Genomic DNA, 57,591 nt, shown 5'->3' on the forward strand with positions numbered 1-57,591 from the left:
AACACACTGAATGTAGTACCCTTATCAGGTTCCGACTCAATATTGAGAGATCCATTCAATTTAATGATCAGGTGCTTTACCAGCATCAAGCCAAAACCATATCCTTTTTCGCCGGAAGTACCTTGTGTTGATTTCTGTTCCCCATACATGATCTGGTGAATGGTGTCTTGGTCCATTCCGGATCCAGTATCGCTAACTTTGATCGATAATTGCTTGGTTCTTGTAATGATGATGGATAATTCTACGGTTACCTGACCATTTAGTGGCGTGAATTTGATCGCATTCGAAATTAAGTTACCCGTAATCTGTAATAACTTATTTTTCGAAAACGATATATCTCCTGTTTTGCTGTCTGTAAGTACCTTGAAATTGATTTTTTTATTAGCAGCTTGTGGCGAAAATAATTTTTCGATTTTTTCCTTAAAAATCATCAGGTTATATTCATTGTTACCTACTTCATGTGAAGGATTATCTACTTTCTTTTCCAAACTCAAGATCTCATCCGCCAGTTCCAATAAAGAATGTCCCCCCTTTTGTATCATAGATACCAATTGCAACACTTCTTCCAATTTATTATCATTGCCTTGTTCACTAATGATTTGCGCCAAACCTACAATACCGGATAGAGGCCCCCTGATATCATGTGCCACTTTTTTCTGAGTTTCTTTGACTTCATTTACACGATTCTTCAACCCTTTAATCACACGAATCACCATCAGTCGGTTGACGATTTCATCGGCAATGATCTTCAACATTTCAACTTTCTCCGGGCTGATTTCTTTGCCAATAGTGTCCATTACACATAAAGCCCCTAGTTGAATCCCATCATTGGTTTGCAATGGTACTCCAAAATAATAGCGGAGGCTGGGATCGTCTTTCACATAAAACTTATCCTTGAAACGGTCATCTACAGAAAGGTCTTTTACTTCAAAGAATTGCTCGGATACAATCGTGTATTGACACACAGAGTCTTCTCTGGGCATTTGTTCCAGATCCAATCCGAAATTGCTAACAGTCCATTGTGTAAATGAATCAATCATATTCACCAATGAAATATTAGTACCGGCTACTTTAGCAGCGAGTTTGGCTAAGTCTTTAAAATTTTCTTGTAAGGATGAATAGTCAAGATCGAACTCAGATAATTCGATTATACGTTGCATTTCATTTTCCGGTAATGGGGCTGCCATTTAGATAGTTTTTGAAGTATAAAGATATTAACAGGAATGGAGATAACCATTATCTGAATACCAATTCATGGTTATGCGACACATTTGTCGTAAAAACTACTACAACATTTATACCTTCACTTGGTTCGGATATCTCAGTTCATGAATTGTTTTATCTTTAAAATGTAACTGAAGACATGAAAAAAAATAGCCTTTTTACAATGTTGCTACTGGGTTGTATCGCGCTGATGGTTACTGCCTTTACTGAAAAAAGTCAGGTTCAACAACCATTAAAAGGTGCCTGGCAACAGGTCAATGGCTATGAACAAACTACACTCATTATTACCGACCACATCTTTTCTTCCGCTACCTATAACTTACGTGAAAAAAAATTCATCAGTTCTTATGGGGGAAAATATAGTATAGTACAAAATAAGCTCACCATTGCTATCGAATGGAATAACCTCGACTCATCAGCAGTGGGTACCCAAAAAATTACGAATTTCCAGATCAAGAATGACCAACTCAGGATGGAAGGAAGTACCGGTAGCTGGAAACGCTTAGATGACGGTATCCCCGGCGCATTAGCCGGTGACTGGATCATAACAGGTAGCTATACAAATGGTCAGGTGTCGAAAAGAAGAAGTCCGTTTTATCCAAGAAGAACCATGAAAGTATTATCAGGCAAACATTTTCAATGGATCGCTTATAATGTGGTCACCAAACAATTTTTTGATACCGGCGGCGGCACCTACAGTACCGAGAATGGAAAGTATACAGAAACCATTCACTTTTTTACTAAAACGGCTGCAAGTGTCGGGAAAGTCTTAGCATTTGACTATTCATTTGTACATGGCGACTGGAGACATCAAGGTCTTACATCAACAGGAGGGGTGATGGATGAATGCTGGTCAAGAAGAGAAATTGTAGAGAACCCCGCGCAATAAGAAAACATTAATATATTTTTTGATGCAAGAACAATACCTGATTCAGAAAACAGTAATATTCGTCAAAGAGACTTTACAAAACAGCGAAAGTGGACATAACTGGTTTCATATTGAACGTGTTTGGAAGAATGCGAGACATATAGGTGAATCAGAACATGTAAATATGCTGGTTGTTCAACTGGCAGCACTTCTCCACGATATCGCCGATTCAAAATTTCATGATGGAGATGAAACCGTCGGACCTAAAATGGCAAGAAACTTTTTAGCAGCAGAAAAAGTTGATGAGTCCATTATTGATCATGTTGTGAAGATCATGGAAAATATGTCGTTCCGATCAGGGTATGATCAGCCGTCTTTCCAATCTATTGAACTACAGGTGGTACAAGATGCAGACCGACTAGATGCCATTGGGGCCATCGGTATCGCAAGGGCCTTTCATTTTGGTGGCTATAAAAATCGAGAAATGTATGACCCCGCTATACCGCCTGATTTGAATATGACCAAAGAAACTTATAAGAAAAGTACAGCACCTACCATCAATCATTTTTATGAAAAATTATTATTGTTAAAAGATAAAATGAATACTACTGCCGGAAAGAAGATGGCTGAAGATCGACATGTTTTTATGGAAAAATACCTGCAACAATTTTATACGGAATGGAATGGAGAAGCTTAATCTTAGTACTATGTATATAAAGAAAGTATGCTTGTTGGGTTTATTGATTGTATCGGCTTGTTCTACACCCAAGTATTTCCGAAAGCTTGATAAAGAAGAAAAGAAGGCCGTGAAAACAGCCAAGCAATGGGTGGATGCATCTCCCAAACAAACACATGTGCTGATCATGACTAGCAAGGGTAATTTGGTGGTGAAATTGTATGATGAAACACCTTTACACAGAGATAATTTTATCAGCAAGGTAAAAGCAGGTTTTTATGATAGTCTGTTATTTCATCGTGTCATCAATCGATTCATGATACAAGGAGGTGATCCGGAAAGTAAGTATGCTACGGCTGACAAAAGAATTGGAAGCGGATCTGCACCGGGAGATCGTATCCCTGCAGAATTCCGAACGGCACAAAATATATTCCATAAAAGAGGAGCATTAGCGGCTGCGAGAACCGATAATCCGGAAAAAGCCAGTAGCAATTGTCAGTTTTATATTGTACAAAGACCTGTTTGGCGAAAATCAGAATTAGACAGTACCATTCGTGCGCGTAACCTGACACTCAACGATCACCAAAAAAATCTATACACCACCGAAGGAGGTACGCCACACCTCGATGGTGGCTATACTGTTTTTGGGGAACTCATAACAGGATTTCATGTATTGGATTCGATTGCAACTACACCTACTAAAAGTGATAGACCCATTACTGATATTCGAATGCGTATGTTCTTATTGAACACCCCTAAAAAGAAATAGCAGCTGTTGGCTGCTATTTCTTTTTAGGAGACTTTTATTTTGATCCAAAGAGTTGTTGGTATAAAGTCAATTCTGTAGCAGTAGGCGAATACGCTTTTTTAACGCGACTCATTTTATTACGTTGTGTAAAATAAAAATCTCCAATATCATTAGGATTGGTGACCAAAATAATGATATCGGGTTCTGCATATTTTGCACGTTCTGAAACCAAGCTTACCTGATCATCAATGGTATATCCAATCACACCGGCATTGATGATCTCTGCATCAGGGAAACGTTGTTGCAATAAAGTGGTAAAAATTTGACTGTTATCCAAAAAAGGGGAATAGAGCTGAGAATCACCCAATAATAAAATGCGTTGTTTTGATTTAGGGAAACTAAGATCTGTATTCATCCTAAATCCTTGTTTGTTGGTGATCAGTTGATAGGGAAGATTCTTACCTCCATCCAATGCCACATCCTGATTAGGGTCCAAATCTCCGAATACCGAAGATCTTTCTGTTTCAGTAAAAGTTTTCGTTGAACGATGTGAGCTATACTTAGTGATAATAGGCTGATAAAGATCAGCAACGATTTTAGATCCATTTACAGACCAATGACCATCCAGCGGCATTTGCGTAATTTTTTGTACGGCAAAAGCAGTCAACGGATTCATACAGTCATATACATCCAACCCTATTTTCTTACTGATAGATTGAATCAATGGTATCCCCTTTCTTCCGCTTATCGTGATCGCATCTCCCACTTCCGGAGAAAGAATAGTGACAATCAGTTTTGCGCCTAACTCATCGGATACTTTCTTGAGATCTGCCAGCGATTGTTCATAACGTTCAACACAGGTATTATAAACAGCAATACCTGTATCGCCTGCATTCAAAATAGCAGGTGTTTCGGGTACCTGAGGATACTGACTGAGGTATTGCTCTCTTTGTTCATCTTTTGTTTCACTTACCACCGGATCCGTAATCACCTCACCTTTATTTTTTCCATCCTTACAGGAGAACAACACAAATAGAATCGCAAAAACAAATAATTGCTTCTTGAGCATGTGAAATTTAAAATCTGAAATAATAATATTCTTGCAAAGATAATTTCTTATGATACAGAATTACAATCAAAGCAAATGCCCCATACATCGTGTATCTGATCCATTTGTTATTTGAAATATCTAATGGATGTTGCCTGAAACGCTGCATCCATTCCATCAACAATAAAAGTAAACACCAATGTATATGTGCATATAAAAAAGTGGGTGGCCAACTGAAAGAATGATTACTGATGAGGCTATTCCAATACTCCTTTGCTTTTCCCAGGTTTTCTGCTTTGAATAAAATACGACTGAACGTAATCAAATGAAAAGTTAGTAGGATTTTACCCAAAGTTGACAATGAAGGTAACCATCGATCTTTATCAGGTGCTAGATCATCATGCTTGATTTGATTACGCAGTAAGTAAATAACATAATACAGCCCATTTAACAGACCCCACAATACAAAATTGATGCTGGAACCATGCCATAAACCACTGAATAGAAAAATAAACAGGATCACTGGTATTAAACCTATTTTTCCCAGCGAACGACCACCCAGTGGTTTATACAAATAATCAGTTAGCCATCTGGTAAGTGAAGTATGCCATCTCCTCCAAAACTCAGCCGGATTTCTACTCAAAAAAGGTGATTTGAAATTTTGAAACAAATCAATACTGAAAAACTTAGCTACCCCACGAGCAATATCAGAATAAGCAGAGAAGTCTGCATAAATTTGAAAACTGAATAACACAATACCCAAATACAAGGAGAAGCTATTCAAACTGTCGGCTCTGGCAAAACAATAATCAACCGAAATACTAATATTATCTGCAACCACCATTTTCTTGAATAAACCCCAGATAATTTTTTGTACAGCAGGTTCTATATTCGATGGATCAAATACTCTTTGTTGTTTAAACTGTCGCAAATGCTTGGTAGCCGCGGGGATAGGTCCTGCTAAAAGCTGAGGAAAGAAACTGATATAAGCGCCTAAGCAAACCAAGTCTTTCTCCGGTTCAATTTTCTTCCGATACACATCAGTTACATAACCAATCGTACTGAACGTATAAAAACTCAAACCAACAGGTACTAAAAATTTCAAATTGTCAAAACGAGCACCCATTCCATTCACAATGTCAATACCAAAATTGGTATACTTTAAAATCACCAAACAAGAAGAAAGTAAAACAATGGATAGTATTAATACCGGCTTTTTGAAGGAGTTTATTTTACCAATCCATAAACCGGAAACAAAAGCAACGAGAATGAGTCCGGCGAGATAAAAAACAAAACTATAATGTAGTTGACTGTAAAAATAAAAACTGGCAATCAGTATCAGGATATTCTGCAGGCGCACCGATTTATAACAACACCAATATAATAACAATACAGTGCTACAGAACCAAAAGAATTCCCACGTATTAAATTGCATTGACGGCTATTCGATCAGGAAATGGATATAACCAAATATACTTTTTTTGACTTACCCTTCCACTTAGAATTTTTCTAATAAGAGCCGGATCTTTTCCTGTGTATCTATATCTCAATGACTGCATTCAATCCTGCTTATGCTAAGAATGCTTTGTCTCAAGATGAATTCGGTTCTAGGGAGAAGGTAAAAAAGAAGATCCGGATAGTATTTATCCGGATCATTGAACATTCCTCTGATTGGAATGCAGGATCTTGGCTTCATAGGACCAATCAGATGGCTTGCTTAACCCGGGGCTGTTACCGAATCACACCCCCCGATATGATCAGTAACAGTCCCACCAGGTATATCGATAAAGGTTTTCACCTGATTATCAATAAGTTAGAAGAGATTTCAGTTTTGGTATATTAACAGATGAGTGTTAATTTTAAACTGTTAACTGTCGAAAGTTTAATAACCCCTTTCTTACTTGATACCAAAATTATGGTTGTCTGCTATACCAGTCAACTGCGAAAATTCGCAGGTACAGGTAAGAAGTGATACGTAAAGTATTTGCAGACATGGAACCAATAGATCTAGGTAAGTATACGCGCTCGTTCGTTACTGATACCCCGGCTGATCTTCACTCAGAAGAATTCAGGTATTTCAATGAAACCATCCCAAAATTTCCTGAAGAAGGTATTTATATCTACTCCTTTGTAAAAGGCAGAATGATCTATGCACATGGCTGGGAAGAAGTGCTGGGATACCGTGATGATGAAATTACGATGCTAAAAATTGTAAGCATGACCGCGCCTGATTACGCACCTTTTGTTGATGAATTGAATGATAAGGCGCTTATGTTCATTCATAAAACATCCAGTGATCTGGATAAATACAGTTTCTTGATTGAATCAAAAAAACTTCACAAGAATGGTTCTGAAGTTCCGATTGTTGCCAGAGTCGGTGTATTCGAACATGAAAATGGAAAATTAAAATCCATTATTGGGCGTTTTCAAGTCAATAGAAACCTGACTTTTGGAAGAGTAATGCGCTATGCAGCATTCGGTCCCGATAAGGTTGAATTTGAAGAAGAACTGAATAAAACATTATTCTATAAATATGCTATTTCCAATAAAGAAAGAGAAGCATTAGCGATGGTTGCTAAAGGATATTCACTCAAAGAAATCGCAAATTTTTTCAACGTTTCTCAATCTGCTATTGAAAAAAGAATCATTCCATTGTATAAGCGATTTGATGTAAAAAGCTTAACACATTTGGTCAGCTTTGCTTACGAAAATCATATCCTTCCTTAAAAGATCAGGATCTACTAAGATGTATATGGGTGATATTCTCAGTAAGTATTCCTAACTGATGAAGCATTGTTTTCCAGGTTGACTCTAATTTCATTACACCTACAGAAGAAACATCACCCAATACCCAGATCACGTTTGATTGTTTCAGGGCATTAATATTCTCCGATGCAAAATTACCTGATTGCAAATGCTGGAGAAAGATTACAGGTGATATCAATTCTGCAGCACCGAATAAGCCTGTATTGATATCATCAATCACCAAGCAATGGGCTTTACGCCAACCCCATATATTTCCCGGCACTTGTGGCTCTGTGGGGTTAGACTCTACAAAGGCACTGAATAGTTTAATAGCAGTTGTGTATTTACAAGCCTCCTGCTGTATAGACAATTCATTGGCCATGGCTACAGCCAAAGATGTTTTTCCCGATTTATACTCGCCAGAAATCAACAAGTGTTTTCCTGATTTTTTCTGAGCGAGAAATGTCAAGACTTTTTCCTTGTCCGCCTCTTCCATCTTCCATTTCCACTGACTTAACCTGAACTGGATAGGGTATTCAGCTGCTTGTTGAAACATTTTGGTATGGTACCATTTTTTTGAAGCGGGATAAAGTATTAAACAAAGCATCAATAAGATGATAGCCAATATCCAAGGTCCGCCCAAAGCAATGGCGGCGAACAATGCACCAAAAATGAAAAATCCAAGATCCGTAGCGGTATCGTGAATGATATTTTTCCAATCCGGTTCAAATAATGCAGCTTCTTTTTTTTGTTGTTTTAATGGCTTTCTAACATTGATGTATTCAAAAATGGTCCAGATCAATGAAACGATGAGTGCAGATAACCAGGTAGCATTATCCAGGTTAAAACAATAGTAGAGTAACAGATAAATAAGATGCGTAGGAATATAACCTAACATGCAATGTCCGCATTGATTGGCCAGCCAGCCATAACTCAGGGTAATACCTCTTTGTGAGTCTTTACCAATCAGGTCATATCTAAGTTGCGCCTTGACTGTTGTAGCGGATAAACGGAATGGCATAGGTTGCGTTTATTACATAAATATAGCCACAGATATATAAGAATGAGACATCAAATCTCTGCTCCTATACCTGTGGCTAGTATATGTGTAGGTAACCGAACTATTCTTCTTCTTTATGAAGCGGGTTACGGCGTGTGGGAATAATCATTTTTTCATCTTCACTCAAGAATACCCAGAACTCATATAAGGCAAAAATATCACCCGGAGTTTTGCTGTCGCCATTCTCACTTCTGCGCTCATAAGCACCCAATAATTCGCCATGATGTTTCAGCTCTAACAGTTTTTTTTCGTGGCCTAGTTCTTTAAAACTTTCAATGGTCATACCTTGTTGATTTTGTGCAAATATAGGGTTATCTATTCTTTAGAACCTCCTAAATAATATTGCCTTTGCTCGGGAACTTCAGCAAGTATGATAGCTTCTCTGGGGTTTACCAGTATCTGTTTAACAACCATTTTATCGGACAAAGCTTTACCCTTATTAACCAGCTTCCATTCACCCGGGATTTGAATTGTTTGTGATTGACTTGTACCGTTAAAAATTATTAAACAGTTTGACCAAGTTTCTTTTTTTGTCTCTTTAAAAAACGACATATCTAATTTATACGCGATCACTCCTTCTACTTGTGTATCTAAAAATCTAATATTATTATTAACAGAACGGCTGCTGGTTAATCTAAATGCGCCATGTTCCTTACGCATTTTAATTAATGAGGCAACTGTTTGATACAGCGCTAAATTTTTAGTTTTCAATCCCCATCGTATCGCATTCACACTATCGCCTTTATTATAAGAATTCTCTTCACCAAACTTAGAACGTAAAAATTCTGAACCAGCATGCAAAAAAGGTATACCCTGTGAGGTTAGTACAATGGTCAATGCGAGCTCATGCATCTTTTTTCTTTCTTCCTCAGAAGCATCTGGAACAGATAAGGCAATTTTATCCCACAGAATATTGTTATCATGACATTCTGCATACGTAATCACATTTGCCGGACTGCTTGCATAAGGCTCTTTAGAATAATTCACCTTACTCATATCAATTTGCAGATGCGGTAAGGAAGCCACGATTCCAAATTTCACTGATTCTGTATTGGCTGTCTTACCGGTGGCAAAACCTCTGTCTTTTATATCAAATACACTTCCTTTGATACCATCACGTATATCATCACTGAACACCGCAATACCCTTTAGTAAATGTGCATTTTTCTTAACAGCTCTTTTTTCTTCCGGATAAGGTGATGCCCCGGCAGTCCACCCTTCCCCATACAACAATATATCCGGCTTGATTTTATGCAGTGTATCTGAAATCAGGTTCATGGTTTGAATATCATGTACACCCATCAAATCAAAACGAAAACCATCGATATGGTATTCTTTTACCCAATACAGTACGCTCTCCAACATAAATTTTCGCATCATGGCTCTTTCACTGGCTGTTTCATTACCACAAGCAGTTGCATCTGAAAAACTACCATCGGGTTTTTGTCGGTAATAATATCCAGGTACCAGTTGATTGAAATTGGATGTCTCCGTTAATGCAGTATGATTGTACACCACATCCATCACCACACGCAATCCATTCTGATGAAAAGCCTGTATCATTTGTTTCAACTCACGGATACGTGTTCCCCCATCCGATGCATCGGTACTGTAAGAGCCTTCCGGTACATTATAATTCACCGGATCATAACCCCAGTTGTACTGTCCTGTTTTGGTTTCATCAACAGAGTTGTAATCATAGAAGGGTAACAAATGCACATGTGTTACCCCCAATTCTTTGATATGATCCAGTCCGGTTGACAAGCCTGCTTTATTCTTGGTTCCGGTTTCTGCTAATCCGAGAAATTTCCCTTTGTGTTGAGCACCGGATTCTTCATCAATAGTAGCATCACGAATATGCAATTCATAAATGATGGCATCCGTAGGTAAATTTTGATCTGAGAAATTAGGGCTATGATCATTTTCCCAACCTACAGGATTCGTTTCTTTCAAGTCAATCACTTGTGCTCTTTGTCCATTAATACCTGTTGCTTTCGCATACGGATCTGTCACTTCATTACTCCATTGATCATTGATCTTTGCACGAACCGTATAAAACATTCCTTTCAAATCACGGTTTACTACTGCTACCCAAGTACCGGATTCACGCTTCTGCATTTGGATGGTTTCTTTTGCTACACCCCCGGTCCCGGTTGTATACAATTTCAATTCCATAGCGGATGCAGGTGGACTCCAAATACGAAATACAGAAGATGTTGACGTATAGGTTAGTCCCAAATCATCCCCCTTATAAGTAGGGTATACGTCGAACTTATACTGTGCATCCACTGCTGATGAAAAAGCAAACCATGCCATAAGCATCCATAATTGTTTCATGATCTTCGATTGTATATCAATTTACATGTTTAGCAGCAAAAAAAGAGTTAACGAATACTTTCATTTCCTAACCTGTCTACAGCAGTGACAATAATATTTGAAACAATCAGTTTTTCATTCCCAGAACCGTTAGCCAATCGCTCCAATACAACAGACCGATCTTTTCTATTGAGTATCTGATATCTTTTTTGATTGCCATATTGATAGTACAGCACCCACCTGAAAACAGTTGCTTCATCCGGATGTGTCCAGCTTACAGTAACCTTATCTGCTTGTGTTGCTGTAGAAACAGTTGGTGCAGCAGGAGCTTGATTACCCAACCATGGACTTTCAGGTACCAGTGCTTGCTTTTTATAAGGACCTTCTATCAAGGCTTTGGCCATGGGTGGATTTTTAGATACAGAAAAAATATTCCAGTGAATCACTCCCTTGCTTTTCGGAAGCATACCTCTGGAGATCATGATCTGACTCATGATCTCATTTACATTTTTTGCACTGGTGTCTCTGCCCACACTGATACCCGGCCATAAGTGACGCTGCATGGTATTCTCTCCCTGCCACCATCCCAATAATACCGGATAACTTTGTGGCATTCTGTTAATGGGCCAGTACAATTGCGGAGCGAAATAATCGATCCATCCTTTATTCAGCCAAAGTTTGGCATCTGCATACAACTGATCATATTGATCAAAGCCTTCAATAGAAGCCGGATAACCCGGGCGCCAGATACCAAACGGACTCAGCCCAAACTTTACATGTTTTTTCTCTGCCTTGATTTCTTTGTACAGTCTTTCAATCAAAGTATTCACCGCATCTCTGCGCCAGTCGCCACGCGATAATTGTCCACCTGCCGCTTTATAAGCTGACCAGCTTTCATCATCCGGAAAATCATCTGTTCCATTGTAAGAAGGATAAGGATAGAAATAGTCATCAAAATGAATGCCGTCGATATCATAGCGCTTTACCAGGTCTTTGACTACTGCAGAAGTGAGGTCTTGTGTGGCTTTACGTGCTGGATCCATCCACCAATAACCTTCTTTTAGTTTCATTACCAGATCTGGTCGCTTTTTTACGATTGATTGTTCACTGATTTCTTTTCCATCTTTATGATGTGCGCGATAAGGATTTAACCACACATGCAATTCCATTCCTCTGTCATGAGCAGCTTCTGTCCAGAATGTAAGCGGATCATAAAATGGATCCGGCGCTTTTCCTTGTTGTCCGGTGAGATAATATGACCAGGGTTCCAACTCACTACTATACAATGCATCCGCTTGAGGTCTTACCTGAAAGACTACCGCATTGAAATGATGCGCCTTCAAAAAGTCTAGCTGCTCAATGGCTTCACGTTGTTGTTCTGCAACACTTAATCCGGGTTTAGAGGGCCAGTTGATATTGGCTACTGTTGCAATCCATGCCGCTCTGAATTCTCTATCCGCTTTGAAGGATTCATTTACGGGGTGGGATACTGATTGATTTTTTTGTGAGACTTTGCAGTGTTGAAATACAATACTGCTAAAGATGAGGAATCCATACAAAATGATCTTCTTGGCCATGTATTTCTGTTTTAAGGAAGATAAAACTACTGGAATAGCTTAGTTTTTCTACCTTCCTGCTTTTATATTTTCAAAAATGTCATTACCCGGCAACAAAAAGAAAGTAGATGTCATTGATAAGGTACTGGAAGCCTGTTACCATTATAATAAAGATGCCTTGTTTGTGATGAGCCTAATGCATCAGTATGAAGAAAGAGGCAGCTTAAGCAAAAAACAGTTAGAGGGCTTGGTAGCAAAAGCACGCAAAGTGCCGGATATGCCTGTAGGTTGGTTGGCTGCAGTTGAAGCTATTATTCTTAAAATGCCTACACGTGATAAAACACCGATAGACCGCAATAAGCCAACAGCAACCGATTCATATGAAAAATGGATCGATCAATGTAAAGCCATCCTTGAAAAATATCCCGGTCACAAAAGAGTGTTGTATTTTGATGCTTTACTACAACAACGAAACCCTTTTTCAGCTGTTGAACAGCAAGAGCTGGAAAAATTTTATCGGCTATTGATTGAGGGTAAAAAATGAAGCGTGACAAATATCACGCTCCCATTATTTTATCCTTATAAATTTGCAGATTGTCTAAATTGCGTGAGTGATCCCTATTGAAATCATACGAAAGCACTTCCCTTTTTTTGAAAAAGAATTACAGGATCAGATCGCTGATGCCGGTGAAGTTCGTGAATTTGAACCAGGGGAGATTTTAATGAAAACCGGACAGAACATCCGATCTACCATGCTCGTAATATCCGGATTGATCAAAATATTCAGGGAAGATGAAGAGGGTAATGAATTCTTTATGTATTACCTGCAACCCGGACAAGCATGTGCGCTTTCTATGGTTTGTGCTATTAAGCAAGAGACCAGTCAGATCATGGCAAAAACTTCTGCCAAAACAGAAGTCATCACTATTCCACTCAATTATATGGATCAATGGATGGCGGGTTATAAAAGTTGGTATCACTTTGTAGTGAGCAGTTACAGAGACCGTTTTGAAGATATGTTGCAAACGATTGATCATATTGCTTTTCGTAATATGGATGAACGTTTGGTCTTTTATTTACAACAACATCAGAATACCCTTAAATCGAATATTGTATCCATTAGCTTTACAGAAATAGCGCAGGAGTTGAATTCTTCAAGGGAAGTCATTTCAAGATTGATGAAAAAGCTGGCTGAAAAAGGAATGATCAAACAACACAAATCACATATCGAAATCATTAACCTGCAAAAATTATTATCGTGATATAAATCACGAAAGATTCAGAAATCAAGTCTGAGTTTTGCGGTCAAATTATTTGAAATGGAAATGGCAGGTTATATCGCATCACTCGTTATTGGTATCTCACTGGGATTGATTGGTGGTGGTGGATCTATTCTCACGGTTCCGGTACTCGTATATCTTTTTGGCGTAGAGCCCGTTTTAGCAACAGCCTATTCACTGTTTATTGTTGGGGCTTCCAGTTTGGTGGGAGCAATCCCTAAATACAAACAAGGACTGGTGAACATCAAAACAGCGATTATTTTTGGAGTACCCTCTATTGCCGCTGTTTTTGCTACCAGAAAGTTCATTGTACCCTTAATTCCTGCTGAAGTGTTTCAAATCGGGGACTTTGTCATCACAAAGTCGATTTTGATGATGCTACTCTTTGCAGTGCTGATGGTGTTTGCTTCTGTGTCAATGATTCGTGAAAAAAACAAAAACGGTACTAAGGAGCCGGAGGAACAAAAATTCAATTACCCTATTATTCTTTTAGAAGGTGCTGTTGTAGGTATTTTAACCGGTTTGGTAGGGGCCGGTGGTGGATTTCTGATAATCCCCGCATTGGTTCTTTTGAGTAAATTACCCATGAAACAGGCGGTAGGTACTTCACTTTTAATTATTGCAGCTAAATCATTGATAGGATTTACAGGAGATATTAGTAACTATACAATGAACTGGCGCTTGCTGGGTATTGTTTCAGCTTTAGCGATTGCAGGTATTTTCATAGGTAATCAGCTGAGTAAAAAAATAGACGGTCATAAACTCAAAAAAGGCTTTGGTTGGTTTGTATTAATCATGGGTATTTATATCATCGCCAAAGAACTTTTACTGCCCGGTAGTGGTGGTCATTAATCTAGTCTCTTATACCCCCCAATAAAGAAAGGTCTGCAGCAATGCGGGCCTTTCGCCTTTTATGACAAAGAACAGCTTGAAATGTGACGAATGTCACGTTTTTCTCCAGTATTCATTTGCAGTTTTACATAATGATAGCAAGACTTTCAAGAAAAATGTTAAAGCCAACGCAACGTGATAACGGTCACGATAAAAGAGCACGGCAGTTTTGACATTTGCCATATCAAATCAAAAAAAGAATACCATGATAGTAGAACAAATTTATACCGGCTGTTTAGCACAAGGCGCTTATTATATTGAAAGTAATGGCGAGGCAGTTGTGATTGATCCATTAAGGGAAGTAGCTCCTTATATTCAAAAAGCAGAGCGCAATGGTGCGAAGATCAAATATGTTTTAGAAACGCATTTCCATGCCGATTTTGTTTCAGGTCATATTGACCTCGCAAAGAAAACAGGTGCCAAGATTGTTTACGGACCAAATGCACAACCTGATTTTGATTTTTACTCCGCCGAAGATGGTGAAGAATTAAAAGTAGGTAATGCTACCATCAAAGTATTGCATACACCCGGTCATACCATGGAAAGTACCTGCTACTTATTAAAAGACGAGACAGGAAAAGAAGTGGGCTTATTCAGTGGTGATACTTTATTCATCGGAGATGTTGGTCGTCCTGATCTGGCTCAAAAAGTAAAAGCTGACCTCACACAGGAAATGTTAGCGGGTTATCTGTTTGATTCATTGCGCAATAAGATCATGCCTTTGTCTGATGATATCATCGTATATCCGGCTCATGGTGCCGGTAGTGCTTGTGGTAAGAATATGAGTAAAGAAACCACAGATACTTTAGGCCATCAAAAACAAAGCAACTATGCATTACGCGCTGATATGACCAAAGAAGAGTTCATCAAAGAAGTCATTACCGGATTGGTAGCACCGCCTGCCTATTTCCCTTTGAATGTAATGATGAATATCCATGGATATGACAGCATTGATACGGTATTGGAAAGAGGTCAGCATGCATTGAGTCCCGAAGCTTTTGAAGCAGCTGCCAATGAAACAGGTGCATTGATACTTGATACCCGTGATCCACAAACATTTGCAGCAGGTTTTGTACCCAATGCGATCAACATTGGTATTGATGGAAATTTTGCTCCTTGGGTAGGTGCTATGGTGCCTGATATCAAGCAAGAGATCTTATTGATCACTGATGAAGGAAGAGAGCAGGAAGTCGTTACACGATTAGCAAGAGTAGGTTATGATTTTACCATCGGATACCTGAAAGGCGGTTTTGAAGCATGGAGAGCATCCGGCAAGGAAATAGATCAAATTCGTTCGATCTCAGCTGATGAACTTGCAACGATCGTATCGAATGAACAAGTAACTATACTTGACGTTCGTAAAAAAAGTGAATACCTCAGTGAACATGTACTCAATGCCGAAAACGCTCCGCTTGATTTTATCAATGACAGCATGAGTTTGATCGACAAGAATAAAACCTATTATATACACTGTGCAGGCGGCTATCGTTCCATGATCTTCAATTCCATTTTACGTGCCAGAGGATTTGACAATCTGATTGATGTAAAAGGTGGTTTCAAAGCCATTAAGGAAACAGGAAAGTTTCATGTGAGCGATTATGTATGTCCAACAACCTTATTATAATGATGAAAACAATACAAGAACTAATCAACGATAAAAATACGGTTATCATTGATGTAAGAACGGCAGGTGAATATGGGGTTTCACATTATCCGGGAGCGATCAATATTCCTTTGGATGAATTACCCAAACATCTCAATCAATTGAAAGCAGAGAATAAGCCTATTCTTTTATACTGCAGAAGTGGTAACAGAAGTGGCATTGGTATGAATTTCTTACTCCAACAGGGGTTCCAAGAAGTGTACAATGGGGGCGGATTGAATGACATGTTATTCTATCAAAATAAATAAATATGCTAACAATATTTAAAAAGTTACTTCCCACACCCATAGATTTCAAGCAAATATTGGTTAACGGAGGTTTGCTAATTGATGTGAGAACAAAAAGTGAGTTTGCGAAAGGACACATTAAAGAGTCTATCAATATTCCTTTAGATATACTCCCCGAAAAGATCTCTAAGTTGCAAAAGATAAAAAAACCGGTCATTACCGTTTGCAAAAGTGGAAATAGAAGTAGCGTCGCTAAAAGTATATTGAAAAGCGCTGGTATAGAGGCTTATAATGCAGGTGCATGGAAAAGTCTAGAACAGAAAATAAAATAAAGATGAAAGTATTAATAAGCAACTGGCATATCATGCGCATCATACGTTTAATCTTAGCACTTGCTATTATAGTACAGTCTTGGTATATGAAAGATACCACCACTGCTGTACTCGGTATACTATTACTGGCCAGCGCTATTTTTAATATGGGTTGTTGTGGGCCTGCCGGTTGCTCTACTTCATTTAGTTCATCAAAAAAACCTCAGGAGAAGAATACAGGATATGAAGAAGTGGTATAAACAAAACAGTTTAATCATATTAGGCGCTTTTACAGGAGCCATAGGGGGTTATTTGTATTGGAAGTACATTGGATGTGTGAGTGGTACTTGTGCCATCACTTCAAAACCATTCAATAGCACCATTTATTTTGCCATCATAGGTGCATTGGTATTCAGTTTATTCAAAAAGAATTCGAAAGAAAAGAGCTATGTTGAATAATTCATTCCAAAAAATCATAGGTAGCGAAACGCCTGTTCTGGTTGACTTTTATGCAGACTGGTGTGGACCCTGTAGAATGATGCCGCCTGTTTTAAAGGAGTTAAAAGACCGGCTGGGAGACCGGATAAAAATTTTTAAAGTAAATGTGGATGAACACAGTGATGTTGCTTCTCATTTTCAAGTGAGTAGTATTCCTACATTGATGGTATTCAAAAAGGGTGATCTTCTATGGCGAGAGCCGGGCGTGAAGAATGTTTCACAATTACAACAGATCTTACAAATGCATATATCATGACCAGTACAGAAATAATTTTTGTGGAGAATATGCGATGTAGAGGTTGTGCCAATACGATAGAATCAACACTTATCAAAATACCCGGCGTTCAAGGTGTTGATATTTCATTGACCGATAAAAAGGTTTGTGTAATGGGTATTGGTATAGATAGAGATCTCATCATTAAAACCTTAGAAAAAATAGGATACCCTTTATCTGGCAAAAATTCCTTCTTCAGAAAAGCTGTTTCTTTTATTGCTTGTTCCAGCGGTCGATAATCACTTTCTATTATAAAAACCTTTATATATGACAGTACGTATTGCTGCTATCATGCTTATACTATTTTTTCAAAACTTCTCTGCTTCCGCAATGCAGGAGACTGAAAGCAGTCCTATTGATAGCAACAGCTTAAGAGCTGCTTTTGTAAATGGAAAAACAGAAGCGCATTTCCGATACTTTTTTATGGCTACTGATAATCAAAAAGGACTTACAGATTATTATGCCAACGCCGTGGGTGGTGGATTAAAATATCAAACCGGAAAATTTCATGGCTTTCAGGCAGGCGTGGGTGGGTTTTTCATTTTTAATATTGGGTCTTCTGATCTACATCAACCTGATGCACTCACAAAACAGGTGAACAGATACGAGATCGGATTATTTGATATCGAAAACGCATCCAATAAAAATGATATTGACAGATTGGAAGAGCTCTATTTGAAATACAACTTTAAAAAAGCTAGTATCAGCTTAGGCAAACAACTCATCCATACTCCATTTATCAACTTACAAGATGGTAGAATGAGACCTACAGGAGTAGAAGGTCTTTGGCTGAATGCTACATCAAAAAAAACAAAATGGGAAGGGGGTGTCTTATGGGGTATGAGTCCGAGAAGTACTGTTCGGTGGTTCAATATTGGTACTTCAATCGGTGTATATCCTCAAGGAATCCAGGAAAATGGACAAGCTGCTAATTATAGAGAACATGTACATAGTAAAATCATTGGAGTGCTGGGTCTCACACATACATTTGAAGAGGGGTTGAGATGGCAACTATGGGAACAATGGACAGAAAACGTGTTCAATACGGTTTTATTACAAGTAGATAAAAATTGGGGAAGCAGCTCCTTTTATTCGGGTGTGCAAGGCATTATACAACATGCATTGAATGATGGGGGAAATGTTGATCCAAGTAAAACCTACATACAAAAAGGCAGTAAAGCATTTAGTTTCGGTGCCACTACCGGTTGGAAAAATAAAAACACGGATATTTCATTCAATTATAACCGTATTACATCAAGCGGTCGTTATATGATGCCAAGAGAATGGGGAAGAGATCCGTTTTATACATTTCTACCCAGAGAGAGAAATGAAGGTTTCGGAGATGTACATGCCGGATTGGTCAAATTCAAGCAATCATTTCCTAAACAACATCTACAAACATGGATTGGATTTGGGTACTACCACTTACCGGATGTAACCAATACACGATTGAATAAATATGGAATGCCTTCATACACACAATTCAATGTAGATATTCAATATCATTTCGTGGGAGTCTTGGAAGGGATGAATGCGCAATTCCTGTATGTATATAAGGGACAAGAAGGGAATAGTTATGGAAACAACAAATATGTGATACATAAAGTAAACACATCTTTATTCAACTTAATTTTAAACTATCAATTTTAATCAAGTGCTATGTGGAGAAAGATTCAATCAGACTGGCCTGCATATTTGCTTGCACTAGTTGTATTATTGGTAATCGTATTAAAGCTACCCATGAACCATCATGAAAGAGTGTTGGCATCGTTGGAAGATAGTACCTGGCATGCCCCAAGTTTATACCTTGATCCTATTAAAAATAATCAAGAACGGGAACTCATTACCTATGGCAAAGAATTAATTGCGAATACCTCAACTTATCTCGGACCCAAGGGAACTGTAATGCAGATCAGTAATGGGATGAATTGTCAGAATTGCCATATTGATGCGGGTACTAAACCGGATGGAAATAATTTTAGTGCTGTATCTGCTAACTATCCTTTATTTAGAGACAGAAGTGGTGAAGTAGAAAGCATTTACAAGCGCGTGAGTGATTGTTTTGAAAGGAGTCTAAATGGTACTGCACCTGATAGTACCAGTAGAGAATATCAAGCCATCCATGCATATATTCAATGGTTAGGAAAAGATGTCGCAAAAGGCTCTCACCCAAAAGGAAGTGGTATCAAAAAACCGGATTTTCTCCAACGTGCGGCTGATCCTGAAAAAGGAAAGAAAGTATATACTATTTATTGTGAACGTTGTCATGGAGTCAATGGTGAAGGACAAGTAAACCTGGGAAATACAGGATACAGTTACCCTCCGTTGTGGGGAAAGAACAGTTATAATACCGGAGCAGGTTTATACAGACTTAGCAACTTTGCAGGTTTCATTCAATCTAACATGCCTTTTAATGAAGTATCAGCTCATAATAAATTGACGGACGAAGAAGCATGGGATATTGCAGCGTATGTAAACAGTCAACCCAGACCTATCATGAAAGAATCGCACGATTGGCCCGATATCAGTAAAAAACCTGTTGATCATCCTTTTGGTCCTTATGTTGATGGTTTTAGTGAACAACAGCATAAATATGGTCCGTTTTTGCCGATTGTTTTAGCCAGAGAGAAAAACTAAGTAAGCGTGACATGCATCACGTTTCAAAAAACAGAAACCATTCATTTTTGCAACTCAATCAAGTAAACCAATGAAAGAATTTTTACAACAACCTTGGCCTTGGTACGTTGCCGGTGTTTTAATCGGATTGATTGTACCTGCATTATTGATTTTAGGCAATAAACATTTTGGTATTTCAGCCAATTTGCGACATGCTTGTGCAGCTTGTTTTCCTTCCAATATCAACTTCTTCAAGTATGATTGGAAAAAAGAAAGCTGGAATTTATTTTTTGTAGGAGGCATATTGATTGGGGCACTCATTGCAGCATTGGGTTTACCTGATCCGAACCCAATTGTAGTAAATCCTGATCTTGTCAATGAATTGAATACGTATGGCATCAATGATTATAGCAGTATGGTGCCCCAACAACTGGTATCCTGGGATAGTTTATTCACTGCCAGGGGATTGATCATGATGGTAGGTGGTGGTTTTCTGGTAGGTTTTGGTTCACGTTATGCGGGTGGATGTACCAGTGGTCATGCTATTATGGGATTAAGCAATCTTCAATGGCCATCATTGGTAGCTACTTGTTGTTTTATGGCCGGTGGATTTCTCATGGCCAATTTGATTCTTCCTTTCATTATGAAATTATAAATTGAAAAGACATGTCTGCAGAAAAAAATATACAAGAAATACTAACCGACTTTGAAGTTCGCTCATTGGATACGGTTTGTATCAATGAATCTACTCAACAACATCCCTGGTGGTACAATTTTAAATACCTCGCAGTGGGTATATTATTTGGAATTGTATTTGTAAAAGCTGAAATCATATCATGGTTCAGAATGCAAGAAATGTTTCGCTTTCAAAGCTTTCATATGTATGGTGTAATAGGTACTGCAGTAGTGGTAGGCGCTATTTCCATTGCACTCATCAAAAAATTCAAAGTGAAAACCATTCATGGAGAAGAGATAAACTTTACACCAAAAAAATTCAATAAAGGACAAATCATTGGCGGACTTATTTTTGGTTTGGGTTGGGCATTGACAGGCGCTTGTCCGGGACCTATTTTTGCTCAGATAGGTATGGGAATCACTGTGATGATCGTTGTTTTATTAAGTGCTATTGCCGGTACTTGGGTATATGGTTATTTCAGGGACCGATTACCCCACTAATACATCATGAACATGCAAGGGCTTCAAAAAAATGCTTATCAATTTTACCTATTGGTCTTGGTGAATGCATTTGTAGGAGCGATGATTGGACTAGAGCGTTCAGTATTATCTGGATTAGGTGAACAAATATTCCATCTCAGCGCATACGCTGTAATTCTTTCTTTCATACTTGCATTTGGGTGTACAAAAGCATTGGCGAATCTGGGAGTGGCTTTTTTATCAAGCAAATTCAATCGTAAAAAAATACTGATACTGGGCTGGATGGCAGCTTTGCCTGTTCCATTCTTACTCATGTATGCAAGATCCTGGGAATGGATCATTCTAGCGAATATTTTATTGGGTATCAATCAAGGACTGACATGGTCTTCAACTGTAATCATGAAAATTGATTTGGTTGGGTCTAAGAACAGAGGACTGGCCATGGGTATCAATGAATTCGCAGGTTACTTATCTGTTGGACTTGCCGCTTTATTAGCCGGTAATATTGCTGCTACATGGGGTTATCAATATTATCCCTTTTTACCCGGTGTACTCTTTGTAATTGCAGGCTTGCTTATTTCCGTCTTTTTGGTAAAAGACACCACTCATTTTGTAGCACACGAAACCGCTCAAAGTAATATAGAGATATATCCCAAACTTTGGCAACAAATAAGCTGGAGACACCACAACATGGGATCTGTTAGTATCAATGGTTTAATCAATAACATGAATGATGCAATGGTATGGGGACTTCTTCCATTGTTACTGATACAGCGAGATTTCACCACTGTACAAATTGCATGGGTAGCCGGTATCTATCCGGCTGTTTGGGGACTTTCACAGTTATTCACCGGAACAATGGGAGATCGCTTTTGTAAAAAACAGATCATTAGTGCCGGTATGTTCCTACAAGGGGCGGCCATACTCATGTTCGTATTTTTCAGTTCATTTAGTTTAACCGTTGCAGCTTCTGCAGTATTGGGTATTGGAACAGCATTGGTATATCCGAATTTTTTAACGGTGATCGCAGAAAACCTACATCCAACACAAAGGGCTAAGGGGTTGAGTATTTTTCGTTTCTGGAGAGACAGTGGTTATGTATTTGGCGCTTTGTTGGCAGGCATATTAGCAGATATATTCGGACTCAGCATTACATTGATGATTGTTGCCGGTATAACAGTTCTTGGAGGAGTATTGGCTGAAATTAGAATGTGTTGCACCCTTCGTCAGTTCTGGAAATCAAATTTATGTTCAGAAGCAGCTGTGTATTAAAATATTTATCTATTTTGAGTACACCCTATTGTCACTGAATCATGAAGAAACTCTTATTTTCTTTCCTATTTATTGTTTCTTTACAAGAACTACCTGCACAATTAAAACTTCCGACAGATGACCCATCAGGTAAAGTAGTATTCAAAAAAACATCTGCCGTCATCTTACCAAGATCCGAAATGTATAGGCGAGCCAGAAACTGGTTATTGTATCAATACGCCACCTCAAAATTTGAAGACTACTTTAATATCAGTAAAAAAGGAAAACCCGTTTATTTAGCAGAAGACTCAAGGATGCGAAGCATATCCGGGAAATATGGTTTCTATATCATGTATCCGATCAAAGATTTATCCGGATTAAACATGAAACAAACATTTGTCATGTACACATTGACGGTAAACTTTAAAGACAGCGCTTTCGAAAGTAAGGTATCAGACCTGAAATGCTTTACCACTAACACTTCTAGAAATAGAATGCGTCCACCACAATTTGATTTGGAAGCCTATAATAGTGTTCAATTGAATCGATTAGATCATGTTCAGCAGTACATTATTCCTCAGGTAACAAATAGTGTCCGAAAAATACATGAAGATTTATACCGTAATATCAGATACGGGAATCTCACGTCTGAATGAATTAAAAACAGTTGAAAAGACGACTCAGATGTAGTGATGTTGCTACATGTATTTAACAGGCATTGCTATTGTTCTGTTGTCCGCTTCGTTGTTTCTTTATGTTATAAAATACCCCTAAAAGGACTATTTTAGAATCCAACCATCTTAAGAAAATCCAAACAGCCTGTTAACTCTTGTAGTGTAAGTTAAACGGGCAATATCCGAAAAGAAAAACCAAACGCTACCAACCTTTGCAGGATACTTTCCAGCAAAGGTTTTTTATTTTAAAAAATTGAGTCCCATAAAATGCGCAAGCTCCAAATAACCACCATGATCCCTACGGCAATGAACATGGTTTTCAAAGGAAGCTTCCCCGTTAGCCTTGCGGCTAATGGTGCTGCTATTAATCCACCAATAATTAATCCTGCAATCACTGGCCAATGAGAGATCCCCAACAAGGAAAAGAAAGTTGCTGCACTTGCCAGCGTTACAAAAAACTCCGTAATACTCACAGAGCCTATTACATATCGTGGTGTTCTTCCTTTCAGAATCAAGGTACTGGTTACCAATGGCCCCCAACCACCTCCACCAAAAGAATCTAAAAAACCTCCAATCGCTCCCAACCATCCTACACGACGAAATTTTTTTTGCTTTCTTTCTTTTTTAAAACCGGTTCTTAAAATGCGCCCCCCCAGAAATAATGTATAGCCAGCCAATACCGGTTTTATATAATTCGTGTATTGATCGGCCAAAGTTGATAATAAAACCGCACCCAATATCGCTCCAATCACACCCGGTATCAATAAGGTTTTGAATAACTTTTTGTTGACATTCCCAAAGCGATAATGACTATACCCCGATGCTGCACTGGAGAACATTTCTGCAGTATGAATACTACCACTGATGGCAGGAAGTTTGATACCCAGCGACAATAATACAGTAGCAGACACTACACCATAACCCATCCCCAATACGCCATCTACTAATTGTGCAAGAAAGCCTGCCAATATCATCCAATAAAAAGTACTGTCAAGCGACTGCAGCAGGTTTTTAGATTCATTGAACAATGTGGTAAACGGAATATAGGATAGTACAAGGTGACCCACAAACATGAAGAAGAAAGCAAACAGAAATCCGGAAGCAATTTTCTTCCATCTTTTTTCTGCAACCGAAAATGTTTTTTGCGGATGAGGAGACATCACTGATGTGATCTCGTTCAACTTTTTAACTTTCTCAGAAAAATCACCTTTGAGTTGATTTCTGATGTGTTGCATATTATCCAGTAATACATCCATTTCATCCGGGATCACTTCCTGTAATGTTTCTTTTACCCTTTTAGCGATCGTTGGAGATTTTCCATTGGTAGAAATGGCAATCTTCAGATTCCCTTTCTGTACAATAGAGCCTAAATAAAAGTCACAGAGTACCGGCGTATCAGCTACGTTCACCAGAATTTTTCTCGCTTTTGCATCATTCCTGATTTCTTCTGCTGTAACTATATCATTGACCGCAACAATCACAATATCTGCATCATATAAATCGCCTGAAGAATAACTTTTAGAAACAAGCTCTACACGGTCTTTATCTGCAGCGATATGTAACAGTTCTTCAGAAAATTGTTTTGCCACGATTCGTATTCTCGTACAAGGTGCATGAGTTAATAGCGCCTGTAGTTTTTCAACTGCTACCGGACCTCCGCCAACAATCAATACCCTAAGTCTTTCCAATTGAAGAAAAACAGGGAAAAGTCGATTATTCTTTTTACGAACAAAGGATGCAGCATTGCTTGTATCTACAGATGCTATCACTTCCATGCTATTGTGTTTTTTGTTTAAAATGAGTATCAAAACTGAGTGCTACATAATATAATGCACCAATGGTTGGTCCGGCTGCATATTGTATGTATCGATGATTAAGAATATTACTGCCTCCAATCTTTATAGTGGTTTTCAACACCGGTAACGCTTGGGTGATTTGTAAATCGATTGTACTAAAAGCAGGAATGGCTCCATTGGCCAGCGGGCTTTCCCAATTGAATTGGTCTTGCCATTTCCAAACAAGATTAAATCCGGTATGCTTGAACAAAGCCCTGTTTCTGAATGACAGATTCGAACTCCAGAGAGGCGTATTGAATCCTGTTACAAAAACATCACGTTCTTTACTTTCATTCAGGTTATTAAAAGTCACATTACCCGATACTATAAATTTCTTGTATACAGTATAAATCACACCTGCTGCAGCTCCATAATTATAATACCTGTTCTTTGCATTGGTGTATACACGATACCGTGTTTGTCTGGAACGGTTAGATGCCAGCATAGCAATGACAGCAGCATCTGAACCAACTTTCACTGTATTGTTTTCCGGTACAGCAACCTCAACCTGTCCTAAAAAACCATCATACTCATTCGCATAAGCTTCTATATCTAAGACCAAACGATTTTTGAATAACACACTTTTATATCCTACTTCAAATGAGTTAATTCTTTCAGGTCTTGTTGCAGACAAACTTGTTATCTGTAGTAAATCTCTATTTTTCAGTGCTGCATTATTAGCGGTTAGTCCTGCAGCAACATCTCTATTTACTGCCGCATTAAATGTATTGACAGAACTGAGTGTATACGAATTATCAAGATAGCCCAATCCTTCATTGATATAAGGTAAGCCGCCCACTCTTCTTACATTTCCATTATTCACGAAAGAAACAGCTTCAAATAAAGCGGGAAATCTGTATCCATTTTGAAATGCAACCCTGAAGTGATGTTGTTGAGCATGTGAATACACTAGCGCAATTCTGGGATTCAACTTCGGAGAGAATTCGGGATTATTATCCCATCTTAATGAAGTTGTTAGCTTTAGGTTTTGATCAAAAAAAGTTTTAGTTCCCTGTACAAACAATCCATACTTTGAATACGTAACAGGGTCTCCAAAAGATCCATCACTCAACGGTTTACTTCTATCTGCTAACGCTCTTGAAAAATCTACAAAATTATTACCATCCGGTATCACTTCATACAAACGATAGTCTGCACCAACTAAAAGCTGTATGAATTTAATTTTAGAACGCAAGTCCCATTGCACATCTCCATGATACATTCTGCTATGCTGTGAAAGCCATGCACCACCGGTTACCGGAGCTCCCGTTATGCCTGAATTGAGATGATCCCAATTGTTGATACCAATGATCGCCTTTTTTAATTGATCAAATGCCGCTGTTCCGGGTAATACTCTTCCGGCATCTGCAGCGGTTCTGGCACTAGACATTGCGGCAGGAAGTGAAAGACCATTGTTGAGTTGCAGTTGTAATTCATTTCTGAAACGATCTCTCCAGGCATTATTGGAAAGATGCGTTAACTCAAGATTGTCGGCCAATGGTTTTACATTATAAGAATCGCCGGTATTTTCAAGAGATACATACGCGCGTGCTGAAAGAGAACCGGATTTAAACTCCAGTTTATGATTTTGGATGGAAGTATTGTCCAGTTGTATTTTATTACCACGTTGAAAGATGCCATCCATTTGACCAAATCGATAGGTATATGATAATAAAGCTCCTTTCGAAAATTTATGATACAATGAGAGATCGAATTTGATATTCTCTACGGTTGGATTGGTGAGATCTTTCTCCCAATAACCCGTTCGGCGTACCAAAAAAGATTTATTGGGACCATTGTAGTTGATACCGGAAATGGTAACAGCATTGTTATTCTCATCGCCGTATTTATTCCAAGCATCATACGCCACATTACTGTTCCCCGATAATTCTGGATACAATGGATTGGCAGTATTCAAAGTATTGGGATTTTGATCTGTTCTTGTATTGGAATCCCAATCCGTCGCTTTGAGGTAACCGGCGTTCACTTTAAAACCCCATTTGTTTTTCCAGGTTTGCGCAAAACGAATGGCTGTTTCTGTTAAAACGGAGGGAACTCTGTCTTTTCCATCCACATGATTCACGCCTGTTTTTTGATAGATGCTCAATCCGGGATATCGAAAAGGATCCTTAGTGGTAATATTTGCCATTCCATTGATTGCATTCATACCATATAAAGCAGATGCTGCTCCCGGTGTTACTTCAACGTTTTCTACATCCAGTTCAGTGGGACCTACCGAGTTGCCCAACGACACACCTAATGTTGCTGCTTGCACATCAACGCCATCCACCAACTGAACAAAACGAAAATTATTAGGTACGTTAAAGCCTCTGGTATTCGGCACTTTGAATGTGATACTGGAAGTTGTCAGTTGAACTCCTTTTAAGTTTTCCAGTGCATCATAAAAACTTGGAGCAGCAGCTTCTTTGATAGCAGATAAACTTAACTTCTCAATACTTACTGGTGATTTCAAAATATTTTCAGGAACCCTGGAAGCAGTAACCACCACCAATCCGGCATATACATTTTGAACGTTGAGAGAAAGTGTGATGGGCTTATCAGCATTACTGATCACAAATTCCTGCGACTCATAACCGATGGAACTGATCTGTAATGTAAATGGCGGCTTCAAAGTTGTCTTAATCTGAAAGCTGCCATCATCTTTTGCTACCGTGAACGTGTTGGTTTGTTTAATACGTACAACGGCACCACTCAAAGCTGTTTCCTGTTGGGCATCTTTCAAGATTCCTGAATACGTATACAAATCCTGCGACATGACTGTCATTGAGAAAGTGAAGAAAGAAATAAATATAAATAATAATTTCATTAGTCTATTGATTTAGTAGGATATTATGTTAAAAATATTGCTATCCCGAACAACATCGACATTTACTATCCCGATAGGGATTCAGTATCCAATTTTGAAAACGACTATGACGCATGTAATACCTCCTTCAAAATAAAATCACCAAAGCGGTCACCCTTGTTACGTTGATCGGCATATTGTTGAAACAATTGATCCAATACTGCTAAAATTTCAGTCTCTCCCAACTGTTCTTTATACTTCACATTCAAACGTGTTCCTTCGCGGTCTCCGCCAATATGTAAATTATAATGCCCTGGAGAAGTACCTACTAAACCAATCTCTGCCGCATAAGGTCTTGCACAACCATTCGGACAACCGGTCATCCGCAATACAATATCTTCAGATGATAAGCCATGCTTGATCAGTAAGGGTTCTATTTTCGTAATGAGATCCGGTAAATAACGTTGTGCTTCTGCCAATGCCAATGGACAGGTAGGCAATGCCACACAGGCAATTGCGTTTTTCCGAATCGATGAAATATCTTCATCACGTTCAAGAATACCATGTTGTTCTAAAATAACTTCAATCTCGTTTTTATCCTGTGGTAAAATATCACTGATGATGACATTCTGATTACTGGTAAAACGAAAAACAGATTTACCGGTTGTTGCAATTTCCAGCAGTGCTTTTTGCAAGGGGGTCGGACCTTCATTGGTAACTCTTCCGTTTTCAACAAATAAAGTATAATGCCAACTACCTTTATAATCCTGCATCCATCCATAACGATCTTTTCGTGCAGTGAATTGATACGGTTGAATTGCTTCCAATTCAAATCCGCAACGCTTCTCCAATTCCTTACGAAAAACTTCAACACCCATATTATCCAATGTATACTTTAATCTGGCCAGTTTTCTGTCTGACCGATTTCCATAATCACGCTGAATGGTCAATACCTCATATACCGCTTTTAAAGTTTGTTCTTCACCTCTGGCAAAACCAATAACAGTAGCTAGTCTGGCATAGGTATCCGGATTACCATGTGTGGTAGACAAACCTCCACCCACTGCAATATTAAAACCGATCAATTCATTGTTTTCGATGATTGCGATAAGACCCAGGTCATTGGTCAACACATCTACATCGTTATTGGGTGGAATAGCAATACCGATCTTAAATTTTCTGGGTAAATAACGATCTTGATACAACGGATCCTGTTCATCATACTCCGCTATCTTTTCTTCATCCAGCCAGATCTCATAAAATGCCCTTGTCTTTGGCAATAACAACTTGCTGATCTTGTCTGCATAAGCATGTACCTGTTCATGAATGTCCGATTCAGCCGGATGACTGGTACAAGCTACATTTCGGTTCACATCACCACAAGCAGCAATCGAATCCAGCTGAACCTTATTGAATGATTGAAGCGTGGGTTTTATCTGATGCTTGAGAATACCATGTAATTGTATGGTTTGCCGAGTAGTGATCTTAATGATACCGGTAGAATATTGTCCGGCCACATGATGCGCTGCAATCCATTGATCTGCGGTCATGAATCCACCCGGTATCCGCAAGCGGATCATGAATGAATATAGTTTATCCAATTTTTTTGCAGCTCTTTCCTCGCGCAAGTCACGATCATCCTGTTCATACATACCATGAAACTTGATCAATGCATGATCCTGTTCACGAACAGCGCCTGTGATCTCATCTGTTAAACTCTCTTTTAATGTTCCCCGCAAACCCTCACTTTTGGTTTTGATGGATTCGATGGGTGATAATTTTTTTTCTGCAGCCATATTTGTGAATGGTGAATGGTCAATAATGAATTTTAATAGAGATCTTTTGCGTATCGTTCTTCTTTTTTCAATTTTTCTAAGTATGCAATAGCTGTTTCATGGGTGCCATCGGTGGCTTTTGCAAAAACCTGTAACAATGCTGCTTCTATTTCTTTTCCTGCCGGCTCTTTTTCACCACAGAGATAGAGACTGGCTCCGCCTTCCAACCAATGAAATAATTCAACACCTTGCTCAATGATCTTCTGTGAGAGTGTTACATAATTTTCTGCCCCATTTTTAAAAGACAAATGAATACGCGTAAGCGTCTCTGTTTCAAACCAGGCCTGCCATTCAGTTTGGTATAAAAAATCAGTCGTGAACCGGTCTTCACTAAAGAATAACCAGTTCCTTCCGATTGAGCCTGTGGCATCTCTTTCTGCTACAAAAGACCGAAAAGGTGCAATACCTGTACCCGGGCCGATCATGATGATATCTTTATCAGCAGCAGGTAAACGAAATCGCTTGTTTGGCTGAATGAAAAATTGAATACGATCTCCCTCCTGTTTACTTTCCAAAAATTGTGTACACAATCCTTTTTCTACACCGTTATCTGTTTCAAAAACATCTTGCAATACGGTGATATGTACTTCGTTGTTATGCGCAACGGGAGATGAAGCAATATTATAAATACGCGGAACGATCTGTGTCAATCCCTCAACAACTTTTAAAAATTGTTCTTTTGATGAAACAGGGTATTGTTGTAACAATGACAAAAGATCTGTTTTCTGTACATTGATCTCTTGTCCTACAGTAGTTGCATAATGCTTCACTGATTTATCTAATAAGTATCGAATATTCAGCTTTGCAATAAGTAATTCAACAATGCTGTAAGATTCGCCTTTGTAATCAATTTTTGTATCCGGAGCTACACCCGTTAAGGACAATATTTGCTGAACCAATTGCTCATCATTCTTTGGTACAATACCGATAGAATCTCCTGAAAGAAACTCAATGCCATCAGCAGCTAATTCAATATGGTATACTTTTTTAGCAGATCCTTTTGCAGTTAAATTGATGTTCGTGAGAACAGTCCCTTCATAGTATTGCTTACCTACCGTTTTTGGGGTTTCAACAGGTTTGTTAGTAACAACGGTCTTTATTGCTGTTGTATGAAGATTAGCAATCAATTGATCAAACCACGCATGTGCATCGGTTTCATAATCCAGATCACATTTTTGTAAGGGCGCAATTCTTTGTCCGCCTAAATATTCAAACTGTTTATCTACATCTTCCCCGGTCTTACAAAACAATGGATAGGCTGTATCACCCAATGCCAATACAGCATACTTCAATTGTGGTAGTTTGAATCCGTTATGATGAATATGATCATAAAACTTTTTGGCGCCAATAGGTGGTTCACCATCGCCTTGTGTACTGATCACAGTAATAAAGTATTCTTCTTTCGGTAATTCGGTGAGTTTGTATTGATCGAGTGAAGCCAACTTTACGGTGATTCCTTTTTTCTTGGCTTTCCCAGCCAGATCAGTTGCTAATTTTTTAGCATTACCTGTTTCTGTTCCATAAGCAATGGTGATCTTTTGTGTAATGCTCGAAGTATTGGTATTGGGCAAAGGATTAGCTACCAATGCGGATAAATAACCATTTACCCAAATCAATTCTTCTTTACTGAGCTGACCGATCAGTTCTGATAATACTTTGAATTTAGGCTCTGCTAACATGTCTTTTTCCCTTTACTGTTTCTTCTAATTGCGATACACGTCCTGTCAATGGTTCAAAATAGTGAGCAGTACTATCCACATTAGGTAGCCATGCAAATTGTTCATGCAATGCCACTACTTTACCAATGATGACCAAAGCAGGTGATCGAAATTTTTTGTCTTTCAGTGTATCATCATATGCATATAAGCCGGTAGTATGAATTTGTTGCAATGGCGTAGTGGCTTGTTCTATCACAGCTAATAATTTTGAAGGATCGATCTTGTATTCTGTGAACTTTTGAACAACAATGGATAAGGTTTCGCCCGACATATAAAAAACCAATGTATCATCCGTTTGTGCCAATTCTTTCCAAACATCTTCCGAAACGATATCCGATTTGTAATAGGTCAGCAAACGTACACCCACTGATAAACCTCTTGCTGTTAAAGGGATGCCCGCATAGGCTGCCGCTCCCAAAGCTGCGGTAACACCCGGAACGATCTCATAAGGTATACCATACCGTACCAATGTTTCTAATTCATCCAATACATTGGAAAAGATGCTGGTGTCCCCACCTTTTAAACGGACCACTGTCTTGTATTTTTCAGCATAAGACACCAACATTTCATTGATACTTTGTTGTGGGGTTGAGATACCACGTCTACATTGCTTGCCAACATAAATGATCATTGCTTCCTTGCGAACATATGTTTCCAAAATTTCTTTACTCACCAAACGATCTGTTAACACTACATCGGCTTCTTGTAACCAGCGCACTGTTTTCAGGGTCACCAGTTCAGGATCACCCGAACCTGCAGATGCAAGAATTACTTTGCCATAGTTTTTATTCAAACTCATTGTCTACTTTTTTAGTAGATTATTAATTGCTGAAAAAGGAGAAGCTTTACTATACTTCTCCTTCCATTATTAGAACAAGCCTTCGATGGATAAATATCTTTCCCCCGTATCATAGTTAAAGGTGAGCACTTTTGCACCGGCAGGAATTTCAGCCAGCTTTTTAGCTACTGCTGCTAAAGAAGCCCCGGAAGACACTCCTAATAAAATACCTTCTTCTTTCGCAGCATGTTGTGCAAATGCAAACGCATCATCTTTACTTACTTGAATAATACCATCCAATACGGAAGTATTTAAAATGGAAGGCACAAAACCTGCTCCAATTCCCTGCAAGGGATGTGGTGAAGGAGTACCTCCACTCAGCACCGGCGACAATTCCGGCTCAACAGCAAATACTTTTAGATGGGGGAATTTCTCTTTGAGTATTTCAGCAACACCGGTAATATGTCCACCGGTACCCACACCTGTGATAATATAATCCAATCCATCAGGAAAATCCTGTAAGATCTCTTGTGCGGTAGTAGTTCTATGTATAGCAGTATTTGCCGGGTTATCGAATTGCTGCGGCATCCAGGCGTTGGGTGTTTCCTGAACCAGCTCTGTTGCTTTTTCGATCGCACCTTTCATTCCTTTTTCCCGAGGAGTCAATACAAACTCAGCTCCATATAATGCCATCAGTCTTCTTCGCTCAATGCTCATACTTTCCGGCATTACTAAAATGATCTTATATCCTTTTACAGCAGCTACCAGTGCTAAACCAATACCCGTATTACCACTGGTAGGTTCAATGATCACACTGTCTTTATGCAGTAATCTTTTTTGTTCAGCATCTTCGATCATCGAAAGTGCAATACGGTCTTTGATACTGGAGCCTGGATTATTCTTTTCTAATTTGATCCATACTTCATGCTGATCTCCAAAAAGTTTATTGATCTTAACATGCGGAGTATTTCCAATGGTGGCCAAAATGTTATTCGCTTTCATCTTTTTTTATTTTTAGATCACAAAATTTAAAGGTTCAGGAAATGGGTCTTTGTCTTTGATGCGTATTTCACTTTTATGATACACTACAGAGTTAGGCGCCACACTATGTGTTAGCCAGATATTACCACCAATGATACTGCCGGTACCAATGATGGTTTCTCCCCCTAAAATGGTAGCGCCAGAGTAAATGATCACATCATCTTCAATGGTTGGATGTCTTTTCGTACTAGCTAATTCCTTCGAAACATTCAACGCTCCTAAGGTTACTCCTTGATAGATCTTTACCCTTTCACCAATAACGGTTGTTTCACCAATCACGATCCCCGTTCCATGATCAATGGCAAATGCCGCACCGATCATAGCTCCCGGATGAATATCGATTCCTGTTTTACTATGGGCATATTCAGAAAGTAATCTTGGTAAGGTTTTGATACCCTGATTATACAATTGATGCGACAGCCTGTAAATAGCCGTAGCATAAAATCCGGGATAAGCAATCAGAACTTCTTCAATAGACTGCGCAGCAGGATCAAAACGTAATACGGCATCAGCATCTGTCAACAACGCTTCATAAATCGCAGGTAAGGCTTCGAAAAAATTTTCGGTATGTCTTTTTACCGTTGATTCCTCTTTGATCAACTCAAAAAGTATCGCTGAAAAAGTATGCTTCAATTCGTGGTATTCATCTGATAATTTCTTTTCAGATTCGAACTTTCGCTCATAAGAACCAAATAAAAAATTGAACAGATCTTCTGTGAAGTTTTCTGCCAAAGCCTTATCCGGAAAACGATGTAAGGCTTTTCGGTTGCGCTGAAATAATTGTTGTATGAATTGTTCTTCTTTCATATTACTGTATCATGCATGCACCTACGGTTACATGACTGGTTTCATCAATCAATATAGCACCACCATTACTTCTTAATTCCTGATAAGCATCAAAAACTATTGGACTGGCTGTTTTGATCGTTGCTTGTACGATGGCATTCAACCCAATATTTTCAGGTTGATGTATTTTTTCCAAAGAGTTGACATCCAGTTGATAACTGATGTCTTTGATGACCGCACGAACCTGTTTGCTATTGATCTGCAATACATATTTATTACCGGATACCAATGGCTTTTGATCCATCCAACACAGCAAAACTTCCAGCTCATTGCTTACCTGCGGAACTGTATCAGCTTTAACGATCACATCACCGCGACTAATATCAATATCGTCTTCTAGATGCAACACTACACTTTGTGGGGCAAACGCCTCTTCTACTTCTTTGCCATTGACTTCAATGGCTGCAATTGTACTCACAATCCCTGCAGGAAGTACGGTTACGGTATCTCCCTTTTTATAAATCCCACTATTGATCTTTCCGGCATAGCCTCTATAATCATGTAAAGCATCTGTTTGAGGTCTAATTACATATTGCACAGGAAACCGTGCACGCGTAAGGTCAATATCCTGTTCCAGTGTTACTGTTTCTAATAATTCCAGTAATGAAGGCCCATCATACCAGGGAAATTGTTCGCTCTTTTCTACAATATTATCGCCATTTAAAGCGCTGATCGGAATGAACTTGACTTCTTTCAGGTTGAGTTTTTTAGCTACTTCAGCGTAGTCGATCACGATATTATTATACACATCTTGTGAGTAGTCTACCAGATCCATTTTATTGATGGCAACTACGATATGTGGAATATTCAATAAAGAAGCTATGATCGAATGTCTTCGGGTTTGTTCCACCACACCATTTCGTGCATCGACCAGAATAATGGCCAGATCTGCATTGGAAGCTCCGGTAACCATGTTACGCGTATACTGGATATGCCCCGGTGCATCTGCAATGATGAATTTACGTTTGGGCGTAGCAAAATACTTATACGCCACATCAATGGTAATACCTTGTTCACGTTCTGCCCGTAAGCCATCAGTCAGCAAAGCCAGATCGATTTCTCCGTCTTCCTTGTGTTTGCTTTGTTTTTCCAAAGCCTCCAGATGATCGATCATGATCGATTTACTATCATACAATAATCTACCAATCAAAGTTGATTTACCATCATCAACACTCCCTGCGGTTATAAATCTAAGTAAGTCCATCTTGTTGTTGTTTAGAAGTATCCATTCTTTTTTCTGTCTTCCATTGCTGCTTCACTCACTTTATCATCAATTCTTGTTTCACCCCTTTCACTGGTTTTAGTAGCAGTGATCTCGCGAATAATATCATTAATGTCTGAAGCTTCGGATTCTACTGCAGCAGTACAGGTCATATCACCTACCGTACGGTATCTCACTTTTTTGGTCACCACCACATCCGTTTCCTCTACCTGAATGAACTCCGATAAGGCAATCAGCTGATTTTCATATTGTAATACGGTGCGTTCATGTGCGAAATAAATAGAAGGTAGATCAATGTTTTCTCGTTTGATATAATTCCAGATATCCAATTCTGTCCAGTTACTGATGGGAAACACACGTACATTTTCACCTTTATGAATTCTTCCGTTATACGTATTCCATAGCTCGGGTCTTTGCAGTTTGGGATTCCATTGTCCGAATTCATCACGCACAGAAAAAATTCTTTCTTTGGCCCTTGCCTTTTCTTCATCGCGTCTCGCCCCACCTATACAAGCATCAAAGCCAAACTCTTCGATCGTATCCAGTAATGTATAGGTCTGCAACGCATTTCTACTGGCAAATTTTCCTTTGGGTTCTGTAAGTTGTCTTTTTTGAATGGTGTCTGCTACCTGACGAACAATGAGTTTTTCACCGATACGTTCTGCCAACGCATCCCGAAAATCCAATGCTTCAGGAAAATTATGACCGGTATCAATATGTACCAATGGAAAAGGAAACTTACCCGGACGAAACGCTTTGAGTGCCAGATGTACCAATGTAATAGAATCTTTTCCACCACTGAATAAGAGTGCAGGTCTTTCAAATTGTCCGGCTACTTCACGCATAATGTGAATCGCTTCCGACTCTAACTGATCTAAATAATCTAATCTGTAAACACTCATGCTTCTGTTGTTTTTGTTGATTGATGCGAATGCAATCCGCATTCTTTTTTACTGCTATCTTCCCACCACCATCGTCCTGCTCTGAAATCTTCTCCTTCTTTAACGGCCCTTGTGCAAGGTGCACAGCCGATGCTGATAAAACCCTTGTCGTGCAATGGATTGTAAGGAATGTTATGTTGATGAACATAGGTTTTTACTTCTTCGGTTGTCCATGACAACAAAGGATGATACTTGATGATCTGATTGGCTTCATCCCATTCCAGTTCTGTCAGATCCTGACGTGCAGGAGAATGTTCGGCACGTAATCCGGTGATCCATACAGATTGCCCTTGTAGCGCTTTTTTCAACGGCATTACTTTTCTGATATGACAACAGGCTGATCTCAATGCAACAGATTCATAAAATGCATTGGGACCATTCGATTCCACGTATTCACTGATCTCTGTCGCGTCGGGATAGTAAGCTTTGATGATAGTTTGATAAAACTCCAATGTCCGGCTCCAGGTACTATAGGTTTCAGGAAATAACCTTCCTGTATCCAATGTAAACAGTGATACCGTTAAATGATGACGATGAATGAGATCTGTGATCACCTGATCTTCATAACTAAAACTGGTAGAAAAGGTAACGGCATTGGGATAGTTGCGCAACAGAATACTGATGGATTCAGCAATGCTGCGATCTTTGATCTCTTGCGCTAACTGCGCCACAATATGGCTATTAAAAATTTCTGACATAATGATACAATGAATAAAAGGCGGGCAATCGGGATACAAACGGATGGATCAACAGACACAACAACAACAGATCTGCTTTCGATACAAGCAGCTGTTGCTTGATAAGGTTATATGGTATTGATTCATGTTCATATTGTCACTGCATCATCTGTTACATCCATAAAAAAGGCACTTCCGATGCTCAGTCAGAGGTGCCTTATATAGTTACAGTTGCTGTATATAAAAACTTCTGACTTATCTCTCCCGATATTTATCGGGATGGATTTGGCACCTTTTTCCACCTGAGACGGAAGTGGTTGCCAAGGCTTCATAGGGCCAATTCCCTCTGCCTTTCTGGATAAGTGATGTAAAGAACGCAAGGCAAATATAAGGGCAATTTTTTATTTCCTACAAATTTGGTAGACTTTTTTGTAAAAGAATTGTAAAATCATTTTCCGTATGCTCGTTAGTTTTTTTCTTGCTCACACAAGAGAACCTTTATTTTGCAGCATGACCAATATTAACGACGTTCAACTGGAGCAAGTGATCATTCACAAAGTCGGGAACCCTACACGTGGCGAAGAGCTGAAATTATCCACCAACCCACTAACCCTGAATGATGAGATCGTAAGAGGAATGCTGACTAAATATTTTTTATCACCCTTCAATGAACATGAACAATACCAGTTCACACACTTAAGCAGTTTAGAACTGAATGAGGTTTATCAATATGTTACCGGCATCTTTGACGATACGAAAAGCTTTGTTGCGCAATCTGCCCTACTTGCTTCTTTTCTTTACAATAAAAGCACACATGCCAGGGTAAAAGAGGTTGAATTGTATATAGCCCGATTTAGTCAGGTCCCATTTGGAACAGAATATGTGGATGCCATTGGTTTATTCAAAAGTGAAACAAAAGAAACCTTTTTAAAAGTGTTCCCACACGGACAAAGCTGGGAAGTAATAGCAGAAGATGGTGTGAACATCAATAAACTGGATAAGGGCTGTCTGATCTTCAAAAAAAATAGAGAAGAGGGATATGTCGTATGTGTAGTAGATAACACGAATAAACAGGATACGCAATATTGGGTGAATGATTTTTTACAAGTGACCAGAACATCGAATAGTTATCACCATACAGATGCTGCTCTGGGTATGTGTAAACTATTCATCAGCAATGAGCTGAATGAAAAATTTGAAGTGAATAAAGCTGATCAGATCGACTATTTGAACAAAAGCATTGAATACTTCAGTACCAAAGAGTCTTTTGATCTGAATGAATTTGCCACTGAGGTCTTACACCACCCTGAAGTAATCGATAGTTTTACTCAATACAAACAACAATATGAAGTGGCGAGACAAGTAAACATTGAAGACACTTTTGACATTCATTTAGCTGCAGTCAAAAAACAACAACGCGTTTTCAAGAGTGTATTAAAACTAGACAAGAACTTTCACATTTATATTCATGGCAGAAGAGACCTGATTGAAAAGGGGTATGATGAAATGAGTGGGAAGCATTTTTACAAGATCTTTTTTGATGAGGAGAGCTGAGGAAGCTCCAAGCTGCAGGCTACAAGCTACAAGTGAAACTATAGTCTTTATAATTAATCACTTCGAAATTGGGGGTGTCTCCTATAATTAAAGAAGAAGGAGATTTTTGAAATTTTGAATATATTACATCTAAGAATAATGCATCCGTATTCAATAATCCTAAATTATTCTTGTGCATGAAAAAAATTCTATCTCTATTTACGCTTGCCTGTATAACAACCCTATTCTTGACGAAATGCAAAGACAAGCTGATAAATAATTATTCTAGACCTGTCGTACTAAATTTTTATCTGAACAAAGCAAGCTTTTCATATCTCTCAAATAAAACAGTATATCTGCAGAACAGTAAGACGAGAATCGTCATTGACTCACTTAAAATTTCATCTAATAAAAGCAAATTCTTAATTGACCCATCTATTCATGACCTTTCTTTACCCTACCTGATTTTTTATTACGACAGTGTATATAATGTTAATACGGGACAAAGTGTTAAGTTAGAAAGGGTTTTAGGATACCATAACCCTTTTTACAAAAGAGTGTTTTCGACTAGCTTTTATATAGAGTCAGGAATGAATGCGCTTTATTTTTATATCTATGCTTTAGATACTAAACTAGGAAAAAGAGTTCTACCAGATGAATTCGTTGACTTGTCAACCGCACATAAATCCCTGAGTCCTCAAAATGATATTGCTCTTAAAAACATTACTCTTTCACATACAAAAAACAAGCTTGATTCAGCATATCATTTCAAATACAATAAAAAAATTATCCGGAAATACCCATACTCATTTTTTTTATTAGAACAACTTTATCTGTTAAAAGAAAACTTTAGCAAAGAAGAAATAACAACACTTTTATCCTTTTTTGATGATAGTATAAAAGATAAAACGCTATACCAGTTAATCAGGGGTTATATTAATAATATAGAATCATACGATCAGGTATTCCCTTTCTCAATTAATCTTGAAAATTCAAATAAAATAATTAAAGAAATAGGAGTAGAAAAAGCTAAATATCATCTAATTATTTTTTGGGCATGGTGGTGTAAGCCTTGTCGAGAAGAAATACCTTCTTTAAAGCAGTTATATAGTCAGAAAAAAAATATCGGCTTAAATATTTATAGCGTTTCTACTGATCAAGAGAAAAATAAATGGCGAGAGGCATTAATACAAGAAAAAATGCCTTGGGAACAATTTATTGTGGATCAAGACTCCTACGCACAATTAATGTCGATATATGATCTTACACTAATCCCTAAATCGTATCTCTTTGACAGCTCGTACAAACTTATCAGATCATTTTCAGGTTTTGATACTAAATCTTTTCAAGAGTTAGTAGCTATTTTGAAATAGTAATAGATCTATCAGCTATCCATCTATACCCTTGAAGAAAACAGCTTATATTTATTCTACAAAAGTTTCAACATGAACGCTACTAGAAGATCCTTTCTGAAAACAAGCAGTTTTGCTGCAGCAGCTATTGCTTTATTTCCTAAATCCTTATTAACATCCGGGAATGCCAAAATGCTGACAGGTGTTCAGTTGTATTCTGTGCGTGAGGCTATGCGCAAAGATCCTCTAGCCACTTTGAAAGCCTTGTCTGATATGGGCTACCGTTATGTAGAACATGCCAACTATGTCAACAGAAAATTTTACGGATACACTGCAAAAGAATTCAAAAAAGTGCTGGCTGATCTCGGTATGCAAATGCCCAGCGGACATACCGTTATGGGTAAACAACACTGGGATGCAGGTAAAAAAGAATTCACAGATCTCTGGAAATATACAGTAGAAGATGCCGCTGAAGTTGGACAAGAACTCGTGATCAGTCCATGGTTAGATGCCGATCTTCGCAAAACACTGGATGAAATGCTTGCTTATATGGAAGTCTTCAATAAAAGCGGAGAACTTTGTAAAGCTGCCGGTATGCGTTTCGGTTATCATAACCATGATTTTGAATTTACTGCCAAACTCAATGGCATGACCGTTTATGATATCATCTTAAAAAATACAGACCCCTCTTTAGTAGTACAGCAATTAGATATGGGTAACCTCTACCATACCGGGGTCAATGCATTGGAAATCGTACACAATAATCCCGGACGATTTGTATCGGTACATGTAAAAGATGAAATTCAAAAAGCAGATGGTAAATCTTTTGAAAGTACCATTCTGGGTAAAGGTGTAGCCAATACCAAAGCGATCACTGATCTCTGCAAATCAAAGGGCGGTACTTTACATTTTATCATTGAACAAGAAGCCTATCAAGGTGTAGATCCTATTGAGTGTGTAAAGCAGGATTTGGCAGTGATGAGAGAGTGGGGATATTGAGCGGCGAGCTACGAGCTATGAGCTTCATGCTGCAAGCTACAAGCTGCAAGTTTTGTTGCAATGCTCAATACATACTCAGCAATATCTATCCGCGCAAATCATAAAAATCATAATAAATCTGCGGCCCATAAAACTATTCGAAAGAATAAATATTTACTTCAATAATTTGTAAGTAAGGATAGTTTCGTACATAATCAGGTAACACATATTGATCATGATCACGAAAAGCGGCTATTTTTATTTTTTGAGATAATAGCTGCTGTAGTTCTGCTTCCGATGGCCACCAATGATAGGCCGTGATGGATGGATTGTAAAACATAACATTCTTATCGTCATGACTATTCATATTGATGACAACCCTTGTATCAGGATCTATGTATTTAGATAAATCTTTGTATATCCTCGCATTAGCAATACGCTTATTTCTTTCTGTATTTTCTTTTGAAAAATAATCTGTATAAAACTGAATATTTGCCACCATCAAAGCCACAACAATAACAGTAAGCGGAAATAAATACTTAAATCTTTCAAAGTGTATAATCTTATCAATCGTAACAGCGATATAGATAAAACCAATGGGTGCCACAAAAAAGAAAAAGCTTTCCATTTTTGTTTGCACAATAAAAGAAAAGAAGAAAAAAGTAAATAGAAAGTTGATGGTCAATGCCCTAGACAACTTTGTATTCAAATACTTGTCTTTCAAAGTAAATAACATTCCCGGCAGTATCAACCAGTATAGGAAATAACCAAAATATGGATCAAATAAATTGAGATAATAATACCAAGGACCACTATGTCCTTCCAACGCTTTGGACAGATGTTGGGTATTGTATGCAAGCTCATGAGCAGCTTCTTTCGGAAATGCTGTATGAATATAAATTTGCCATGGAAGAAATACAAGAACGCATATCAATAGCGCCCATGAGTAATGAAGGAGCGATTTTTTGGTTCTGAATTCCTTGAATAAACCGGCTAAAAAAGTCCAACCCAGAAATACCACTAAACCTGTTAACCATTTATTGAGTATAGCCGCACCGGCAAAGCAACCGATCCAGAAAGCCCATTTTATAGTAGGTTTTCGCAGATATTCTGCAAAAGCCCACAGACTACACAAAATATAAAACTGATGTGCAATATCATTATGATCTGTTGTTTGAATACCGGCAATGGATCGGATCTGAAAACAAGAAAAGGTCATCATGACAGCAGCAAGTATGCTAATACGTTGGTGCTGATTAGACAACAACCACGCGATCCTGTAGGTAAGTAAGATCATCAAACTCCCCATCAGTACACTGGGTAATCGAAACCCAAATTCTGAAATTCCGAAAACCTTCATACTCATGGCCATCTGCCACATAAACAATGGTTGCTTATGTACCCATATATAATTAGACCACCAATGCGTATAATCATAAGGCAGCACCGGATTCAATAACAACATGGGCTGGAAGGGATGCTCCATCATGTTTCTTGCTACCAATGCATGAAAACGCTCATCCCATGGATGCAAGAATGGATCAGCAGCAGCCATGAACAAACGAATCACCGATCCAATGATAAACAACAAAAATATCCAAGGATGATTTCGAATATAGTTGCGTATAGAAGATATCATGGCATTAAATTAAAGCAAATTACCAATAGTTATTCAACCGCCCATGTTGGTCGTCTGACTAATATGCGTATGGTGTTCAATACATACATGCTTAGCAATATCTATCTGCGCAAATCATGAAAATCATGATAAATCTGCGGTCCATAAAAACACAGTCAAAAATCACATTCACCGATATCCGCCCATATTAGTCGCGCAACTAACATAATCATAAAAACCTTCTTTATATTTGGTATTACCCAAAACCAATACCATGCGATTACTGCTTTGTCTATTACTTGTTTCTTCTTTTTCATTTGCACAAAATTTTACCCCTGCTGAAACACAGCGCTGGGAGAAACAAGCGAAAAATGTAACCATCATTAAAGATACCTGGGGTATTCCACATATCTATGGTAAAACAGATGCAGATGCAGTTTTTGGTTTATTGTATGCACAATGCGAAGAGAACTTTGCGCGTGTTGAAAGAAATTATTTAGAAGTCTTGGGCAGACAAGCAGAAGCTGATGGTGAACGAATGCTATATGCGGATCTGCAAATGCGTTTGATCGTAGATAGCGCAGAAGCCATTAAAGATTATAACAATAGTCCGGACTGGTTTAAAAAACTACTCAATGCTTTTGCAGATGGTATCAATTACTATTTGTATAAACATCCCCAAACCAAACCTAAAGTACTCACCCGTTTTGAACCCTGGTTTCACTTGATGTTTACTGACGGCAGTGTTTCCGCTACAAGAACAGGCGGTATTGCTTTAGAAGAGGTACGCAATTTTTACAGTGGGAATAAAAATGCAACTGCTTATCAACCGGTAGTCAATCAAGATGTTGAGACACGTGGCTCCAATGGTTTTGCCATTGCACCCAAACTCACCAGTAATGGCAATGCCATTTTATATATCAATCCGCATGTACCTTTTTATTTCCGTCCGGAAATGCAGATGGTAAGTGAAGAGGGATTAAATGCCTATGGTGCAGTTACCTGGGGGCAAATGTTTGTGTACCAAGGTTTCAATGAGCATTGTGGTTGGATGCATACCACAGGTTATGCTGATGTGGCTGATTTGTATGAAGAAAAAGTAAGAAATAGTAATGGCACTTGGGTATATGAATATGAAAAGGAATCAAAAAAAGTAAACACAAAAAATATTACCGTCAGCTATTTAAAAGATGGCAAACAAATAGCTGTTCCCTTCACCGGTTATTTTACCCATCATGGACCGGTAATGGGTAACCGCAATGGTAAATGGTTGGCCTTAAAAGAATTCAATCGTTCATTGAGTGCATTGATACAGTCTTGGGTTAGTACCAAAGCCAATAATCTAGATGAGTTTAAAGAAGCCATGCGCTTGTTATCGAATACCACCAATAATACCGTCTATGCCGATGATAAAGGAAACATCGCCTACTGGCATGGAGATTTTGTTCCCAAGAGAGATCCTTCTTTTGATTTCACCAGACCGGTTGATGGAAGTACCAAAGCAACAGAATGGCAAGGCGCACACCCCTTAGAAGAAATTGTACAAGTACACAATCCATCTGTAGGTTGGATACAAAACTGTAACGCTACTCCATTCACCGCATCCGGAAAAGATAGTCCGGATAAAAATAAATATCCATCTTACATGGCACCCGATGGAGAAAATGCAAGAGGTATCAATGCGGTACGATTATTATCTACAGCCAATAACCTCACATTAGATAAAGTCATTGAATTGGGTTATAACCATTATCTCGCTGCTTTTGATTTTTTAATTCCGGCTTTACTCAAAGACTATGATGGTTATTCAGATGCCAATATGAAAGCAACACTGAAAGAAGCTATTGAACTTCTTCGCAATTGGGATAAAACTTCATCTGTATCTTCTGTGGCCACGACTATTGCTATTGATTGGGCCAATCAACTCGGACAATTTGTGCCAAGTGCCGAAACCATGGAAGAGGGTACCAATGCCATTAAACGATATGAAGACATGGCAAAGCTTTCTGCGAGCCAGAAACTCGAGTCTCTGAAAAAAGTGTTGGGTGATCTTACCAAAACTTATGGCGATTGGCGTCAGCCTTGGGGTGCCATCAATCGCTACCAGCGTGTGGCAGAAGGCGAAAGATTTGATGATAATAAACCCAGTATCGCTGTTCCATTGGCATCATCCCGTTGGGGTTCTTTACCTGCCTTTGAGAGTAGATCAGGTAATGGATACAATAAACGTTATGGCGTATCCGGTAATAGTTTTATTGCAGCGGTTGAATTTGGAAAAAAATTAAAAGCTAAAACCATTCTCACCGGTGGACAATCAAACGACCCTAAGTCTCCCAATTTTACAGATCAAGCCGAAGGATTTATCAATGGAAAATTCAAGGATATATTCTTTTATAAAGAAGATGTGATGAAAAATAAAGTAAAGACCTATCAACCGGGGGAGTAGTGGGAAGAAACAAGTAATAGGGTGCAAGTAACAAGTAAGAATTCAAGATGCAAGAAACAATAGATTTAAGTTTTGGAAAGTTTCGAAACTTTCCAAAACTTATGGAAGTTATTGTTCATGATCAAAAACAGCCTTATAATACGTTGTATCCTTTTCTGAAAAATTGATACGCCTGTTGTCTTTTCCTTTTAATTCAAACTCATCATTCACCGTAAATTTTACTTCTGTGAATTTGTAGCCGGTAACAAAAGTGGCAGTCACTGTATAGGTCGTATCTTTTTTGATAGCAGTCATTGCAGTACTATTATCCCAACTCAATGGTTTGTCATCACCTCTAATACCTACGGTTTCAATATTCTTCACCTGACTCACATCCAGTTCAAACACTACTGTCTTTTGATACGTTTTTTGAACACATCCTGTAATCAACAATGCGAATAAGCATATGTATATCAAATTATTTCGCATGGGTAAACTGTTTTTTAGTGATGAGATAATCCAACCCAAATCTCCCGGATCCTATAATCAGGGTATAGATGGCTACCCATAGAAAACCCATACCGCCTAACATACCCCATAAGCCATTATTGATCTGTTGTATGAAAACGGCAACCATCATGGTACATACTACTAAAAATGAAAATAATCTTGTTTGCAAACCCAATACCAGAAAAACACCTCCCACCGCTTCACTGAAAGCACCCATCCAGGCAAAAAATCCAGGGAACATAGCAAAAATGCCACCATAGGCTTTTACATCTTCCGGAAACCAGAATACAACTTCAAATAGTCCGAGGTTTTTATCTGCGGGAGACCAAGGCACTCCAAATTTGGAAGCCCCAAAATCAACAGCCAACAAGTAGCCGCATACAATACGTGGAATAGCCATGAGCAGGTCCTGCCACCAATAGGGCATTACCAAGGGTTGAGTGATTTTCTTAAGCATGTGTTGTTATTAAGCAGGGAATAATAAGGTAGTCTTTATCAAGGACAAAACCCACCTTTAAAATCCGTTTACAATAGAATGCACGAAAGGTTCAATAAGTTCTAATAATTTATTTGTACGGCAAACTGTCCTTTAAAAGATAGCTCCGGACCAAAGCCTGTCGCTATTCGAATTGGGATCTTGATTCTTGTGCCTTTCTTGAAGCTTGTCGTTTGTACCTTGTAGCTTATCATATTATTTTAGCCACAGATTCACAGATTATGAAAACGCCGGACTAAAGTCCGGCGCTATCTAAAATTGATTTCTTGTTTCTTACTTGCGGCTTGTAGCTTACAACTTGAAGCTTTTCAAAAGAAACGCCGGACTAAAGTCCGGCGCTATCTAAAATTGATTTCTTGTTTCTTACTTGCGGCTTGTAGCTTGCAACTTGAAGCTTTTCAAAAGAAACGCCGGACTAAAGTCCGGCGCTATCTAAACTTGAATCTTGTTTCTTACTTGCGGCTTGTAGCTTGCAACTTGAAGCTTTTCAAAAGAAACGCCGGACTAAAGTCCGGCGCTATCTAAACTTGAATCTTGTTTCTTACTTGCGGCTTGTAGCTTGCAACTTGAAGCTTTACTACCTTTACTTCAGTTGTTTCAACAACTCATTCACCGCGGCTTCCAATTGCTGATCACGACCTTTAATCACCACATCATAATCGTTCATCAGTTTGATATCGGGTTCGGTCTGTGCATTTTCTAAGTATTCATTTCTGATACCTTTCACCCCTACAGGTGGAACACCCCAGCGAATACTATTGTCTTGTAAAGCCTCCCAACCGGCGAAAGTACAGGTACCCGGTACGGGCATTCCTACTAATTTACCAATGCCCAGTTCTTTGTAAGCATAAGCATAACAATGTCCGTCACTGTAGTTAGCCTCATTAGCGATAGAAATACTAGGCTTGGTCCAGCGGAAATTGGGTTCATAGCCATTACTTCTGGTATCCGTAGTATAATCAAAGAATTTTTTACCGCTTAAGAACATGGCAAGATCTGCAACCAGATCTCCACCACCATTAAAACGGGTATCTACTACAATTCCTTTTTTATTGACATACTTACCCATGATCTCTTCATAAGTGGTTCTGTACGCATTATCATTCATACCGGGAATATGTACATAACCCAATTGACCATTACTCAATCGCTCTACTTCATCCTGATTTCTCTTCACCCATCTTCTATACAACAATCCGTTTTCTTCACCGGTAGCAATAGGCTTTATGGTTACTTCCGTTTTGGTAGTACCGTCTACAAGCGTCAGTAATGTATTTTGTCCGGCTTTACGATTCAGGTACTGAGCGATATCCGTATCTGCTGCAATGGTTACACCATCGATGGCTTCAATGATCATTCCGGGTTTGATATTGATATCCGCTCGATCCAATGGACCGCCTTTGATCACTTCTTCAATTTTATAACCTACTCCTTTATAATTCTGATCATAGAAGACACCTAAAGAAGCTGTTGCATCTGCATTGGCTACAAATGAATTATAAGAAGCACCACTATGACTCACATTCAACTCACCCAATAATTCACTCAGCATTTCTGCGAATTCGAAATTGTTACCGATGTGTGCAAGATGACGCTCATAATCGGGTTTATAACTATCCCAATTAACACCATGCATGGTTCTGGTATAAAAAGTTTCTTTGGTTCTGCGCCATACATGCTCAAACATGAATTGTCTTTCTGCCGCTACATCCAATGTCATTTCACCATTGATACTAACTACATCTCTCTTACCACTGTTCGGTTCGATTTTTGAAATGCCTCCATTGGCTGCTAAGAAAATATTTTTCTGCTCCTTATCCCATACCATATTTCCACCTTGAGCATTCAAGGTTACCAGCATCTTGGTTTCGCGAGTACGCAGATTGGTGGTCCAGAGATTCACGCCTCTTTCAAAACGTGTGAGATAGTAAAGGGTTTCGCCATCCTTACTCACCAATGCATCACTCATTTGAGATGAATGGATCGTTAATTTGGCTTTGCGCATATTCAATCCTTCCCACTCAATCACCACACTGTCTTTTTTTGCTGCTGATTTTTTGCCGGTATCTGCTTTAGCTTTGGTGTCTTCTATTTCTTTTTGCAACGCAGCATCTTCTTTACTCAGTTTGAATTTGTCAAATGCTTCTTGTGTGAAGAACATAGCGTACACATCTGCCTGAGCACCGCCACTCTGTGCTACCGCTTTCAAACCATCTCTATTGCTGAACCACATCATGGCTTTTCCACCTAGTATCCATTTTGCACGACTATCATTAAAACCACTTTCAGTGAGGTTAATCGCTTTTCCTTTTCCATCTGCAGACACCAATCCTATTTCGCCCGGAGCAACACCGGGAACAGAATAATCAAACAAGAACCATTTACCATCCGGACTCCACTGGAAGTACTGATCATTATCACCATTCGAGAACAATTCTTTATCAGTAAGAATGGTTCTGGTTTGTTTGGTAGCAATATTGTACACTTTCAGTGTCATTCTGTTTTCAATAAAAGCAATTTCTTTTCCATCTGGTGAATAAGCAGGCTCATAGTTTTCATTGTTGTTAGCAATAACTGCCGTCTCATTCAATACAGTAGATGCATAGAAATAAGGCTCTTCGCTTCTTTGTTTCTTGGTTTCAAATATTTTCCAGCTATTGCCTCTTTCAGAACTGTATAAGAGTGTTTTACCATCAGGAGAAAAGCTTACCAATCTTTCCTGCTCCGGTGTGTTGGTAATTCTTTTGGTAACACCTCCATCCACACTGCTTACAAATACTTCACCGCGGAAGATATATGCAACTTCTTTTCCATTGGGAGAAACAGCCATATCTCTTACGCCGCCATTCACAGGTACCACTCTTGTATTATTACTGCGTATATCAGTTACAATATTGACACTCACTTTCTGTGGACGTGCATTTCCTTTCATGGTATACAGTTCGCCATCATAACCAAAACAAAGCGTACCATCACTCGCTACACTGAGGAAACGAACAGGGTGTTTTTTGAAGCTGGTCAATTGCTGAGACTTACCACCATCGATTCCCAATTTGTGTACATTGAAAGAACCGCTTTCTTCACTCAAATAATAAAATGCTTTATCGGCATCGGTGAAAACCGGGTTTCTATCTTCACCATTGAATGTGGTGATTTTTTTATGTGTCTTTGCATTGTTATCATAGATCCAGATATCTCTGGCGATCCCGGAAGTATGGTGTTTACGCCATTGGTTCTCTCCTCCTTTTTTATCCTGATACAACATGAATTGTCCATTGCTGCTTAGATTTACCCATTCTGCAGGCGTGGTAAGCACTTGCTCTACACGACCTCCATTCACAGATACTTTATATAATTCGGGTTGTGAACCGGTGGGGTAAGTACGATTGCTCGCAGCATCCTGACGGGTTGAACCAAAGAGTACAGCTTTATTATCCGTAGTAAAACTATAAGGAAATTCCGGTACGGAATGATAGGTGAGTCTTTTTGGTTCTCCACCCTCGGCAGCTACTAAAAAGACATCAAAATCGCCATAACGATCGCTTGCAAAAGCAATCTGTTTGCCATCTTTACTCCAGATTGGCATGAGGTCATTGGCTTCATGCAAGGTGAGCATGGTAGCCGTACCTCCTGAAGTGGGTACTTTATAAATATCTCCTTTGTAGGTAAATGCGATGGTTTTACCATCGGGTGAAATAGCCGAATAACGCATCCAGTTAGGATCGTTTTGAGCTGATGACTGTAAACAAGCCATCAAAGAAAACAAGGCAATGGATAATTTTCTCATATCAGAAATTAAAATGAAGCGGTAATTTAAGAAAGAACTGGCAAGATTTTCGGGGAGTTTGATAAAAGAAGGCAGTAATCGGTAAAGGTGGATTTTCAGTATCTTGTTTTGTGTAGAATGGGCCGCAGATTTTTATGATAGATTATGATTTTAAATTATTTATCTGCGCTCATCATCACAAATCATAAAAATCTGCGGCCCATAAAACAGACTCATGAAATCATCTTTGTTATTCATACTAGTCCTCTGCTATTCAAGTTCTATAGCCCAGCAGCGAGTAAGCGAGATGGGTTTGAAGATTGGTGTTCTTGAAACCGGAAAGCTCAATAGCATTACCGATGTGAAAGGTGTACAAGTGGGACATACCACAATGATTCGCGGCACTGATATACGTACCGGTGTTACGGCTATTCTGCCCCATGCCGGTAATCTCTTTCAACAAAAAGTACCTGCTGCTATCTATGTAGGAAATGGATTTGGTAAACTGGCCGGCAGCACACAAGTAAAAGAACTGGGTAATATTGAATCACCCATTATTCTCACAAACACATTAAGTGTAGCCACTGCTATGGAAGCAGTGATTGATCATACCCTCTCTCAAAAAGGAAATGAAGAAGTACAATCCGTCAATGCAGTAGTGGGTGAAACCAATGATGGCGGATTGAATGATATCCGCAGTAGACATGTGCGTAAAGAAGACGTGTTGAATGCTATTCATACTGCTTCAGATAGAATAGTAACAGAAGGCTCAGTGGGTGCGGGAACGGGTACTGTTTGTTTTGGTTTCAAAGGAGGTATTGGTAGTTCTTCCAGAAAATTACCGGAGAGCTTAGGTGGCTATACGATTGGCGTACTCGTGCAAACCAATTTTGGTGGTGTATTAGAGATCAATGGAGCGCCTGTTGGACAAGAACTTGGTCAATTTAGTTTTAGTAGGGAGTTGAGTAAGAAATCTGATGGCTCTTGTATGATCGTAGTGGCTACGGATGCGCCATTGGATAGTCGCAACCTGGAACGCTTAGCCAAACGTGCATTCATGGCATTGGCGAAAACAGGAGGTATCGCTTCCAACGGTAGTGGTGATTATGTGATTGCATTTTCAACAGATAGTAGTTTAAGAGTGCCGCATGTAGCCCGTACAAAAACAATTACTTCGTCATTATTGGTGAATGATGCTGTTACTCCTTTATTTCTTGCCGCCATTGAAGCTACTGAAGAAGCCGTGTTGAATTCTTTGTTCATGTCTAAGACCATAAAGGGAAAGAATAATCGTGAAGTACCGGGATTACCGGTGGAGAGAGTGAAAGAAATTTTAAAGAAGTATAACAAGATTAAATGAGGAGGATGGAACACGGATTGTCATGATAGTCATGATCAATCATGATTTTTTTAAAAACTATCCGCGTTGATCATGAAAATCATGAGAATCTGTGTTCTATTATACAAAAAACTCTTACTTGCATCATGATTAGTTATATCAACGGAGCATTTATTGATTCAACAGCCGCTGCCATCCCCGTCAACGATCTGGGTTTACAACGTGGGTATGGTGTTTTTGATTTCTTACGTGTAAAAGGGTCACAACCTCTTTTTCTACAACAGCATATCGATCGATTGTATCGCTCATTGGAATACATGCGTTTACAATTACCACATCGTAAAGAAGAATTGATCACCATCATTCAATCCTTGATCGATCAAAATCAATTGCCACACTCCGGTATTCGTATCACCGTAACCGGCGGTGCTTCACCGGATGGATATACACCCGTTGAGCCGCATCTCATCATTGTACAACAGGCCATTCCTGAACCACCTGATACCATGCTGACATTACCCTATCAACTTGTTACCCATCATTACCGTAGACAATTACCCGAGGTAAAAACCACTGATTATCTCATGGCCATTTGGTTACAACCTTGGATCAAAGAGCAAGGCGCACAAGATGTGTTGTATCATGCCGATGGATGGGTGAGTGAATGTCCGCGTTCCAATTTCTTTATGATCACACAAGAAAATGTTCTTATAACCCCCAAGGAAGGAATGTTGAAAGGAGTAACAAGGGCCAATATCCTTTCTGTAGCCGGGGAAATCATGCAGGTAGAAGAAAGACCGGTAAGTTTGGAAGATATCCGCAATGCCAAAGAAGCTTTTGTTTCCAGTTCTACCAAACGAATCATTCCGGTAACCGGGATTGACAATTTATTTAATCAACATTATGATAATGACAGTATAGTTAAAAGATTATTTCAGAGTTTAGTTGAACTGGAATTACAGTTTTAATCTACTCAATTAGAGTCGATTACTAATCAGTAAACATTTCTAAAATAGACCTTAAAAGCAACTTGTTGTACGCTACTACGTGATCTATGCAGAGAAGATGTCCGCTATTGTTGATTTTCATACAGAGTAGAACTTTATTTTGGAAATTCTGCATTTACTAAAAGTCAAAATTCAGTAGCGCATTTTCTTTACAGAACAAACGAAAACGAGAAACATTTAAAATTAGCTTTTGCAAGCGATTTGTATCATAGCTTTAAAAGCCCAACACTAGTACCACTATTGCACTCAGAGCATCAAACATACAGATTCAGTGAAACCACGATTACATTAGTAGCCCCCAAACAAAATGAGCTACGCAAAGACTGGCAGGAAAATCGTTTGACACATTTTCCATTTTGGGGTAAATGCTGGCCCGCCGCAAAAGCATTGGCAGGTTTTCTGGTGCAACATCCCCATTATGTTCAGGACAAAAAAGTATTGGAACTGGCGGGCGGACTAGGGCTCCCATCACTCATTGCCGCTCAGTATGCAAAAGAAGTATGTTGTTCTGATTTTCTTCCTGAACCATTGCAGTATGTGCAGGCATCGGCAACATTAAATGGTATACTGCATCTAACTACGCGATTGATTCATTGGCAACAACTTCCTAAAGGTCTCACTGCTGATGTATTACTATTGAGTGATATCAACTACAACCCCTCCGATTTTGATGCACTCAATCAAATGCTCCAATACTTCTTAGACCAAGATACCCTCATCTTATTGAGTACACCACAGCGCATCATGGGTAAATCTTTTATCGAAAAGTGGGCGCCTTATCAACAGCATCATGAAGTGTTTGGTAATGATATTAGTTTGTTCGTTTTGGGCGGTTTGTAGAAATTTTATCCGAATTGTAAGGATACTCAAATGTGGATGATACCAAATAAAAAACCGCTTCATTTTAAGCGGTTTTTTAAAAAATATTATTTCTATGAGTCATTACACAATGATATCTTTTTGCATAGTGGTAAGTTTGGTTGATTGATAATGCTAATATACAGAATTATTTATATCGCTATAAGTAAATTAGCATTTAGTTAAGAACGTCGGTATAGAAACTATGTTTATAATAGCCTGATTTTATTGAGGTTATGTTGTGATATTTTTTTATAAAGTTGCCTTGCAATCCGCTTAATCCATTTCTTACATAAACATGAATTTCCAGATAAGAGTTTCGAGAATTTAATATTTCCTTGATCTTAATATCCGATCCAGCTTCGTTAACAATGCGAAAAAATCTAAACTGAGCTGCATTTGTTTTTGTGTCTTCGAATAAGGCTTGCAGGCCTCCTTGTAAATAGGAAATACCAACTTCATATCCCTCAAAAGAGGCAATAAGCTCAGAAGAAATATCAGCTCCACTTGTATTCGTTCTTTCTCGATGAAAAATTCTTATTTGTAAATCGTAGGCTTTAAATAATGAAGTATTAACGATTTTAAATCTAAGGTGTTCTGCAATATCTCCATTAGCAGGTAGTTGAGCGATGTGCGTACAAATATTAATTGATGGCTTTAGAATTATTATTAACAGTACAATAAATATTAATCCACCGAATATTTCTGTTAAAAGACCATCTAACCTTGCAATAGAATAGTTTTCATAGTCTGGCTTTATTCTAAAAAAAATATAAGTTAGAATACTTATGCATGTTACTATAAAGCAAAATAAATTAAATACCATTTTTTTCATGTAGGTCTATTTTGGTTAATAGAAATAAAAATATTGATTTTTTATAGCAAAAAATTTCTTGTAAATGAGTGTGCCGCAGGCAAAGCGGCTAAGACAAGTCGTATATCTGTAAAGAAGAAAATAACTGATTTAGTTCCTATAGCAATGAAGTAAGAACATCTTATTTACATTGGTTTTTACAATGGTATTACTTAATTAAAAGCGCCTGAATTAGGTATACTCTTTGGAGTTGCAATCAGAAAAATTATTAATACAAATTAATCAACAGGAGGAGTCACAATTACTATTCTACAAATACATTTCTTTTTTTTAAAATAAAAGAACGCTACAACATGGGTATCACTACTGAAGCAAGTCATTTGCTAAAAAAATTCGCTCTAGTTATTTTAATAGAACACGGATTATCATGATTGTCATGATCAGTCATGATTTTTATCCGCGTCAATCATAACTATCATAATAATCTGCGGCCCATCCTTCACTAAAAAAAGCAAGGAATAATCTTCCCCTTATTACGCTGATCAAAAAACCAGATAAAAGAAATTTCACTACTACCGGTAAACCCATTGCTTTTACGCAGATCTGACTGAGTAATATCATAACTAATACCAACTTGAAAACTTTCCGTTCTCAATCCGGTATATGGATATATAGCATCACCTGCTCTCAACCAAGCTCCTGTATATAAATGATAGCCACTGCTACCAATACCCCAGCCATAAGCTCCGCCGATCACAGCTTGCGTATTCCTTGCCTGTTGCATCAAGTTGGCACTCAAGAAAATTTCATCCTGCTCATTTGTTTTTAGTAAAGCACTTCCATGCAATACATATCTACGTGCGAGTCGACTATTTTGTCCGGTAAAAAAATTCAGTCGCGGACCCGTGAGATGAAAAGCGGCTGCTCCGAAACTAAATGCATTGCCGGCTTCATCTGCATAATTGTATAAGATACCTGCATTCACAGAAGCATATGCCACTGAGCGGTTGTTGATACCCTCACCACTGGGTACTGACAAATTAAAACCACTGCTGGTAAATTGATTGCCAAAACTGACCTTATTAAAGTCTACCACATTTCTCCCAAAAGCCGCTTGTATACCAATACCAATCGATTGATTTCCCTCTTCATCCAATCCCTTATTGAATCCTGTTGATAAAGCGATATAACTATTCTTATAAATACCACCGGCTGCTACATCATACATGGCATGTAATCCCAAACCCCATCGATCGCGCTCAGGTAATTGTTTGCGCATGATTCTGGTATCAAAAGAAACAGCAGCCGTTTGATAAGGCGTTGAGATATTCGCCCACTGGTTTCTAAAATTCACCGCCAACCGTTGCGATTCATCCATATACCCCGTCAATGCAGGATTGAAACTCAAAGGAGAACTGAAATACTGAGAAAAATAAGGATCCTGTCCCGCTGCAATATTGCAGGAGAGGAGGAGTAAGAGGTATAGTGTTAGTTTTCTCATTTCTTGTTTATGGCCCGTGGACCATGGTCCATAGTCCATAGTCCATGGTGAAAACAATTTTTTACTGTGATCGAAGATGGTCTATAAATCATGGTAAAAACCAAAACCCCTTCCTACTATGGACCATGGTCCATAGTCCATAGTCCATGGTGAAAACAAAGTTTTTTACTGTGATCGATGATCGTCTATAAATCATGGTAAAAACCAAAACCCCTTCCTACCATGGACCATGGACCATCAACCATGGACTATCTCAACAACATCACCGTTCCCGTTCTTCTCACCACTTGGCCTTGAAGGTCTACTGCTTCGGCGATCCAAGTGTAGGCACCGATGGGTTGTGCTACGCCTAAGTATACACCATTCCATCCTTCCGCAGACGTAGCACTGTTGGTGGAGAAGATCATATTACCCCAACGATTGAATACTTTGAAATAATTCAATTGACGCATACCCACCAATATCGGAAACAGTCGATCATTTTGTCCGTCATTGTTGGGGGTAAATCCTTCTGGCACAAAAACATCTGTACCCGGAATAATTTTTATGAGTACGGTATCTGTTGTTACACAACCTATATCCGATGTTATAGACACTGTATACAAAGTGGTTTCATTCACCGTAATAATAGGTGAAGCAATCCGTGGCTGATTCACACCTGCTACCGGTGACCACAAATATTGATTACCGATATTGCCTCTAGCATTCACCGTCACCGCTACACCACGCAATGTTTCTACATCCGGATAACGAACAGACCTGGCAGCAGTTCGTACAATATATTCCATTGTTTTACTGGCACTCACTGCACAGTTTGGATTACTGGCGGTTAACCTCACCTGATAAACACCCGGTGTAATATATGCGTATTGCGTAGAGAATTGATTGGAACTAGAGCCATCACCAAATTCCCATAGCCAGTTGATACCACCTGCATTATTGGTTTGTGATCTGTTTTGAAAAGAAGCGCTTACACCCACACAAGTATTGGTAACAGCAAAATCAACGATGGGTTGCGACAATAATTCCAATACAATATTTTCTGATGCTTGTCTGGTACAACCTTGTGCAGAAGTAAAACGAACCGTATAAGTTCCCGCAGTGGCAGCAGTATAAGTAGCAGTAGTGGCACCCGGAATGGTTTGTCCGTTTCGTAACCACTGATAATTGGTAGCTCCCGATGCGGTTAATGTGAGTGTGCCGTTTTCACAAATAAAGTTAACCGGAGGTGTTTGCAATTGTCCCGAAGGAATTGGGTTTACGGTAACCGATACCGGCAAGCTACTCCTACAACCGGTTACATTACTGGTAGCACGAATATAGTAGGTACCTGAATTGTTGATTTGGGCAGGATTACCAATCTCTGCATTCAATGCCGCATCGATATAATAATTGAAGCGCAGATTGTTTTCACTTCCTGCAATGATTTCATTGCGTGTAAGATCAATCAATGATGGCGCACAAACGGCGGTTGGATTATTCACCACCAATACCGGCGGCGGATTGATAACAACCTGCACCGGCACTACAGTACTACAGCCTGTTGTGGGTGTTCCTTTGATATAGTAAGTTCCTGATTGTGCAATGGCATTGGCATTGTTTAAAGTAACGGTGCCTAGTGCATCTGTGAAATAAGTATAAGTAAGTCCGGTAGTGCTTCCATTCGTAATCGCAGCACCAGTAATATCAACGGTATTCGGTGCACATACAGCAGCCGGTGTATTCACCACCATGGCCGCTTGTGGTAGAATAGCAACGTTTACGGGTCTGATAACAGAACAGTTGTTGACGGTTTCAATAGCACGTATATAATAAGTACCACTAGTACCAACAGAAGAAGGTGCTGTAAGTGCTGTGCTGGCAGTGGCGTTGGTCCAGTAAGAATATTGCAACCCTGCACTGCTTCCGGTGGTAATGGCAGCGGCGGTAAGATTGACGGTGCCGGGAGAACAGATCGGTATGGGGTTGGTAATATTCAAAGTTGGTAATGCGTGAACGGTCACCACAACAGGTGCTGCGGTATTGGAACATCCATTTGCATCTGTAACGGTAACACTGAATGTACCTGAATTGGTAATATTGGAAAGGGTATTGGTTGTAGCACCATTACTCCATAAATAGCTGACAGCGTTATTGGCAGTGAGGTTTACGGAGTTGCCGGCGCAAAAGGTGAGTGAACCGTTGGGGGTGATGGTGGCAACGGGTAATGCGTTAATTGTTTTAATAGATGTTACTGTATTTGTACAATTATTTCCATTTGTTACTGCATAGGATACTGTTGTTGTTCCTACTGTTGATCCCGTTAGTACACCAGATCCATTAATAGTCGCATTCGCATTATTCACTGACCATACACCACCATTGGTTGCATTGGCTAATGTGATATTTGATCCAACACACACTGCATTCAATCCGGTAATTGCAGCAACTGTTGGTAAGGAATTGATCGTTTTGTTAGATGTTACTGTAGTCGTACAATTATTCCCATCTGTTACTGCATACGATACCGTTGTTGTTCCTGCTGTTGAACCTGTTAGCACACCCGATCCATTTATAGTTGCATTCGCATTATTCACTGACCATACACCACCATTGGTTGCATTGGCTAATGTGA

General features: G+C 38.8%; 51 protein-coding genes and 1 riboswitch (1 of these 52 cut by a window edge). Of the genes, 27 read left to right on the forward strand and 24 right to left on the reverse strand.

Translation table 11 applies throughout. The features are described 5' to 3' along the window. A protein-coding gene (locus ACTIEV_RS05370) for a GAF domain-containing sensor histidine kinase (RefSeq protein ID WP_322195240.1) crosses the window boundary here: on the reverse strand, positions 1-1,187 show its 5' portion. The gene continues 16 nt to the left of window position 1, outside the view; the window shows 1,187 of its 1,203 coding nt (coding positions 1-1,187); the start codon lies at positions 1,185-1,187; its stop codon lies beyond the left edge, outside the window. Between the two features lie 176 nt (positions 1,188-1,363). Between ACTIEV_RS05370 and ACTIEV_RS05375 the strand changes: the two genes are divergently transcribed. The 3 genes from ACTIEV_RS05375 to ACTIEV_RS05385 are packed head-to-tail and all read left to right on the forward strand — an operon-like array spanning position 1,364 to position 3,537. Beyond that, complete coding sequence (locus ACTIEV_RS05375) at positions 1,364-2,113, forward strand: hypothetical protein (protein WP_322195237.1); 750 nt, start codon at positions 1,364-1,366, stop codon at positions 2,111-2,113. 22 nt (positions 2,114-2,135) lie between these two features. Next, positions 2,136-2,789, forward strand: a complete 654-nt coding sequence (locus ACTIEV_RS05380) for an HD domain-containing protein (protein WP_322195235.1) — start codon at positions 2,136-2,138, stop codon at positions 2,787-2,789. 10 nt (positions 2,790-2,799) lie between these two features. After that, positions 2,800-3,537: a peptidylprolyl isomerase gene (locus tag ACTIEV_RS05385; RefSeq protein WP_322195233.1), complete on the forward strand. Its 738-nt coding sequence runs from the start codon at positions 2,800-2,802 to the stop codon at positions 3,535-3,537. 34 nt (positions 3,538-3,571) lie between these two features. Here the strand turns inward: ACTIEV_RS05385 and ACTIEV_RS05390 are convergent, their stop codons facing one another. Both ACTIEV_RS05390 and ACTIEV_RS05395 read right to left on the reverse strand, forming a co-directional pair. After that, positions 3,572-4,585 carry an SGNH/GDSL hydrolase family protein gene (locus ACTIEV_RS05390; protein ID WP_322195231.1) on the reverse strand — a complete coding sequence of 338 codons (1,014 nt, stop codon included), beginning with the start codon at positions 4,583-4,585 and terminating at the stop codon, positions 3,572-3,574. 7 nt (positions 4,586-4,592) lie between these two features. Further along, complete coding sequence (locus ACTIEV_RS05395) at positions 4,593-5,999, reverse strand: MBOAT family O-acyltransferase (RefSeq protein WP_322195229.1); 1,407 nt, start codon at positions 5,997-5,999, stop codon at positions 4,593-4,595. A 557-nt stretch (positions 6,000-6,556) separates the two neighbouring features. On the opposite strand from ACTIEV_RS05395, the gene ACTIEV_RS05400 reads away from it, so the two are divergent. Beyond that, entirely contained in the window at positions 6,557-7,291 is a 735-nt protein-coding gene (locus ACTIEV_RS05400; protein WP_322195227.1) for a LuxR C-terminal-related transcriptional regulator, read from the forward strand. 4 nt (positions 7,292-7,295) lie between these two features. On the opposite strand, the gene ACTIEV_RS05405 is transcribed toward ACTIEV_RS05400, so the two are convergent. The 4 genes from ACTIEV_RS05405 to ACTIEV_RS05420 all read right to left on the reverse strand — a co-directional run bounded on the left by ACTIEV_RS05405 (position 7,296) and on the right by ACTIEV_RS05420 (position 12,262). Next, positions 7,296-8,330, reverse strand: coding sequence for a hypothetical protein (locus ACTIEV_RS05405; protein ID WP_322195225.1), 1,035 nt, complete (start codon positions 8,328-8,330; stop codon positions 7,296-7,298). Between the two features lie 100 nt (positions 8,331-8,430). Next, positions 8,431-8,652, reverse strand: coding sequence for a hypothetical protein (locus ACTIEV_RS05410; RefSeq protein ID WP_322195223.1), 222 nt, complete (start codon positions 8,650-8,652; stop codon positions 8,431-8,433). A gap of 32 nt (positions 8,653-8,684) precedes the next feature. Further along, the gene (pulA, locus tag ACTIEV_RS05415; protein WP_322195221.1) at positions 8,685-10,706 is read right to left on the reverse strand and encodes a type I pullulanase; all 2,022 of its coding nucleotides are present in this window, start codon (positions 10,704-10,706) and stop codon (positions 8,685-8,687) included. Between the two features lie 47 nt (positions 10,707-10,753). Beyond that, on the reverse strand, positions 10,754-12,262 hold the full coding sequence (locus ACTIEV_RS05420; protein WP_322195219.1) for a glycoside hydrolase family 10 protein: 1,509 nt from the start codon (positions 12,260-12,262) through the stop codon (positions 10,754-10,756). A 76-nt stretch (positions 12,263-12,338) separates the two neighbouring features. Here ACTIEV_RS05420 and ACTIEV_RS05425 point away from each other — a divergent pair, with 76 nt between their 5' ends. From ACTIEV_RS05425 to ACTIEV_RS05500, 16 genes are all read left to right on the forward strand, one after another. Further along, positions 12,339-12,785, forward strand: a complete 447-nt coding sequence (locus ACTIEV_RS05425; protein ID WP_322195217.1) for a hypothetical protein — start codon at positions 12,339-12,341, stop codon at positions 12,783-12,785. Between the two features lie 67 nt (positions 12,786-12,852). Further along, a complete protein-coding gene (locus ACTIEV_RS05430; RefSeq protein ID WP_322195215.1) occupies positions 12,853-13,503 on the forward strand; it encodes a Crp/Fnr family transcriptional regulator in 651 nt (216 codons plus the stop codon). A 57-nt stretch (positions 13,504-13,560) separates the two neighbouring features. Next, positions 13,561-14,373, forward strand: coding sequence for a sulfite exporter TauE/SafE family protein (locus tag ACTIEV_RS05435; protein WP_322195213.1), 813 nt, complete (start codon positions 13,561-13,563; stop codon positions 14,371-14,373). Between the two features lie 244 nt (positions 14,374-14,617). After that, positions 14,618-16,036 (forward strand): MBL fold metallo-hydrolase, encoded by a 1,419-nt coding sequence (locus ACTIEV_RS05440; protein WP_322195211.1) that lies wholly within the window; start codon positions 14,618-14,620, stop codon positions 16,034-16,036. Continuing rightward, complete coding sequence (locus tag ACTIEV_RS05445) at positions 16,036-16,323, forward strand: rhodanese-like domain-containing protein (RefSeq protein WP_439516222.1); 288 nt, start codon at positions 16,036-16,038, stop codon at positions 16,321-16,323. Before ACTIEV_RS05440 ends, ACTIEV_RS05445 begins: the two co-directional genes overlap by 1 nt. A 2-nt stretch (positions 16,324-16,325) precedes the next feature. Further along, positions 16,326-16,634: a rhodanese-like domain-containing protein gene (locus tag ACTIEV_RS05450; RefSeq protein ID WP_322195207.1), complete on the forward strand. Its 309-nt coding sequence runs from the start codon at positions 16,326-16,328 to the stop codon at positions 16,632-16,634. Positions 16,635-16,636: 2 nt separating this feature from the next. After that, entirely contained in the window at positions 16,637-16,873 is a 237-nt protein-coding gene (locus tag ACTIEV_RS05455) for a hypothetical protein (RefSeq protein ID WP_322195205.1), read from the forward strand. Further along, on the forward strand, positions 16,857-17,072 hold the full coding sequence (locus tag ACTIEV_RS05460; RefSeq protein ID WP_322195203.1) for a DUF6132 family protein: 216 nt from the start codon (positions 16,857-16,859) through the stop codon (positions 17,070-17,072). The genes ACTIEV_RS05455 and ACTIEV_RS05460 overlap by 17 nt, the downstream gene beginning before the upstream one ends. Then, positions 17,062-17,367, forward strand: a complete 306-nt coding sequence (gene trxA, locus ACTIEV_RS05465) for a thioredoxin (RefSeq protein ID WP_322195201.1) — start codon at positions 17,062-17,064, stop codon at positions 17,365-17,367. Before ACTIEV_RS05460 ends, trxA begins: the two co-directional genes overlap by 11 nt. Continuing rightward, positions 17,364-17,624 carry a heavy-metal-associated domain-containing protein gene (locus tag ACTIEV_RS05470; RefSeq protein WP_322195199.1) on the forward strand — a complete coding sequence of 87 codons (261 nt, stop codon included), beginning with the start codon at positions 17,364-17,366 and terminating at the stop codon, positions 17,622-17,624. The genes trxA and ACTIEV_RS05470 overlap by 4 nt, the downstream gene beginning before the upstream one ends. A gap of 28 nt (positions 17,625-17,652) precedes the next feature. Beyond that, the gene (locus ACTIEV_RS05475) at positions 17,653-19,035 is read left to right on the forward strand and encodes an OprD family outer membrane porin (RefSeq protein ID WP_322195198.1); all 1,383 of its coding nucleotides are present in this window, start codon (positions 17,653-17,655) and stop codon (positions 19,033-19,035) included. 9 nt (positions 19,036-19,044) lie between these two features. Next, positions 19,045-20,022 (forward strand): c-type cytochrome, encoded by a 978-nt coding sequence (locus ACTIEV_RS05480; RefSeq protein ID WP_439516223.1) that lies wholly within the window; start codon positions 19,045-19,047, stop codon positions 20,020-20,022. Positions 20,023-20,065: 43 nt separating this feature from the next. Beyond that, positions 20,066-20,656: a YeeE/YedE family protein gene (locus ACTIEV_RS05485; RefSeq protein WP_439516238.1), complete on the forward strand. Its 591-nt coding sequence runs from the start codon at positions 20,066-20,068 to the stop codon at positions 20,654-20,656. Between the two features lie 11 nt (positions 20,657-20,667). Next, entirely contained in the window at positions 20,668-21,177 is a 510-nt protein-coding gene (locus tag ACTIEV_RS05490; RefSeq protein ID WP_439516224.1) for a DUF6691 family protein, read from the forward strand. A gap of 6 nt (positions 21,178-21,183) precedes the next feature. Further along, positions 21,184-22,428 carry an MFS transporter gene (locus ACTIEV_RS05495; RefSeq protein ID WP_439516225.1) on the forward strand — a complete coding sequence of 415 codons (1,245 nt, stop codon included), beginning with the start codon at positions 21,184-21,186 and terminating at the stop codon, positions 22,426-22,428. 41 nt (positions 22,429-22,469) lie between these two features. Continuing rightward, a complete protein-coding gene (locus ACTIEV_RS05500) occupies positions 22,470-23,063 on the forward strand; it encodes a hypothetical protein (protein ID WP_439516226.1) in 594 nt (197 codons plus the stop codon). A gap of 263 nt (positions 23,064-23,326) precedes the next feature. Here the strand turns inward: ACTIEV_RS05500 and ACTIEV_RS05505 are convergent, their stop codons facing one another. From ACTIEV_RS05505 to ACTIEV_RS05550, 10 genes are all read right to left on the reverse strand, one after another. Next, entirely contained in the window at positions 23,327-24,856 is a 1,530-nt protein-coding gene (locus tag ACTIEV_RS05505) for a TSUP family transporter (RefSeq protein WP_439516227.1), read from the reverse strand. A 1-nt stretch (position 24,857) separates the two neighbouring features. Continuing rightward, positions 24,858-27,743 (reverse strand): TonB-dependent receptor plug domain-containing protein, encoded by a 2,886-nt coding sequence (locus ACTIEV_RS05510; RefSeq protein ID WP_439516228.1) that lies wholly within the window; start codon positions 27,741-27,743, stop codon positions 24,858-24,860. A gap of 104 nt (positions 27,744-27,847) precedes the next feature. Next, positions 27,848-29,518 carry an assimilatory sulfite reductase (NADPH) hemoprotein subunit gene (cysI, locus tag ACTIEV_RS05515; protein WP_439516229.1) on the reverse strand — a complete coding sequence of 557 codons (1,671 nt, stop codon included), beginning with the start codon at positions 29,516-29,518 and terminating at the stop codon, positions 27,848-27,850. Between the two features lie 32 nt (positions 29,519-29,550). Continuing rightward, complete coding sequence (locus tag ACTIEV_RS05520) at positions 29,551-31,236, reverse strand: diflavin oxidoreductase (RefSeq protein WP_439516230.1); 1,686 nt, start codon at positions 31,234-31,236, stop codon at positions 29,551-29,553. Further along, on the reverse strand, positions 31,220-32,074 hold the full coding sequence (cobA, locus tag ACTIEV_RS05525) for a uroporphyrinogen-III C-methyltransferase (protein ID WP_439516231.1): 855 nt from the start codon (positions 32,072-32,074) through the stop codon (positions 31,220-31,222). Before cobA ends, ACTIEV_RS05520 begins: the two co-directional genes overlap by 17 nt. Positions 32,075-32,143: 69 nt before the next feature. Further along, positions 32,144-33,055: a cysteine synthase A gene (gene cysK, locus ACTIEV_RS05530; RefSeq protein WP_439516232.1), complete on the reverse strand. Its 912-nt coding sequence runs from the start codon at positions 33,053-33,055 to the stop codon at positions 32,144-32,146. 12 nt (positions 33,056-33,067) lie between these two features. After that, the gene (locus ACTIEV_RS05535; RefSeq protein ID WP_439516233.1) at positions 33,068-33,901 is read right to left on the reverse strand and encodes a serine O-acetyltransferase; all 834 of its coding nucleotides are present in this window, start codon (positions 33,899-33,901) and stop codon (positions 33,068-33,070) included. A 1-nt stretch (position 33,902) separates the two neighbouring features. After that, positions 33,903-35,144 (reverse strand): sulfate adenylyltransferase subunit 1, encoded by a 1,242-nt coding sequence (locus ACTIEV_RS05540; RefSeq protein WP_439516234.1) that lies wholly within the window; start codon positions 35,142-35,144, stop codon positions 33,903-33,905. Positions 35,145-35,155: 11 nt separating this feature from the next. Next, positions 35,156-36,064: a sulfate adenylyltransferase subunit CysD gene (gene cysD, locus ACTIEV_RS05545; RefSeq protein WP_439516235.1), complete on the reverse strand. Its 909-nt coding sequence runs from the start codon at positions 36,062-36,064 to the stop codon at positions 35,156-35,158. After that, on the reverse strand, positions 36,061-36,801 hold the full coding sequence (locus tag ACTIEV_RS05550) for a phosphoadenylyl-sulfate reductase (RefSeq protein WP_322195172.1): 741 nt from the start codon (positions 36,799-36,801) through the stop codon (positions 36,061-36,063). The genes cysD and ACTIEV_RS05550 overlap by 4 nt, the downstream gene beginning before the upstream one ends. Positions 36,802-37,032: 231 nt before the next feature. After that, positions 37,033-37,145: riboswitch (SAM riboswitch) on the reverse strand. A 145-nt stretch (positions 37,146-37,290) separates the two neighbouring features. Between ACTIEV_RS05550 and ACTIEV_RS05555 the strand changes: the two genes are divergently transcribed. From ACTIEV_RS05555 to ACTIEV_RS05565, 3 genes are all read left to right on the forward strand, one after another. Continuing rightward, the gene (locus tag ACTIEV_RS05555) at positions 37,291-38,334 is read left to right on the forward strand and encodes a nucleoid-associated protein (protein ID WP_322195170.1); all 1,044 of its coding nucleotides are present in this window, start codon (positions 37,291-37,293) and stop codon (positions 38,332-38,334) included. Positions 38,335-38,510: 176 nt separating this feature from the next. Next, a complete protein-coding gene (locus ACTIEV_RS05560; RefSeq protein WP_322195168.1) occupies positions 38,511-39,686 on the forward strand; it encodes a TlpA family protein disulfide reductase in 1,176 nt (391 codons plus the stop codon). 72 nt (positions 39,687-39,758) lie between these two features. Then, positions 39,759-40,664 (forward strand): sugar phosphate isomerase/epimerase family protein, encoded by a 906-nt coding sequence (locus tag ACTIEV_RS05565; protein ID WP_322195166.1) that lies wholly within the window; start codon positions 39,759-39,761, stop codon positions 40,662-40,664. 133 nt (positions 40,665-40,797) lie between these two features. Here the strand turns inward: ACTIEV_RS05565 and ACTIEV_RS05570 are convergent, their stop codons facing one another. Then, positions 40,798-42,282 (reverse strand): ArnT family glycosyltransferase, encoded by a 1,485-nt coding sequence (locus tag ACTIEV_RS05570; RefSeq protein ID WP_322195164.1) that lies wholly within the window; start codon positions 42,280-42,282, stop codon positions 40,798-40,800. A 253-nt stretch (positions 42,283-42,535) separates the two neighbouring features. Here ACTIEV_RS05570 and ACTIEV_RS05575 point away from each other — a divergent pair, with 253 nt between their 5' ends. Further along, complete coding sequence (locus tag ACTIEV_RS05575; RefSeq protein ID WP_439516236.1) at positions 42,536-44,707, forward strand: penicillin acylase family protein; 2,172 nt, start codon at positions 42,536-42,538, stop codon at positions 44,705-44,707. 108 nt (positions 44,708-44,815) lie between these two features. On the opposite strand, the gene ACTIEV_RS05580 is transcribed toward ACTIEV_RS05575, so the two are convergent. The 3 genes from ACTIEV_RS05580 to ACTIEV_RS05590 all read right to left on the reverse strand — a co-directional run bounded on the left by ACTIEV_RS05580 (position 44,816) and on the right by ACTIEV_RS05590 (position 49,479). Beyond that, entirely contained in the window at positions 44,816-45,175 is a 360-nt protein-coding gene (locus ACTIEV_RS05580; RefSeq protein ID WP_322195160.1) for a hypothetical protein, read from the reverse strand. Continuing rightward, on the reverse strand, positions 45,165-45,653 hold the full coding sequence (locus ACTIEV_RS05585; protein WP_250686877.1) for a DoxX family protein: 489 nt from the start codon (positions 45,651-45,653) through the stop codon (positions 45,165-45,167). Before ACTIEV_RS05585 ends, ACTIEV_RS05580 begins: the two co-directional genes overlap by 11 nt. 622 nt (positions 45,654-46,275) lie before the next feature. Continuing rightward, on the reverse strand, positions 46,276-49,479 hold the full coding sequence (locus ACTIEV_RS05590; protein WP_322195704.1) for a S41 family peptidase: 3,204 nt from the start codon (positions 49,477-49,479) through the stop codon (positions 46,276-46,278). Between the two features lie 214 nt (positions 49,480-49,693). On the opposite strand from ACTIEV_RS05590, the gene ACTIEV_RS05595 reads away from it, so the two are divergent. From ACTIEV_RS05595 to ACTIEV_RS05605, 3 genes are all read left to right on the forward strand, one after another. Next, on the forward strand, positions 49,694-50,818 hold the full coding sequence (locus ACTIEV_RS05595) for a DmpA family aminopeptidase (protein WP_322195703.1): 1,125 nt from the start codon (positions 49,694-49,696) through the stop codon (positions 50,816-50,818). Positions 50,819-50,943: 125 nt separating this feature from the next. After that, positions 50,944-51,765: an aminotransferase class IV gene (locus ACTIEV_RS05600; protein WP_322195702.1), complete on the forward strand. Its 822-nt coding sequence runs from the start codon at positions 50,944-50,946 to the stop codon at positions 51,763-51,765. A gap of 279 nt (positions 51,766-52,044) precedes the next feature. Then, positions 52,045-52,644: a class I SAM-dependent methyltransferase gene (locus tag ACTIEV_RS05605; RefSeq protein ID WP_322195701.1), complete on the forward strand. Its 600-nt coding sequence runs from the start codon at positions 52,045-52,047 to the stop codon at positions 52,642-52,644. Positions 52,645-52,840: 196 nt separating this feature from the next. Here ACTIEV_RS05605 and ACTIEV_RS05610 read toward each other — a convergent pair whose 3' ends face one another. From ACTIEV_RS05610 to ACTIEV_RS05620, 3 genes are all read right to left on the reverse strand, one after another. After that, a complete protein-coding gene (locus ACTIEV_RS05610; protein WP_322195700.1) occupies positions 52,841-53,497 on the reverse strand; it encodes a hypothetical protein in 657 nt (218 codons plus the stop codon). A gap of 481 nt (positions 53,498-53,978) precedes the next feature. Further along, entirely contained in the window at positions 53,979-54,977 is a 999-nt protein-coding gene (locus ACTIEV_RS05615) for a PorP/SprF family type IX secretion system membrane protein (protein ID WP_322195699.1), read from the reverse strand. A gap of 248 nt (positions 54,978-55,225) precedes the next feature. Beyond that, on the reverse strand, positions 55,226-57,591 hold a 2,366-nt coding region (locus ACTIEV_RS05620), incomplete at its 5' end, for a PKD domain-containing protein (RefSeq protein WP_439516237.1).

This window comes from Sediminibacterium sp., from assembly GCF_051861365.1.
Taxonomy (GTDB): domain Bacteria; phylum Bacteroidota; class Bacteroidia; order Chitinophagales; family Chitinophagaceae; genus Sediminibacterium.

Coding starts and splice junctions, on each gene's coding strand:
- ACTIEV_RS05375 (WP_322195237.1), top strand. CDS start 1,364: ATGAAAAAAAATAGCCTTTTTACAATGTTGCTACTGGGTTGTATCGCG.
- ACTIEV_RS05380 (WP_322195235.1), top strand. CDS start 2,136: ATGCAAGAACAATACCTGATTCAGAAAACAGTAATATTCGTCAAAGAG.
- ACTIEV_RS05385 (WP_322195233.1), top strand. CDS start 2,800: ATGTATATAAAGAAAGTATGCTTGTTGGGTTTATTGATTGTATCGGCT.
- ACTIEV_RS05390 (WP_322195231.1), bottom strand. CDS start 4,585: ATGCTCAAGAAGCAATTATTTGTTTTTGCGATTCTATTTGTGTTGTTC.
- ACTIEV_RS05395 (WP_322195229.1), bottom strand. CDS start 5,999: ATGCAATTTAATACGTGGGAATTCTTTTGGTTCTGTAGCACTGTATTG.
- ACTIEV_RS05400 (WP_322195227.1), top strand. CDS start 6,557: ATGGAACCAATAGATCTAGGTAAGTATACGCGCTCGTTCGTTACTGAT.
- ACTIEV_RS05405 (WP_322195225.1), bottom strand. CDS start 8,330: ATGCCATTCCGTTTATCCGCTACAACAGTCAAGGCGCAACTTAGATAT.
- ACTIEV_RS05410 (WP_322195223.1), bottom strand. CDS start 8,652: ATGACCATTGAAAGTTTTAAAGAACTAGGCCACGAAAAAAAACTGTTA.
- pulA (WP_322195221.1), bottom strand. CDS start 10,706: ATGAAACAATTATGGATGCTTATGGCATGGTTTGCTTTTTCATCAGCA.
- ACTIEV_RS05420 (WP_322195219.1), bottom strand. CDS start 12,262: ATGGCCAAGAAGATCATTTTGTATGGATTCCTCATCTTTAGCAGTATT.
- ACTIEV_RS05425 (WP_322195217.1), top strand. CDS start 12,339: ATGTCATTACCCGGCAACAAAAAGAAAGTAGATGTCATTGATAAGGTA.
- ACTIEV_RS05435 (WP_322195213.1), top strand. CDS start 13,561: ATGGAAATGGCAGGTTATATCGCATCACTCGTTATTGGTATCTCACTG.
- ACTIEV_RS05440 (WP_322195211.1), top strand. CDS start 14,618: ATGATAGTAGAACAAATTTATACCGGCTGTTTAGCACAAGGCGCTTAT.
- ACTIEV_RS05445 (WP_439516222.1), top strand. CDS start 16,036: ATGATGAAAACAATACAAGAACTAATCAACGATAAAAATACGGTTATC.
- ACTIEV_RS05450 (WP_322195207.1), top strand. CDS start 16,326: ATGCTAACAATATTTAAAAAGTTACTTCCCACACCCATAGATTTCAAG.
- ACTIEV_RS05455 (WP_322195205.1), top strand. CDS start 16,637: ATGAAAGTATTAATAAGCAACTGGCATATCATGCGCATCATACGTTTA.
- ACTIEV_RS05460 (WP_322195203.1), top strand. CDS start 16,857: ATGAAGAAGTGGTATAAACAAAACAGTTTAATCATATTAGGCGCTTTT.
- trxA (WP_322195201.1), top strand. CDS start 17,062: ATGTTGAATAATTCATTCCAAAAAATCATAGGTAGCGAAACGCCTGTT.
- ACTIEV_RS05470 (WP_322195199.1), top strand. CDS start 17,364: ATGACCAGTACAGAAATAATTTTTGTGGAGAATATGCGATGTAGAGGT.
- ACTIEV_RS05475 (WP_322195198.1), top strand. CDS start 17,653: ATGACAGTACGTATTGCTGCTATCATGCTTATACTATTTTTTCAAAAC.
- ACTIEV_RS05480 (WP_439516223.1), top strand. CDS start 19,045: ATGTGGAGAAAGATTCAATCAGACTGGCCTGCATATTTGCTTGCACTA.
- ACTIEV_RS05490 (WP_439516224.1), top strand. CDS start 20,668: ATGTCTGCAGAAAAAAATATACAAGAAATACTAACCGACTTTGAAGTT.
- ACTIEV_RS05495 (WP_439516225.1), top strand. CDS start 21,184: ATGAACATGCAAGGGCTTCAAAAAAATGCTTATCAATTTTACCTATTG.
- ACTIEV_RS05500 (WP_439516226.1), top strand. CDS start 22,470: ATGAAGAAACTCTTATTTTCTTTCCTATTTATTGTTTCTTTACAAGAA.
- ACTIEV_RS05505 (WP_439516227.1), bottom strand. CDS start 24,856: ATGGAAGTGATAGCATCTGTAGATACAAGCAATGCTGCATCCTTTGTT.
- ACTIEV_RS05510 (WP_439516228.1), bottom strand. CDS start 27,743: ATGAAATTATTATTTATATTTATTTCTTTCTTCACTTTCTCAATGACA.
- cysI (WP_439516229.1), bottom strand. CDS start 29,518: ATGGCTGCAGAAAAAAAATTATCACCCATCGAATCCATCAAAACCAAA.
- ACTIEV_RS05520 (WP_439516230.1), bottom strand. CDS start 31,236: ATGTTAGCAGAGCCTAAATTCAAAGTATTATCAGAACTGATCGGTCAG.
- cobA (WP_439516231.1), bottom strand. CDS start 32,074: ATGAGTTTGAATAAAAACTATGGCAAAGTAATTCTTGCATCTGCAGGT.
- cysK (WP_439516232.1), bottom strand. CDS start 33,055: ATGAAAGCGAATAACATTTTGGCCACCATTGGAAATACTCCGCATGTT.
- ACTIEV_RS05535 (WP_439516233.1), bottom strand. CDS start 33,901: ATGAAAGAAGAACAATTCATACAACAATTATTTCAGCGCAACCGAAAA.
- ACTIEV_RS05540 (WP_439516234.1), bottom strand. CDS start 35,144: ATGGACTTACTTAGATTTATAACCGCAGGGAGTGTTGATGATGGTAAA.
- cysD (WP_439516235.1), bottom strand. CDS start 36,064: ATGAGTGTTTACAGATTAGATTATTTAGATCAGTTAGAGTCGGAAGCG.
- ACTIEV_RS05550 (WP_322195172.1), bottom strand. CDS start 36,801: ATGTCAGAAATTTTTAATAGCCATATTGTGGCGCAGTTAGCGCAAGAG.
- ACTIEV_RS05555 (WP_322195170.1), top strand. CDS start 37,291: ATGACCAATATTAACGACGTTCAACTGGAGCAAGTGATCATTCACAAA.
- ACTIEV_RS05560 (WP_322195168.1), top strand. CDS start 38,511: ATGAAAAAAATTCTATCTCTATTTACGCTTGCCTGTATAACAACCCTA.
- ACTIEV_RS05565 (WP_322195166.1), top strand. CDS start 39,759: ATGAACGCTACTAGAAGATCCTTTCTGAAAACAAGCAGTTTTGCTGCA.
- ACTIEV_RS05570 (WP_322195164.1), bottom strand. CDS start 42,282: ATGATATCTTCTATACGCAACTATATTCGAAATCATCCTTGGATATTT.
- ACTIEV_RS05575 (WP_439516236.1), top strand. CDS start 42,536: ATGCGATTACTGCTTTGTCTATTACTTGTTTCTTCTTTTTCATTTGCA.
- ACTIEV_RS05580 (WP_322195160.1), bottom strand. CDS start 45,175: ATGCGAAATAATTTGATATACATATGCTTATTCGCATTGTTGATTACA.
- ACTIEV_RS05585 (WP_250686877.1), bottom strand. CDS start 45,653: ATGCTTAAGAAAATCACTCAACCCTTGGTAATGCCCTATTGGTGGCAG.
- ACTIEV_RS05590 (WP_322195704.1), bottom strand. CDS start 49,479: ATGAGAAAATTATCCATTGCCTTGTTTTCTTTGATGGCTTGTTTACAG.
- ACTIEV_RS05595 (WP_322195703.1), top strand. CDS start 49,694: ATGAAATCATCTTTGTTATTCATACTAGTCCTCTGCTATTCAAGTTCT.
- ACTIEV_RS05600 (WP_322195702.1), top strand. CDS start 50,944: ATGATTAGTTATATCAACGGAGCATTTATTGATTCAACAGCCGCTGCC.
- ACTIEV_RS05610 (WP_322195700.1), bottom strand. CDS start 53,497: ATGAAAAAAATGGTATTTAATTTATTTTGCTTTATAGTAACATGCATA.
- ACTIEV_RS05615 (WP_322195699.1), bottom strand. CDS start 54,977: ATGAGAAAACTAACACTATACCTCTTACTCCTCCTCTCCTGCAATATT.